General features: G+C 71.6%; 59 protein-coding genes and 1 tRNA gene. 37 read left to right on the top strand and 23 right to left on the bottom strand.

Annotated features, from left to right (window positions below; translation table 11 throughout):
• Positions 1-249 (top strand): hypothetical protein (locus OZN99_RS01955; RefSeq protein ID WP_456299866.1); only part of this gene is annotated, 249 nt, incomplete at its 5' end.
• A gap of 11 nt (positions 250-260) precedes the next feature.
• On the opposite strand, the gene OZN99_RS01950 is transcribed toward OZN99_RS01955, so the two are convergent.
• On the bottom strand, positions 261-608 hold the full coding sequence (locus tag OZN99_RS01950) for an antibiotic biosynthesis monooxygenase family protein (protein ID WP_270933481.1): 348 nt from the start codon (positions 606-608) through the stop codon (positions 261-263).
• Between the two features lie 51 nt (positions 609-659).
• Positions 660-1,001 carry an ATP-binding cassette domain-containing protein gene (locus OZN99_RS01945; RefSeq protein WP_456299865.1) on the bottom strand — a complete coding sequence of 114 codons (342 nt, stop codon included), beginning with the start codon at positions 999-1,001 and terminating at the stop codon, positions 660-662.
• A gap of 251 nt (positions 1,002-1,252) precedes the next feature.
• Here OZN99_RS01945 and OZN99_RS01940 point away from each other — a divergent pair.
• The 4 genes from OZN99_RS01940 to OZN99_RS01925 all read left to right on the top strand — a co-directional run bounded on the left by OZN99_RS01940 (position 1,253) and on the right by OZN99_RS01925 (position 4,552).
• Positions 1,253-1,327: transfer RNA gene (locus OZN99_RS01940), tRNA-Thr, on the top strand.
• 92 nt (positions 1,328-1,419) lie between these two features.
• Positions 1,420-3,213: a DUF6538 domain-containing protein gene (locus tag OZN99_RS01935; protein WP_270933479.1), complete on the top strand. Its 1,794-nt coding sequence runs from the start codon at positions 1,420-1,422 to the stop codon at positions 3,211-3,213.
• Between the two features lie 465 nt (positions 3,214-3,678).
• The gene (locus OZN99_RS01930) at positions 3,679-3,990 is read left to right on the top strand and encodes a hypothetical protein (protein ID WP_270933478.1); all 312 of its coding nucleotides are present in this window, start codon (positions 3,679-3,681) and stop codon (positions 3,988-3,990) included.
• Between the two features lie 16 nt (positions 3,991-4,006).
• The gene (locus tag OZN99_RS01925; protein WP_270933477.1) at positions 4,007-4,552 is read left to right on the top strand and encodes a hypothetical protein; all 546 of its coding nucleotides are present in this window, start codon (positions 4,007-4,009) and stop codon (positions 4,550-4,552) included.
• 100 nt (positions 4,553-4,652) lie between these two features.
• Here the strand turns inward: OZN99_RS01925 and OZN99_RS01920 are convergent, their stop codons facing one another.
• Entirely contained in the window at positions 4,653-4,844 is a 192-nt protein-coding gene (locus tag OZN99_RS01920; protein WP_270933476.1) for a hypothetical protein, read from the bottom strand.
• Between the two features lie 4 nt (positions 4,845-4,848).
• Here OZN99_RS01920 and OZN99_RS01915 point away from each other — a divergent pair, with 4 nt between their 5' ends.
• The 11 genes from OZN99_RS01915 to OZN99_RS01865 all read left to right on the top strand — a co-directional run bounded on the left by OZN99_RS01915 (position 4,849) and on the right by OZN99_RS01865 (position 14,867).
• On the top strand, positions 4,849-4,971 hold the full coding sequence (locus OZN99_RS01915) for a hypothetical protein (protein ID WP_270933475.1): 123 nt from the start codon (positions 4,849-4,851) through the stop codon (positions 4,969-4,971).
• 16 nt (positions 4,972-4,987) lie between these two features.
• The gene (locus OZN99_RS01910; protein WP_270933474.1) at positions 4,988-5,797 is read left to right on the top strand and encodes a hypothetical protein; all 810 of its coding nucleotides are present in this window, start codon (positions 4,988-4,990) and stop codon (positions 5,795-5,797) included.
• Positions 5,797-6,867, top strand: coding sequence for an ADP-ribosylglycohydrolase family protein (locus OZN99_RS01905; RefSeq protein ID WP_270933473.1), 1,071 nt, complete (start codon positions 5,797-5,799; stop codon positions 6,865-6,867). Before OZN99_RS01910 ends, OZN99_RS01905 begins: the two co-directional genes overlap by 1 nt.
• A 10-nt stretch (positions 6,868-6,877) precedes the next feature.
• Positions 6,878-7,870 (top strand): hypothetical protein, encoded by a 993-nt coding sequence (locus OZN99_RS01900; RefSeq protein ID WP_270933472.1) that lies wholly within the window; start codon positions 6,878-6,880, stop codon positions 7,868-7,870.
• A gap of 273 nt (positions 7,871-8,143) precedes the next feature.
• Complete coding sequence (locus tag OZN99_RS01895) at positions 8,144-8,596, top strand: TRAP transporter small permease (RefSeq protein WP_270933471.1); 453 nt, start codon at positions 8,144-8,146, stop codon at positions 8,594-8,596.
• Positions 8,596-9,873, top strand: a complete 1,278-nt coding sequence (locus OZN99_RS01890; RefSeq protein ID WP_270933470.1) for a TRAP transporter large permease — start codon at positions 8,596-8,598, stop codon at positions 9,871-9,873. Before OZN99_RS01895 ends, OZN99_RS01890 begins: the two co-directional genes overlap by 1 nt.
• 70 nt (positions 9,874-9,943) lie before the next feature.
• Positions 9,944-10,942: a TRAP transporter substrate-binding protein gene (locus tag OZN99_RS01885; protein WP_270933469.1), complete on the top strand. Its 999-nt coding sequence runs from the start codon at positions 9,944-9,946 to the stop codon at positions 10,940-10,942.
• On the top strand, positions 10,939-11,895 hold the full coding sequence (locus OZN99_RS01880) for a DUF6282 family protein (protein ID WP_270933468.1): 957 nt from the start codon (positions 10,939-10,941) through the stop codon (positions 11,893-11,895). The genes OZN99_RS01885 and OZN99_RS01880 overlap by 4 nt, the downstream gene beginning before the upstream one ends.
• Positions 11,888-12,703 carry a phytanoyl-CoA dioxygenase family protein gene (locus tag OZN99_RS01875; RefSeq protein ID WP_270933467.1) on the top strand — a complete coding sequence of 272 codons (816 nt, stop codon included), beginning with the start codon at positions 11,888-11,890 and terminating at the stop codon, positions 12,701-12,703. The genes OZN99_RS01880 and OZN99_RS01875 overlap by 8 nt, the downstream gene beginning before the upstream one ends.
• Positions 12,700-13,980, top strand: coding sequence for an NAD(P)/FAD-dependent oxidoreductase (locus OZN99_RS01870; RefSeq protein WP_270933466.1), 1,281 nt, complete (start codon positions 12,700-12,702; stop codon positions 13,978-13,980). The genes OZN99_RS01875 and OZN99_RS01870 overlap by 4 nt, the downstream gene beginning before the upstream one ends.
• Positions 13,965-14,867 (top strand): TauD/TfdA dioxygenase family protein, encoded by a 903-nt coding sequence (locus tag OZN99_RS01865; protein ID WP_270933465.1) that lies wholly within the window; start codon positions 13,965-13,967, stop codon positions 14,865-14,867. Before OZN99_RS01870 ends, OZN99_RS01865 begins: the two co-directional genes overlap by 16 nt.
• A 346-nt stretch (positions 14,868-15,213) precedes the next feature.
• Here the strand turns inward: OZN99_RS01865 and OZN99_RS01860 are convergent, their stop codons facing one another.
• The gene (locus OZN99_RS01860; RefSeq protein ID WP_270933464.1) at positions 15,214-15,933 is read right to left on the bottom strand and encodes a hypothetical protein; all 720 of its coding nucleotides are present in this window, start codon (positions 15,931-15,933) and stop codon (positions 15,214-15,216) included.
• 747 nt (positions 15,934-16,680) lie between these two features.
• Between OZN99_RS01860 and OZN99_RS01855 the strand changes: the two genes are divergently transcribed.
• Positions 16,681-16,908 (top strand): hypothetical protein, encoded by a 228-nt coding sequence (locus tag OZN99_RS01855; RefSeq protein WP_270933463.1) that lies wholly within the window; start codon positions 16,681-16,683, stop codon positions 16,906-16,908.
• Between the two features lie 34 nt (positions 16,909-16,942).
• Here OZN99_RS01855 and OZN99_RS01850 read toward each other — a convergent pair whose 3' ends face one another.
• The 6 genes from OZN99_RS01850 to OZN99_RS01825 are packed head-to-tail and all read right to left on the bottom strand — an operon-like array spanning position 16,943 to position 22,372.
• The gene (locus OZN99_RS01850) at positions 16,943-17,794 is read right to left on the bottom strand and encodes a pyrroline-5-carboxylate reductase family protein (RefSeq protein ID WP_270933462.1); all 852 of its coding nucleotides are present in this window, start codon (positions 17,792-17,794) and stop codon (positions 16,943-16,945) included.
• A gap of 21 nt (positions 17,795-17,815) precedes the next feature.
• Positions 17,816-18,526 carry an ABC transporter ATP-binding protein gene (locus tag OZN99_RS01845; RefSeq protein ID WP_270933461.1) on the bottom strand — a complete coding sequence of 237 codons (711 nt, stop codon included), beginning with the start codon at positions 18,524-18,526 and terminating at the stop codon, positions 17,816-17,818.
• 2 nt (positions 18,527-18,528) lie between these two features.
• Positions 18,529-19,293 (bottom strand): ABC transporter ATP-binding protein, encoded by a 765-nt coding sequence (locus OZN99_RS01840; protein ID WP_270933460.1) that lies wholly within the window; start codon positions 19,291-19,293, stop codon positions 18,529-18,531.
• Between the two features lie 23 nt (positions 19,294-19,316).
• Positions 19,317-20,528: an ABC transporter substrate-binding protein gene (locus OZN99_RS01835; protein WP_270933459.1), complete on the bottom strand. Its 1,212-nt coding sequence runs from the start codon at positions 20,526-20,528 to the stop codon at positions 19,317-19,319.
• Positions 20,529-20,541: 13 nt separating this feature from the next.
• Positions 20,542-21,468: a branched-chain amino acid ABC transporter permease gene (locus OZN99_RS01830; protein WP_270933458.1), complete on the bottom strand. Its 927-nt coding sequence runs from the start codon at positions 21,466-21,468 to the stop codon at positions 20,542-20,544.
• A gap of 28 nt (positions 21,469-21,496) precedes the next feature.
• Positions 21,497-22,372 carry a branched-chain amino acid ABC transporter permease gene (locus tag OZN99_RS01825; RefSeq protein WP_270933457.1) on the bottom strand — a complete coding sequence of 292 codons (876 nt, stop codon included), beginning with the start codon at positions 22,370-22,372 and terminating at the stop codon, positions 21,497-21,499.
• Positions 22,373-22,612: 240 nt separating this feature from the next.
• On the opposite strand from OZN99_RS01825, the gene OZN99_RS01820 reads away from it, so the two are divergent.
• On the top strand, positions 22,613-23,956 hold the full coding sequence (locus OZN99_RS01820; RefSeq protein ID WP_270933456.1) for an aromatic ring-hydroxylating dioxygenase subunit alpha: 1,344 nt from the start codon (positions 22,613-22,615) through the stop codon (positions 23,954-23,956).
• A gap of 413 nt (positions 23,957-24,369) precedes the next feature.
• Here OZN99_RS01820 and OZN99_RS01815 read toward each other — a convergent pair whose 3' ends face one another.
• On the bottom strand, positions 24,370-24,798 hold the full coding sequence (locus OZN99_RS01815) for a hypothetical protein (protein WP_270933455.1): 429 nt from the start codon (positions 24,796-24,798) through the stop codon (positions 24,370-24,372).
• A 558-nt stretch (positions 24,799-25,356) separates the two neighbouring features.
• Here OZN99_RS01815 and OZN99_RS01810 point away from each other — a divergent pair.
• Positions 25,357-25,872, top strand: coding sequence for a lipocalin-like domain-containing protein (locus OZN99_RS01810; RefSeq protein ID WP_270933454.1), 516 nt, complete (start codon positions 25,357-25,359; stop codon positions 25,870-25,872).
• A 162-nt stretch (positions 25,873-26,034) separates the two neighbouring features.
• Here OZN99_RS01810 and ligD read toward each other — a convergent pair whose 3' ends face one another.
• Positions 26,035-28,551, bottom strand: a complete 2,517-nt coding sequence (ligD, locus tag OZN99_RS01805) for a DNA ligase D (protein WP_270933453.1) — start codon at positions 28,549-28,551, stop codon at positions 26,035-26,037.
• A 47-nt stretch (positions 28,552-28,598) separates the two neighbouring features.
• Entirely contained in the window at positions 28,599-29,027 is a 429-nt protein-coding gene (locus tag OZN99_RS01800; RefSeq protein WP_270933452.1) for a hypothetical protein, read from the bottom strand.
• Positions 29,028-29,330: 303 nt separating this feature from the next.
• Here OZN99_RS01800 and ku point away from each other — a divergent pair, with 303 nt between their 5' ends.
• The 4 genes from ku to OZN99_RS01780 are packed head-to-tail and all read left to right on the top strand — an operon-like array spanning position 29,331 to position 31,523.
• Positions 29,331-30,266: a non-homologous end joining protein Ku gene (ku, locus tag OZN99_RS01795; protein ID WP_270933451.1), complete on the top strand. Its 936-nt coding sequence runs from the start codon at positions 29,331-29,333 to the stop codon at positions 30,264-30,266.
• Positions 30,241-30,915: an SOS response-associated peptidase family protein gene (locus OZN99_RS01790; protein WP_270933450.1), complete on the top strand. Its 675-nt coding sequence runs from the start codon at positions 30,241-30,243 to the stop codon at positions 30,913-30,915. The genes ku and OZN99_RS01790 overlap by 26 nt, the downstream gene beginning before the upstream one ends.
• Before the next feature lie 22 nt (positions 30,916-30,937).
• The gene (locus OZN99_RS01785) at positions 30,938-31,267 is read left to right on the top strand and encodes a hypothetical protein (RefSeq protein WP_270933449.1); all 330 of its coding nucleotides are present in this window, start codon (positions 30,938-30,940) and stop codon (positions 31,265-31,267) included.
• A 4-nt stretch (positions 31,268-31,271) separates the two neighbouring features.
• A complete protein-coding gene (locus OZN99_RS01780; protein WP_270933448.1) occupies positions 31,272-31,523 on the top strand; it encodes a hypothetical protein in 252 nt (83 codons plus the stop codon).
• A gap of 608 nt (positions 31,524-32,131) precedes the next feature.
• Here the strand turns inward: OZN99_RS01780 and OZN99_RS01775 are convergent.
• From OZN99_RS01775 to OZN99_RS01745, 7 genes are all read right to left on the bottom strand, one after another.
• Positions 32,132-33,292 carry an MBL fold metallo-hydrolase gene (locus OZN99_RS01775; RefSeq protein ID WP_270933447.1) on the bottom strand — a complete coding sequence of 387 codons (1,161 nt, stop codon included), beginning with the start codon at positions 33,290-33,292 and terminating at the stop codon, positions 32,132-32,134.
• Entirely contained in the window at positions 33,289-35,142 is a 1,854-nt protein-coding gene (locus OZN99_RS01770; protein WP_270933446.1) for a GNAT family N-acetyltransferase, read from the bottom strand. The genes OZN99_RS01775 and OZN99_RS01770 overlap by 4 nt, the downstream gene beginning before the upstream one ends.
• Before the next feature lie 103 nt (positions 35,143-35,245).
• Positions 35,246-35,992 carry a Crp/Fnr family transcriptional regulator gene (locus tag OZN99_RS01765; protein ID WP_270933445.1) on the bottom strand — a complete coding sequence of 249 codons (747 nt, stop codon included), beginning with the start codon at positions 35,990-35,992 and terminating at the stop codon, positions 35,246-35,248.
• Between the two features lie 252 nt (positions 35,993-36,244).
• Entirely contained in the window at positions 36,245-36,619 is a 375-nt protein-coding gene (locus tag OZN99_RS01760) for a phage tail fiber protein (protein ID WP_270933444.1), read from the bottom strand.
• A 76-nt stretch (positions 36,620-36,695) separates the two neighbouring features.
• Complete coding sequence (locus OZN99_RS01755) at positions 36,696-36,965, bottom strand: hypothetical protein (RefSeq protein ID WP_270933443.1); 270 nt, start codon at positions 36,963-36,965, stop codon at positions 36,696-36,698.
• A 19-nt stretch (positions 36,966-36,984) separates the two neighbouring features.
• Positions 36,985-39,339, bottom strand: coding sequence for a glycosyl hydrolase family 28-related protein (locus tag OZN99_RS01750; RefSeq protein WP_270933442.1), 2,355 nt, complete (start codon positions 39,337-39,339; stop codon positions 36,985-36,987).
• A gap of 51 nt (positions 39,340-39,390) precedes the next feature.
• On the bottom strand, positions 39,391-40,041 hold the full coding sequence (locus OZN99_RS01745) for a hypothetical protein (protein ID WP_270933441.1): 651 nt from the start codon (positions 40,039-40,041) through the stop codon (positions 39,391-39,393).
• Between the two features lie 348 nt (positions 40,042-40,389).
• Here OZN99_RS01745 and OZN99_RS01740 point away from each other — a divergent pair, with 348 nt between their 5' ends.
• The 12 genes from OZN99_RS01740 to OZN99_RS01685 all read left to right on the top strand — a co-directional run bounded on the left by OZN99_RS01740 (position 40,390) and on the right by OZN99_RS01685 (position 50,799).
• Positions 40,390-41,484, top strand: coding sequence for a polyamine ABC transporter substrate-binding protein (locus tag OZN99_RS01740; protein WP_270933440.1), 1,095 nt, complete (start codon positions 40,390-40,392; stop codon positions 41,482-41,484).
• Positions 41,481-42,650: an ABC transporter ATP-binding protein gene (locus OZN99_RS01735; protein ID WP_270933439.1), complete on the top strand. Its 1,170-nt coding sequence runs from the start codon at positions 41,481-41,483 to the stop codon at positions 42,648-42,650. The genes OZN99_RS01740 and OZN99_RS01735 overlap by 4 nt, the downstream gene beginning before the upstream one ends.
• Complete coding sequence (locus OZN99_RS01730) at positions 42,647-43,531, top strand: ABC transporter permease subunit (protein ID WP_270933438.1); 885 nt, start codon at positions 42,647-42,649, stop codon at positions 43,529-43,531. Before OZN99_RS01735 ends, OZN99_RS01730 begins: the two co-directional genes overlap by 4 nt.
• On the top strand, positions 43,528-44,325 hold the full coding sequence (locus OZN99_RS01725; RefSeq protein ID WP_270933437.1) for an ABC transporter permease subunit: 798 nt from the start codon (positions 43,528-43,530) through the stop codon (positions 44,323-44,325). The genes OZN99_RS01730 and OZN99_RS01725 overlap by 4 nt, the downstream gene beginning before the upstream one ends.
• A 46-nt stretch (positions 44,326-44,371) precedes the next feature.
• On the top strand, positions 44,372-44,749 hold the full coding sequence (locus tag OZN99_RS01720) for a hypothetical protein (protein WP_270933436.1): 378 nt from the start codon (positions 44,372-44,374) through the stop codon (positions 44,747-44,749).
• Entirely contained in the window at positions 44,749-45,111 is a 363-nt protein-coding gene (locus tag OZN99_RS01715) for a hypothetical protein (protein WP_270933435.1), read from the top strand. Before OZN99_RS01720 ends, OZN99_RS01715 begins: the two co-directional genes overlap by 1 nt.
• Positions 45,112-45,210: 99 nt before the next feature.
• Entirely contained in the window at positions 45,211-46,410 is a 1,200-nt protein-coding gene (locus tag OZN99_RS01710; RefSeq protein WP_270933434.1) for a pyridoxal phosphate-dependent aminotransferase, read from the top strand.
• On the top strand, positions 46,410-46,841 hold the full coding sequence (locus OZN99_RS01705) for a GNAT family N-acetyltransferase (protein WP_270933433.1): 432 nt from the start codon (positions 46,410-46,412) through the stop codon (positions 46,839-46,841). Before OZN99_RS01710 ends, OZN99_RS01705 begins: the two co-directional genes overlap by 1 nt.
• Positions 46,842-46,899: 58 nt before the next feature.
• Positions 46,900-48,102: a pyridoxal phosphate-dependent aminotransferase gene (locus OZN99_RS01700; protein ID WP_270933432.1), complete on the top strand. Its 1,203-nt coding sequence runs from the start codon at positions 46,900-46,902 to the stop codon at positions 48,100-48,102.
• A complete protein-coding gene (locus tag OZN99_RS01695; protein WP_270933431.1) occupies positions 48,099-49,100 on the top strand; it encodes a GNAT family N-acetyltransferase in 1,002 nt (333 codons plus the stop codon). Before OZN99_RS01700 ends, OZN99_RS01695 begins: the two co-directional genes overlap by 4 nt.
• Positions 49,097-49,618 carry a DinB family protein gene (locus tag OZN99_RS01690; RefSeq protein ID WP_270933430.1) on the top strand — a complete coding sequence of 174 codons (522 nt, stop codon included), beginning with the start codon at positions 49,097-49,099 and terminating at the stop codon, positions 49,616-49,618. The genes OZN99_RS01695 and OZN99_RS01690 overlap by 4 nt, the downstream gene beginning before the upstream one ends.
• Before the next feature lie 65 nt (positions 49,619-49,683).
• Positions 49,684-50,799, top strand: a complete 1,116-nt coding sequence (locus OZN99_RS01685) for a PP2C family protein-serine/threonine phosphatase (protein ID WP_270933429.1) — start codon at positions 49,684-49,686, stop codon at positions 50,797-50,799.
• A gap of 1 nt (position 50,800) precedes the next feature.
• Here the strand turns inward: OZN99_RS01685 and OZN99_RS01680 are convergent, their stop codons facing one another.
• The gene (locus tag OZN99_RS01680; protein WP_270933428.1) at positions 50,801-51,691 is read right to left on the bottom strand and encodes an alpha/beta fold hydrolase; all 891 of its coding nucleotides are present in this window, start codon (positions 51,689-51,691) and stop codon (positions 50,801-50,803) included.
• A 105-nt stretch (positions 51,692-51,796) separates the two neighbouring features.
• Here OZN99_RS01680 and OZN99_RS01675 point away from each other — a divergent pair, with 105 nt between their 5' ends.
• Both OZN99_RS01675 and OZN99_RS01670 read left to right on the top strand, forming a co-directional pair.
• Complete coding sequence (locus tag OZN99_RS01675; protein WP_270933427.1) at positions 51,797-52,714, top strand: NAD(P)-dependent oxidoreductase; 918 nt, start codon at positions 51,797-51,799, stop codon at positions 52,712-52,714.
• A gap of 4 nt (positions 52,715-52,718) precedes the next feature.
• Positions 52,719-53,507, top strand: a complete 789-nt coding sequence (locus OZN99_RS01670; RefSeq protein ID WP_270933426.1) for an N-acyl homoserine lactonase family protein — start codon at positions 52,719-52,721, stop codon at positions 53,505-53,507.
• Positions 53,508-53,566: 59 nt separating this feature from the next.
• On the opposite strand, the gene OZN99_RS01665 is transcribed toward OZN99_RS01670, so the two are convergent.
• Together OZN99_RS01665 and OZN99_RS01660 are read right to left on the bottom strand one after the other, a co-directional pair.
• Positions 53,567-53,896, bottom strand: a complete 330-nt coding sequence (locus OZN99_RS01665) for a hypothetical protein (RefSeq protein WP_270933425.1) — start codon at positions 53,894-53,896, stop codon at positions 53,567-53,569.
• Positions 53,897-53,939: 43 nt separating this feature from the next.
• The coding region (locus OZN99_RS01660; RefSeq protein WP_270933424.1) for a LysE family translocator at positions 53,940-54,341 on the bottom strand (402 nt) is incomplete at its 5' end.

Here is a 54,341-nt window from a genome sequence, read left to right as displayed (position 1 = left end):
GCCTGCGCGGCGGGCTGGACCGGCATCGCCATGGCGGAGGTGGCGCGGCTGGCGCCGCCTGGCGCGGCGGGCGCCGCGACGGGCGGCGTCATGGCTGTGACCTATGTCGGCATCGTGGTGGGCCCGCTGGTCTTCCTCGGCGCGGCGACGCTGCTCGGCTCCTACAGCGCCGCCTTCGCCGCCGTCGCGGCGCTGCCGCTGGCCGGCGCGGCCGTGGCCTTGCAGGCGCACCGGCGCACTGCTGCGTAGGCCGGCGTCTGTCAGAACGCCTTCAGCACCTGCGCCGCGTGTTCTACGGCCGGAGGCGCGGCGAAGCAGTCGCCGACCAGCCGGCGCCATTCCTGGAAATCGGCGGAGCCGCGGAAATCCACGGTGTGGTTCTCCACCGTCGCCCAGGTCACGATCAGCCGATAGCGCTGCGGGAACTCCACCGAGCGCTGCAACTCCATGCCATGGCAGCCCTTCGCGCGGCGGAACAGCGGGGCGGCCTGCGCGACGCCCTCCTCGAACCTGGCCTCCGTGCCGGGCTTCACCTCGATCTGCGCGATCTCCAGGAACATCGTCGTCTCCTCGCTTGCCGCCGCATGCCGCTCGGCCGCGCGGCGCATGCTCCCGTTGCCGGACGTCGCAGGCAAGAGGGGCGGCCCGCCGCGGCCCCTTCAGGCCACGAGGATCGCGGAGAGGAAGCGACGCGAGCGCCGCTCCGCCCACTCCTCCAGGAAGTCGCGCGCGGGGCGGTCCTCGATGATGCGGCCCTCGGCCAGGACGATGATGCGATCGGCGGCGCTGCGCAGGAACCCGATCTCGTGCCTGACCACCACTATCGTCATGCCCTCCGTCAACAGGTCACGCATGACCTGCGGCATCTCGGCGACCATCTCGATGTCGAGCGCCGATGTCGGCTCGTCGAACAGCATCAGGCGAGGGCGCATCACCACGGTGCGGGCGATTGCGACACGCTGCTGCTGGCCGCCCGACACGTGGCGCGGAAAGGCGTCCATCTTGTGGGACAGGCCGACACGGTCCAGGGCGGCTAAGGTCCGTTCCGGACTGGATGCTAGGGGGGGCGGGTCCGGAGCGTGCCAGGGTGCTGGTCGGCCGGGCCCGATCAGCGGGGAGGCAGGCACGCTGCCCGAGCCGGGCCTTCCTGCGGCAGGGGCTGCCTGGCCCGCCTCCGGCGCCTGCTCTCCGCACCGGGGCTTGCGGCGCCCCCCCCGAACCGCTAGGAAGCCGGCCGCCTTCGCCTCGGTCCGCTGCTGTAGCTCAGTGGTAGAGCACTCCCTTGGTAAGGGAGAGGTCGAGAGTTCAATCCTCTCCAGCAGCACCAGCCCAAGTGGCTGAAACCGCGAAGAAATCAGGATTTCCAAGGCCTTCAGGGTGCCTCAGTGCTACAAAGGGGTGCTACGAATGGCCCTGGCCATGACCCGAACCACCCGACACGCGAGAACCGGTGTTTACTGGGTGAGGAAGGGCGTGCCCGCGCCGTTGCGCTCTGTCGTCGGCAAGCGCGAACTGACCGAGAGCCTGCGAACCAAGGACCGAGTGGAGGCGAAGCGCCGGGCGGCGGACGTCATCGCGAAATTCGAGGCTGTGATTGCCGCGGCCAGGTCTGCCGACCAGGGCCAGGCGAATCCGGCGACAACGAGGCATGTCGCGGTTGCTCCCGCGGAGCAGGCCGGTATGCCGGCCGGGACAATGCCCCAAGAGCCCGCGAAAGGTGGTGCCGTCGCCGGGCCTGTCCTGACGGGCTTGGCGCTATTGGATGCCTGGAGTCTCGAGCAGCAGCCGTCGAGCGCCACGTTGAAGAAGTATGGGGCGGCATTTCGGCAACTCGCGGCGATCGTCGGCTTCGATGACATCAGTCGGCTCATGCCCGACGACGTCGTGAAATTCAAGGAGGCCTGCCTGAAGCAGGGCCGCGACCCCGGCACCGTTCAGGACGACATCCTCGCCTGCGGTGCCGTGTGCAGCTGGGCGGTCAAGAACCGAAGGCTCGCGAGCAGCCCCTTCCAGGGGCTGGCGCCCAAGCCGAAGCGGCGCGGCCCGGCACCGCGGGCACCGTATAGCGACGAGCATGCGCGGCGCATCCTTGAAGCGAGCCGGCAGGAGCGCGGCTGGCTGCGGTGGCTGCCGTGGATCCTGGCCTTCACTGGCTGCCGCCTCAGCGAAGCAGCCGAGCTTCGCCTGTGCGATGTCAGAGAGGAAATCTGCCGGAAGCCAGGCAAGACAGCACAGGCAATCTGGGTGTTCGACTTCGTGCCGCTCGAGGTCCGGGCAGGAAAGAACAGCGTGTTCCAGCGCATGGTGCCAGTTCACCCGGCGCTCCAGGTTGAGGGCTTCCTGGACTTTGTCCGGACCCGTGCCGACGCTTGTCATGCCGATCGCACTGCGCCGCTCTTCGGTGATCTCCGCGTAGCGGCGGACGGGACCCGCACCACGACAGCCCAGAACCAGCACGGACGTTGGCTCAAGGCGATCGTGGGCATCACCGACCCGGCGGTGGCGCCGGCTCACTCCTGGCGACACCGCATCCAGGATGAACTGCGGAAGATCAGGGCACACCCGGAGATCATCGACGCCATCACCGGCCGCCATAATCCTCGCAATGCCGGCGACGGCTATGGCAGGGGCTTTCGAGGGATGCCTGACGAGGTGCTGGATGACCTCCAGCGCATTCCGTCCCCCCTGAGCTCGCCACGCGCCTCGCCTTCGCCAGAGATTGCACTCTCACCGGTCGAGGTCCTGCCGCAGCCCCGCTGGGTGGATGACGTGCAGGCGGCGATGCAGGCATGGTTCGAGCGCAAAGTCAGCGCCGCATACCGCCTCTTTGCTGACCACTCTTTCGCATCCGCGGTCGCTCCAGAGGACGCCAGCGACGCCGAGCTGGCCGAACACCACGCGCACATGACGGCCGAGGATGCGAGCCGCCGTATCGAGGCTGTGGAGATCGGGTATGCGGAGACGGGTGTCGCGGCGGGGCGCGCCGCCGCCGAAGAGATCGTCGGCCTGATGGTCAGGAAGAAGGTTCCCCGCGGATCGCTGGCGTTCGACATTGTCGCTGCCTGGGCGCTCCTGGCATCCAAGGCCATCGAGCAGGCTCGCATTCATTGGGCGGAAGGCGACCTAGTCTACCGACCGGACCCGCCCCCTGTTGATGGCCTGACGAAGCGCTTGCCGCCAGGTGGAGACCTGTATCGCAGCCTTTCGCGATGAAACGGCACGATTGCTCGCCGTTTACCCAGTGAATGCGCGCGATCGACAATCGCACTTCTCGCACCCTGTCGCAGGACCCCGGCTGGCGCTCCAAGGGTCACCCGCCGAAGCGCCAGGTGGCGCCTGCAGCCGGGTGCGACGGCGCGAACGGCGATAGGACTTTGTCCTATGGTGCTGTGCCGGATCGCAGCCGTTCCCGGCGGTGAGCGGGTGGCGGCGGCTTGCCGTCGCTGAGAGGCGGGGGCGCCCGTCGATCGCGGTGAACGGGCTACCGCGCCGTCCAGAGGCGCTTCGCGCGCTGCGCCGGATGTGATCGAAGTGCTGGGGTGCATGGGTTCTGCGCAGGTGGCGGTCCGCTGCACATCTCCGACGGACCGGGTCGCGAAGCTCGGGCGCGGGTGCAGCGCGCGCTCTATACTTCTCGTGTGGCCCGATGCTCGGGGAATCGAACAGCGAGAGAGACACATGACCAACGCGATCACCCGCCTTCCCGGTGTTCCAGTGCGCGGCGCGTTCCTGCGTGAAGTGAACCGGCTGACCACCCTGTCCGGGCGCCGCGTCGAGGATGTCGCCGCGACCGTCGGACTGCCGCTCGCGGCCCTGACGGGTGCGCATGGCGGGCTGATCACCGTGCCTGGCAGCAAGCTGCGCGCGATCGCCGAGGCGATCGGCGCGGATCACCTCGCGCTGACTCGCGTCTGGCTCGGGGGACACTCCGCCTGGCTGCTGCCGCTGTTCGACGAAGTGCTCGGCGAGCAGCGGCAGGCCAGCACCTGAGCGGAGCGCCGTCATCATGACCACCGACTTGCACGACGTGCGCCGCGGTGCATTCCTCGTGGCTCTCGATCAGCTCGCCCCAGCCTCTCCCGAGACCGATGCCGCCATCGCGGCAGTCCTGGGTTCCAGGGTCGCTGCCGAGATGCGCCGGGGCGACGTCCTGTTGCCCCTCGACAGCGTGCCTGCGCTGGCCTTCGCGCTCGGTCTCGACCCGGCTCTGCTGGTGCGCCTCTGGCTCGACGATTACGGCATTGTCGGTGGCGACGATGATCCCGGCCGCAGTCACGCCGAGCAGCACACAGCACCAGTGGGCCCTTGGGTTCCCGCGGTGCCGGTGACGCCCTGGGGCACCGAGCTTCACGGGCTCGACCCCAACCGTTCGAACGTCCTGAGCCACCGCTTCCGCGAAGGCACGCTGCTGGCGATCGCCAGGGTCGCGAAGGAGCGAGGCTTGACGCAGAAGCAACTCATCGCGCGGGCGCTGCTCGAGGCAGGAGTGCCGGTGATGGAGGCCGACCTCGAGGACCGCACGCCGGTGCGGCGGCGGCGGGATGAGGTATGACGCCTCCGGGCGCTTGTGATCTTCGCCAATGCTGTAGACCAAGCGGTCACTTCAATGGCGACTTGGGGTGCGCTCCACGTGCGTTCCCGTGTGGCCGCACCTACGGCTCGGCGATGACCGTAGACGGAGATGTCACGATTGCCCGTGCCTTGATGAGATCAAGGATGGCCAGCACGCGCCGCTCAAGATCACCGCCAGCGCGGTAGTCGGCAGGCACAACACAATGGACCCGCCCGGTCGTGAGCAGGGTGCGCGCCGGCTCGGTCTTGTCGGCGCGATCGGGGTCGAGCACCGCAATGTTCCTGTTCCTGCGGCGGCTTGGCCTCGACCGGGAGGACGGGATGGTGGACGTGGCGAACCGGGAGGAGGTGGAGGGCGTGCTGGCGGAGGTGGCAGCGCAGTTCAGCCGCGCGGGCTGAGCAGTCGTTTTGTTGCATGCTCTCGACGGCCACCGCGACATTCCGCATGCTCAACGGCATGGCAACGATGCAGAAGGCCGCGACCGCCGGGAGCGCGCGGCATGTGCTCGACTGGATCGGCATGGGCGAGCCGGGCTTCGCCACTTCGCTCAACAGCCTGCTGGAGCCGACCGGCGTGGTCGTGGCGCCTGCCGCCCCGCGCCGGCCTCTTGGCCGCGTTGACCCCAGGGAGGCAATGCTCGGCGTGCCGGTCGCGCCGCCGTTGCTGGACGGCGCGGTGGGAAAGCAACTGCGTGGCTGGTGGCTTGCCGTGGACAAGCCGACGACGAAGGAGCCCACCTGGGATCTGGCCGTCGTGGCCACCTTCCCCGATGGCCGGCAGGGCCTGGTGCTGGTCGAGGCGAAGGCGCACCTGAAGGAGATCGTCGGGGCCGCAGCGGGCAAGCCGCTGACGCCCAGCTCCAACCTGAAGAACCATGAGCGCATCGGCGCGGCGATCGGCGAGGCGGCGGAGGCGCTGGGCGGCGAGGCGGCCGGCGTGCGCATCTCACGCGACCGGCACTACCAGTTCTCGAACAGGATCGCCTGGGCCTGGAGGCTGGCCGCGAGCGGCGTGCCGGTCGTGCTGGTCTATCTCGGCTTCACCGGCGACGCGGCGGTCGCGGGCGCGGCGGCGATGCTGCGCGACGGCGACCACTGGCGCGCGGTGCTGCACGCCGAGACGGCCGGGGTGTTCCCGTCTGCGATGTGGGAGCGCGAGATCGACGTGGATGACACGCCGATGTGGGTGCTGGCGCGGAGCCTGCCCGCGCAGGTCGCGGCGTGATGGCCCTGTCGCGCCGCATCGGCTGCCTGCTGGGCGGCGCCGTGGGCGACGCGCTCGGGGCACCGGTCGAGTTCATGTCGCTTGCTTCCATCCGGGCCAGCTTCGGGCCCGAAGGCATCCGCGACTACGCGCCGGCCTATGGTCGCGTGGGGGCGATCACCGACGACACGCAGATGACACTGTTCACCGCCGAGGGGCTGCTGCGCGCCTGGGTGCGGCAGCGCGAGAAGGGCATCTGCCACGTGCCGTCCGTGGTGCATCACGCCTATCTCCGCTGGCTGCTGACCCAGGGCGAGCGGCTGGGCTCCGGGAGAGTTGCTGTCGCGACGAATGGCTGGCTCTGGAGCCTCGAGGCGCTGCACCATCCGCGCGCCCCGGGCAGGACCTGCCTCGCCGCATTGAAGGCGGCGAAGGGGTTCGGCCAGCCAGCAGCGGCGAGGAACGCCAGCAAGGGCTGCGGTGGGGTGATGCGCGCGGCACCGGTCGGGCTGCTGCCGGTCGGCGACCTGGATGCCGTGTTCGAACTCGGCGTGGACGTGGCCGCCCTGACGCATGGCCATCCGAGCGGATCGCTGCCGGCCGGCGTGCTGGCCGCGACGGTCGCAGGGCTCATCGAGGGGCAGGCGCTTCCGGCCGCGCTGGACGACGCGACCGCGCTGCTCCGCCGCCGTGCCGGGGCGGAGGAGACGCTGCGGGCGCTCGACACGGCGAGGGGTCTCGCGGGCGACGGCAGCCGGACGCCGACGGCGGAGGAGATCGAGCGGGCTCTCGGCGGCGGCTGGGTCGGGGAGGAGGCGCTGGCGATCGCCGTCTGCTGCGCGCTGGCCGCCGGCAGCGACCTGGCGGCTGGGCTCCGGCTGGCGGTGAACCACTCGGGCGACAGCGACAGCACGGGCGCCATAGCCGGCAACCTGCTCGGCGCGGTCCTCGGCGACGCGGCGATCCCGGCGGCCTGGCTCGCCGCACTCGAACTCCGGGACGAGATCGCGCAGGTCGGCGCCGACCTCGACGCGGCGGCAACGGGCCTGTTCGATCCCGGCGAGGCCTGGGCGCGCTATCCCGGGCACTGACCGATCCGCGATGCCGACGCATGCCGAGTTCAGCGCCGAGCTCACCAGGGCGCTGCCGCACGCCAAGGGCGTGAAGCTGCCGGCCGAGCGGACGCTGCGCGTCGACGGCGAGCGACACCGGCCGACGCTCACCCTCTCCGCCGCGGGTGTCGCGGCGAACATGCAGACGAACGCCGCGGCCTTCGAGGGCTGGGCGCTGGCGCTGATGGCGTGGCTGGGCGCGGGCGGCGTGCGGATCGCCTGGGAGCCGCCGCAGCGAGACGCAGGACCGGTCGCGCTGCGGCACTATCGGCGCTTCCTCTATCGTCTGGTCCGCTTCGCGGCGCTGATGGGCGAGGCGCAGGTCGACCTGGTGACGATGCCATCCGACGCCATCGCACCCTTCGGCGCTCCCGACGCCGTGCCGGTCCTCAACCGGTCCTCGGGCGGTGGCGAGGGTGCCTCGGCGGAGGGCTCCGAGGCGTGGCTGGAGAAGCGCCTCGCGCAGCCCGGCACGCCGGAGCGGCGCTGGCTGGAGGAGCGGACCGGCGTGACGGCCCTGGACCGCCAGGTCGCCGTCGGCGTCTTCGATCGGGTCGTGACGAAGGGCACGGAGATCTTCACGGCCAGCAAGAGCGCGATCGACCTGCTGGGCCGTGATGCCGCAGGCGATGTCTGGCTGCTTGAGCTGAAGGCGCCTGGCAATGCGACGGTGGGCGCGCTTTCCGAGCTGCTCTTCTATGCGGCGATCCTCGAGGATCTGCGGCGCGGGCGGATCGGGCTGAAGCCGGCGGCGCAGGGCCTTTCGCGGGACGCCGTCACGCTCGCTCAGATCTGCGGCAGCCGCCGCATCCGGGCACGGCTCGCCAGCGCCGACATCCACCCGCTGCTGCGAGAGCACGTGTTCCCGCTGCTGAATGAGGCAGTGGCGCGGGCGGAATTGCAGGTCGAGTTCGGCTGGCTGGACCTGGGCGGGCTGCCAGCGGGGACGATCGAGCCGAACATGAGGCCGGACGCGGTGTAGCCGGGCGCCAAGTGCGTCGCGGCCGCGGACCGCCGGTATTCTGCCGCCAGCACGCCCATCGATCATCGTGACGATGTTGGCGCGGGATTTGCTTGACCGTCTCATGTCGATTTGTTGCAGTCATCGGGCTGGGTTCGCTGGTGGCCCGGGAAAGGGGCGTCGCGCGTGCACGACCTTCCGCGGGAGCGGTCATCGCCGACGATGGCATTGCCTGGCCTCCAGGCGGCAAAGCTCGTCCTGTGCGCCTTGCGTCGGGTCGTTGACGGTTGCCTGATGCTGCTCCTCGCGGTGATGGTCGTGTCGGTGCTCGTGCAGGTGGCGGGGCGCTACGTCTTCAACTTCTCCATTGCCGGCGCGACCGAGCTCGCCACCTTCGCGCAGATCTGGATGGTGCTGCTCGGCGCCGGGTATGCGATGCGGTCGCGGCTGCACGTGTCGATCGACGTCCTGGTGGCGATGCTGCCGCCGGCGGTCGCGCGGGCACTGCTGGTGCCGGTCGCTGCGCTCTGCCTCTGGTTCCTCTGGGTGGTGTTCGAGGGCGGGCTGCAGCTCATCGAGGTCGGCGCCATCCAGACGAGCGCGGCCCTGCAGATCTCGATGCAGATCCCCTACATCGCTCTGCCGGTCAGCGCCGCTTATTTCGGGCTGGAGGCGGTGCTCGCCTTTGGGGCGGCCGTGCTCGGACGGGCGCCGGTGACGGGCGGCGGCGGGGTGAGGCTGGATTGATGCTGCTCACCTTCGGCTCCTTTCTCGCCCTACTCGTCGCCGGTGCGCCGATGGTCTTCGTGCTCGGCGTGGCCGGCGCGCTGACGCTCGCAGTCACCGGCCAGACGCCGCTCGTGGTGGTGGCGCAGCGCCTCTACAACGGGCTCGACAGCTTCCCGCTGCTGGCGATCCCCTTTTTCGTGTTGGCCGGGCTGATCATGGAGCAGGGCGGCATCGCGCGCGCCATGGTGGGCCTGGCCACGGCGCTGGTCGGCTGGATCCGCGGCAGCCTCTTCATGGTCTCGACGGTGACCGCCACCGGGCTGTCGGCCATCTCCGGCTCGGGCAGTGCGGATACGGCGGCGGTCTCCTCCATCCTGCTGCCGGAGATGCGGCGGCGCGGCTACGACATCGACTATGCCGCCGCCACCGTCGCCGCGGCGGGCGCGCTGGGGCCGATCATCCCGCCCTCCATCATCATGGTGGTGCTGGCCATGATCTCCGACCTGTCGGTCGGCGCGATGTTCCTGGGCGGCGTCGTGCCGGGCCTGATCGGCGCGGCAGGCATGATGGTGGGCCACTGGCTCTACGCGCGGCGCGAGCCCATGCGCTACGCGGATGCCGAGCCGTTCAGCCTGCGGCGCCTGGGCCAGGCCTTCGTCGCCGCGCTGCCGGCGCTGGCCATGCCGGTGATCGTCGTGGTGGGCATCATCGGCGGCGTGGTCACACCGACCGAGGCGGCTGCGCTGGCGGTGGTGGCGGGGCTGTTCATCGGCCTCTTCGTCTATCGCGAGATGAAGCTCGCCGACCTGCCGGGGATGATGCTGCGCACCGCCGGCATCTCCTCCGCGGTCATGATCATTATCGGCACCGCCTCGATCTTCTCCTGGCTGGTGGCGGTGCAGGACGTGCCGCGGCTGATCAGCGCCTGGTTCGAGGCGAACGTCGGATCGGCCTGGGCCTTCCTGCTGACGGCGAACCTGCTGCTACTGGTCGTCGGGATGTTCATGGAAAGCATCTCCGCGCTGCTGATCCTGATGCCCGTGCTGATGCCGGTGGCCATCGCGATGGGCGTGGATCCGCTGCACTTCGGCGTGGTGGTCGCGATCAACCTCTCCATCGGCCTGGTCACGCCGCCCTACGGGATCTGCCTGTTCGTGGCGTCCACCGTCGCCGGGCGGTCGGTGATGCAGATCTCGCGCGTCGTCTGGATCCCGCTGATCCCGCTGATCCTCATGCTGCTGCTCAGCACCTACGTCCCCGACGTGGTGCTGTGGCTGCCGCGGACATTGCTGTAGCCGCTCGTCCCGATCCGGGACCCGGGCGCGTCGCGTTCCGTCGAGACTGGTCCACCAGGAGGGGGAAGACATGATGCACCGACCGATCCGCCGCAGGGGCCTTGGCCCACTCGCGCTCGGGGCGCTGGCCGCGCCGGCGCTGCCGCGACTGCCGCTGGCCCAGGCACCCGTGATCCTGCGCGCCGCCCATACCAATGCGGTGGGCGAGGTGCAGGACGAGGGCCTGAAGGTCATGGACCGGCGCCTGCGGGAGATCACCGGCGGCCGCGCCGGGCTGCAGATCTTCCCCAACGGCCAGCTCGGCAACGAGCTGCCGATGATCGAGGGCGTCGCGCTCGGCACCATCGACGTCGCGGTGCCGTCGCACGCCGCCTTCACGAACTTCGTGCGCGAGTTCCAGCTGTTCGACATGCCCTACCTGATCCGCGACTACGCGCATCTGGACAAGGTCGCGCGGTCGCCCGTGATGGGCGAGCTGGCGGAGGCCGCGCGCGGCCGGAACTTCCGGCTGCTGGCGCTGTATTCCTCCGGCATCCGCCACGTCATGGCGCGCGGGCCGGTGGGCAGCATGGACGACCTGCGCGGCCGCAAGATCCGCGTGCAGCAGAACCCCGTGCATGTCGCGGCCTTCCAGGCCTTCGGCGCCAATGCCACGCCGCTGGCCTATGGCGAGCTCTACGGCGCGCTGCAGGTCGGCGTTGTGGACGGGGCGGAGGCCGCCTACACCAACTATGTCGGGCAGAAGTTCTACGAGGTGGCGAAGCACTGGGCGCGCGTGGCGTGGCTGAGCCTGACCGCGCCGGTGATCCTCTCCGAACGCCGCTTCCAGGCCCTGCCCGCCGATATCCGCCAGGCCGTGCAGCAGGCGGCCGAGGACTCCGCGACCTTCGAGCGCAACCTGGTGGTCGAAGGCGAGGAGGCGCTGCACCGGACCGTGATGGCGCAGGGCGTCACCGTCACCGATCCCGACAAGGCGCCCTTCCGCCGCGCCGCGGAACCGCTCTATGCCCGCTTCCTCACCTCCGAGGCCGACCGGCGCCGCCTGAGGACGGTGCAGGAGATGACGTGAGCGACCCCGCGCAACGCCCGGCGCCGGCCACCACCGACGTCCGGCGCCTGCCCTTCGCGGAACTCCTGGATGGCGCGGTGGACAGCCATGTCCATTGCGGCCCGCACATCAACCCGCGCACCGTCACCGTCTTCGACGCGGTGCGCGACGCCGCCGCGGCCGGGCTGGTCGGCCTCGGCGTCATGGACGTTTTCGCCAACACCTCCGGCCTCGCGGCGCTGGCGATGCGGGAACTCGGCCATCTCGGGGTCGAGGTGTTCGGGGGCATCATCCTGGAGCCCTACGTAGGCGGCGTGGACCCGCGAACGGTGCGCATGGCGCTCGGCATGGGCTACGGGCCGGGAAGCGGGGCGCGCTTCGTCTCCCTGCCCTGCCACGCCACGCGCTTCGTGGCCGAGGCAGAGCGCCGCCCGGCGGACTTCGTCGCACGCTGCTTCGCCTGGGACCGCGGCACGCCGATCCCCGAGCCGCTGCCGGAGATCCTGGACCTGATCGCCGCGGCGGATGCCGTGTTCAACACCGGCCATGTCACCGGCGACGAGGCGCTGCGCCTGGTGACGGAGGCGCGGCGGCGCGGCGTGCGGCACATCCTCTGCCCCGCCGCCTACTTCACGCCCGAGGACTGCGGCGCCATCGCCGAGCAGGGCGCCTTCGTGGAGTTCGCCTTCTTCGTCCTCAGCCACGCCACCGCCATCGGCCAGACGATGAGCGACGAGCAGAAGCACCGCTTCGCGCCGGTCACGCTGGAGCATGTCGCCGCCTGCATCCGTGCGGCGGGGCCGGGCCGCACCGTGCTGTCCTCCGACTCCGGCTCCTATGTGCTGCCGCCGCCGGTGGAGGCCTTCCGGGAGATGCTGGTGATGATCCACTCCTGCGGATTCACCGAGGCCGAGCTGCGGACGATGTCCGCCCGCAACCCGGCGCAGCTGTTCCTGCGCGGCCGCCATGGCTGAGATCGCGCCCGCGGCCATCGCCGCCTTCCAGGCCGACGGCGCCGTGCTGCTGCCCGGCCTCTTCGCCGGGGAGGTGGAGAGGCTGCGCGCGGCGCTGGACCGGCTACGCGCGGATCCCGGTCCGCTGGCGGAGGTCTATGGCGGGGATGGCGGCTTCTACGGCGACCGCTTCGTCTGGACCCGCGATGCGGCCATCGAGGACTGCGTGCGGCACGGGCCGGGCGGGCCGGCGATCGCCGCACTGCTCGGCGCACGGGAAGTGCGGCTCTACTGCGACCACGTGCTGGTGAAGGAGCCCGGCACCGGCCAGCCGACGCCCTGGCACCACGACCTGCAGGCCTGGCCCATCGAGGGTGCGCAGATCGCCTCGCTCTGGGTCGCGCTGGATCCGGTGACGCGGGAGAACGGGGCGGTGGAGTTCGTCGCCGGGTCGCATCTCTGGGGCCGGCGCTTCCGCTCCGACAGCTTCGGCCGCAGCGGCGCCACCTTCGCGCCGGCCGAGGACGACGGGCTGGAGCCTTGCCCGGACATGGACAGGGAACGCGACCGGCATCGCTTCCTGTGCTGGGAGATGGCGCCCGGCGACGCGCTGGCCTTCCATGCGCTGACGGTGCATGGCGCGCCCGGCAACCGCTCCGCCGCGCGGCGCCGGGCGATCTCCTTCCGCTATGCGGGGGACGACGTGCGCTGGGTGCAGCGGCCGGGACGGACGGCGAAGCTGATCCGCGACCCCGGCCTCAGGCCCGGCGACGGCCTCGACCGCTCCGACTTGTTCCCGCGCGTCTTCCCACTGGAGCCCGCGACGTGAGCGCGCCGACCGCCCTGGTGGTCGGCGCCGGGGTGGTCGGCGTCTGCGCGGCGCTGCAGCTGCAGCGCGCGGGCGTGGCGGTGACGCTGCTGGACCGCGGCCCGCCGGGCGAGGCGTGCAGCTTCGGCAATTCCGGCTCCTTCGGCGTCGGGCTGGTGGCGCCGCAGGCGATGCCGGGCATCGCGGCGAAGCTCCCGCGGCTCTGGCTGCATCCGGACGAGCCGCTGGCGATCCGCCTGGCGCGGATCCCGCGCCTGGTCGGCTGGGGGCGCCGCTTCCTGGCGACCTCCGCGCCCGCGGAGGTGGCGCGCATCACCGCGGCCCGCCACGCGCTGCTCTCCCGCGCGCTGGATGCCTGGGACGACCTGGCGGCGGAGGCTGGCGCAGCCGGGCTGATCAAGGCCGCGGGCATGCTGTTCGTCTTCGCCCGGCCGGACGGGCCGCGCCGGCTGGACGCCATGCTGGCGCTGCTGCGCGGCGCGGGTGTCGAGGTGCACGCCATCCCGGCGGAGGACGCGCGGCGGATGAACCCCGCCCTGTCGGATGCGGTGCAGGCGGCGCTGTTCTTCCCGAACAACCGTCACACCGTCTCGCCGCTCGCGCTGACGCAGCGGCTGGTCGCGCGCTTCCGGGCGCTCGGCGGCACGCTGCGGCAGGCGGAGGTGGCGGCGACCAGCCCCGGCCCCGCCGTGACGCTGGCGGGCGGCGAGCGGCTTGCCGCCGACCACGTTGTGCTGGCGCTGGGCGCCTGGACGCCGTCGCTTGTGGCGCCGCTCGGCCTCGGCCTGCCCATCGCCGCGGAGCGCGGCTACCACGTGATGACCGCGTTGCCGGAGGGCTTCGCAGTGCCGACCACGCTGTCCGACCGCAACGTCGTGCTGACGCCGATGCAGGACGGGCTCCGCATCACCGGCGTGTCGGAATTCGCCGCGCCGGAGGATCCGCCGCGCTGGTCGCTGGCCGATCGCCTGCCGCGACTGGCCGCGCCCTATCTGCGGGGTCCCGTGGCGCAGGTTGCGCGGCACTGGGTGGGGCCGCGGCCCTCCACGCCGGACTCCCTGCCGGTGATCGGTGCGGTGCCCGGCCATCCCGGCCTGATCCTGGCCGCCGGGCACGGGCAGGCCGGGCTGGCCATGGCCGCCGTCACCGGCCGGCTGGTGGCCGACATCGCGCTCGGCCGCCGGCCGGGCATTGATCTGGCGCCCTACGCCCCCGGCCGCTTCGCCGGGCCGGGCGCGCTTTCCCCGAAGGAGGAGAGGACATGGGCTCGGGCCTGACCTTCTGGCGCGCCGCCGCCGCGCGGCGCGGCCTTGTCGTGCGGGATCTCGGTCCCGCCATCGGAGTCGAGATCGAGGGCGTGGACCTGACCGCGCCGGAGGATGAGGAGATCACCGGCATCCTGCGCGGCGCCTGCGTGGAGCGCACGCTGCTGCTGCTGCGCGGGCAGGAAAGGCTGACGCCGGCCGGCTACGTCGCCTTCGCCCGGCGCTTCGGCGACGAACTGGACCTGCACAGCCGGCGCGACCTGTGCCACCCCGACCATCACGAGATCTTCGTGGTCGGCAACGTGGTGGAGAACGGCCGCGCCGCCGGCGCCGCGAAGGTCGGGCTGAACTGGCACACCGACCACTACCACCTGGAACACCCCGCGCTTTTCACCTTCCTGCACGCCATCGAGGTGCCGCCTGTCGCCGGCGAGACGCGCTACGCCAACGGCATCGCCGCCTGGGAGGCGCTGGACGAGCCGACCCGCGCCCGCATCTCCGGGCTGAAGGTGCGGCACAGCCGCGGGCGGCTCTACCGCGAGCTCTTCCCCGATGCGACGGAGACGCAGGTCGCGGCGGAGGCCGCGCGATTCCCGGACGTGGTGCATCCGCTGGTGCGCACGCATCCGGAATCCGGCCGTCGCGGGCTCTATCTTGGCGGCGAGTGGGGCTCGCTCATTGAGGGGATCCCCAAGGAAGAGGCGAAGGCACTGTTCGCGCGCCTGCTGGCACATATGACGGAGCCGCGCTTCGTCTACGAGCACCACTGGCGCCCAGGCGACGTGCTGATGAGCGACAACCGCTGCAGCCTGCACCGCGCGACCGAATGGGATGAGGGCCGGCACCGTCGCCGGCTGCACCGGCTGATCCTGCTCGATCGGGTGAGGCCCGTCGGGTAGCGCCCGCGCCGGTCGCTTTCTCCCGGGGAGGCTCAGGTCGCCGTTGGCCCCTGGCCCCGTCGAGCATTGCCTCACGGGACGCGCACGTAAGGCGCGCTGCAGTAGCCTTGCGAGGGCTGTGGCGTCTCCCGGCAACGCGTGTCCCTGGATCCTGGGTTGGCTCGGGGAGCATCGGCGTGGTTCGCCGTGCGTCCAGCGCGCGGCCGAGATGCTCCGCGAAGGCCGCGGCAGCGACGGGCAGCGCCCGAGCCAGAATACCCGATCCATCGCAGTTGCGACGCCGGTGCTCAGCGAGCCGCAATGCAGCCGGCCCCTCCCTGCCGGCTGCGATGCCCGCGGCCGGCGCCTAGCTGATGGTGCTGGACGAGGGATTCAGGAACGCTCGGAGCTGCTCCGGCGTGCGGATCTCATGCCAGCCAGCCAGTGCTCTCGCGGCGGGGCCAATGTTCTCCGAGGAACTGACGCGCCGGGTATGCACCGCGGCATGAGGCTTCGGCTCGATGCCGAGATACGCGGCCATGGGACGGTCCAGATAGATCTCCCGGGGGTGGATCGTCTTGCTCAGATAGCGCGCGAGTCCCGCGTTCTGTTCATGGTTTTGGCTGCCCCGCGATCCAAATGCATTGCCAGTGATCTTCAGCGCGACAGGTCTCCCAGATTCGCGCGGCGAGAAACCGAAAACGTCGTAGAGGTGCTGCTCGAGGGCCGGGACAAGCTTGTGCCAGCGGTCGCGCGGGACTTGGATCACGTAGTGGGTGTGGGGTCCCCGGCCCTGCACGTTCTCCCGCACGTAAGCGTATACAAACGCGATCCCCTGCCTCTCCAGGAACGCCCGGGCCAAGCGAATGAGCTGCTCGTCGAGTTTCTGCCAGCCCTTCTCGCGGAAGGCGGCGTGGTCCTTCCAGTAGACGGTGAGGTGGGCCGTCAACCGTGTGCCGCGCCTTGCCGCAAATGACATGGCATTAGCCAGGGCGAAGAGGTCCGCAAGGGAAGCGAAGCGCGAAGAGCACTTGCGGCGGGGACGAGGTTGTCGATCACGAACGACAAGCCCCTTCATCGCCTTCACCTGCCGGTTGCGGGAGCGGGCTTGTAACGTCTGCTGCAAGAATAGGTGGGCACCCATTTAGCTGCGCCAATAATGACTGCCCTTATTTGTTCTCCCCGGTCGCCGGCGAGAAAGCGTAGTAGTTACAACAGCTCGATCGCTGGATAACCCGCAGTTCATCTGCGACCGCAGCGCGAGAGTGATTTGGTCGTTGGGGGCTTCAGGCACGCGTCTGGTCCTTCCGAAACTTGTCGCCTAAGCGGAGGAGCCCAGGTTGGACTTCTCCTACCCTGCACTATAGGGAGGGCGCGCAGTTTCATCACATCGTGCCTGAAGCCGGGTCGGCTCGCGCCGCGCGGCAGGGGTCAGGAGCTGATCGCTGCAAGGTGGCGGCCCAAAGTGGGAGGATAGGTGGCTGGCGACAGCGACTTGGCGGTCGCGCCTACGGCAGGCTGGAGAGCCGATTGCTGGTCATTCCTGGAACCGTTCGGGACCGCGCCGCGGCACCTGCCGTCTGTGCAGCGGATCCTGTGGCATCCGGGTGCGCGCCATGCTGGGATCCGCATGCGCCCGCGCAGCCATCGTGCAGATGGCCAATCTCGCCGGATACTTGGTCGGTCCTCTGCCCATCGCGCCGAGGCGCCTAGGCTGTTGCGCAACGCGCAGGCCGTGTTGCGTTCGCGGCCGCAACGGGAAGATACTATATAAAAAACAGATACTTACGGCGCAGCGGGGCGCGCAACATCACGCAACAACTAGGTTGAAGAGGTGGGCTGGGCCACCCCATCCGCGATCCGTCAGGCGGCGCTCAGGGCTTGGCGTCGTCGGAGCGTGGATGCGGCGGCGATCTCGGGCGGGGAGGACAAGGTCACCGCCGGGTTGACCACGGGCGAACGGCTGCGGCCGGCAGACCTCGGCGAGCTGATCGCCTTCCTCGTCACCGGCAAGGTGCGCCACCTCACCGGCGCCACCATCGACGTCAACGGCCCGTCCTAAGTTAGGTAATGCCGGCGCCGGAGGGCCTCCGCCCTCAGCGCAGGAAGCCCATGTGATCGTCGGGCACCGTCTCGCCACGCAGCTCGTAGCTGCGACCCGTCATGGCCCGGGCGCCCGCGCGGATGCCGGCGAAGACGCCACGCACTTCCATGGTGTGCAGCGCGCTCCAGGTGAGGCCCTGCCGGGTGGCGACCATCTCGATCACCTGCTCGGGCTGGAAGCCCCCTTCGCTGAGCAGCTTCGCCGTGGCGCGCAGCCCGTCTGCGACCATGCGGCGGATGAAGGCCTCGTCGCAGCCCTGCTCCACGCCGGTCTCGATCAGGGTCTTGAGCACCATGCAGGTGTAGGGGGTCAGGCCGAGCGCAACGCCGGTGATCGGTTCCATCAGCGCGTCCGGCACCCATTCGATGCGCTCGCAGGTGCCTTCCACCAGCGCCTCGACGGTGGCGCGCTGGTCGGCTGTCACACCCTCGCTGGCGGAGAACAGGGTGACGCCGGCCGAGACCCAGGCGGTGGGCGGGGGCGTGACGCGGATCACCGTCGTTCCGGCCGGCAGCCGCGCCTGCAGCCATTCCACTGTGAGCCCGGCCGCGATGGACAGAAGGACGTGGCTCGGCCGGAAGGCGGGGGCGAGTTCCTGCAGCAGGCCGGGCATCTCCTGCGGCCGCACGCCGACCACCACCAGCTCCGCAGAGGTGGCCGCGGCGAGGTTGTCGTCGCCGACCGGCAGGCCGTAGCGCTGCGCCAGCTCCGCCCGGCGGTCGGCGCGGCGGTGCGTCGGCAGCAGCTTCTCCCGCGGCCAGCCGGCGGCGATCGCCTTGTCGATCATCGCCTCCATCATCGTGCCGACGCCGATGAAGGCTGTGGCAGGGCGCGTCGCGCTCATGACGTTGTCCTCCGGTTTTCGCTACAGCACGCGCGTGAACCAGGCGGGATCGCGCAGCGTGTCGGGGGCGACCTCAGCCACCACGGCGCCGGCCCGCAAGGCCGATACGCTGTCCACATGGTCCAGGGTGAGGCTGACATTCTGCTCCACCAGCAGCACGGCGAGGCCCTGCTCGTCTGCCAGCCGGCGCAGCAGTGCCATCAGCTCGAGCGAGGGGCCGCGCGCGAGGCCGCAGGTCGGCTCGTCCAGCAGCAGCACCCGCGGCCGCACCATCATCGCCATCGCCACCGCCAGCATCTGCTGCTGGCCGCCGCTGAGCATGGTGGCGCGGCGACGCGCCATGCCCTCCAGCATCGGGAAGAGCCGCCACGCGATCCCGAAATCCGGCGTATCGCCGGCGACCGCGCCCATCAGCTCCAGGTTCTCCCGCACGGTCAGGTGCGGGAAGACGCCGCGGCCGCCGCTGCCGGCCTGAGGCACCAGCGCGACGCCGCGGGCCAGGCGCGCCCGCGTGGTCAGAGGCACCAGTTCCTCCTCACCGAGGCGGATGGAGCCGCCATCGATGGCGATCAGCCCGAGGATCGCCTTCAGCGCCGTGGACTTGCCGCTGCCGTTGCGGCCGATCAGCAGCCGCACCTCTCCCGTCGCGACGGACAGGCCGAGGCCGCGCAGCACGGGCAGGCTGCCGTAGCGCGCCCGCAGGTTGGAGACGGCGAGGAGGGGGGCGGCCACCGTCACAGCCCCATGAAGGCACGCCAGACGCGCGGATCCTCGAGCACTTCCGCGGGCGGCCCGGCGACCACGACGCGGCCGGCATCTAGGAAGACGGCCTCGTCGCACAGCTCGCGCACCAGCTCCAGGTTGTGCTCGATCAGCAGGATGGTGCCGACCTGCCCGGCGAGGCGGCGGAGCAGGGCCGCCAGGTCGCGCACCGCATCGGGGTCGAGGCCCGCCGCGGGCTCGTCCAGCAGCAGGAGCTCCTGGCCGGTCGCCAGCGCGCGGGCGATGCCGACGCGCTTCTGCTGCCCGTAGGACAGCTCGGTCGGCAGACGGTCCGCGAGATGGGCGAGGCCGACGGCGGCCAGCAATTCCTCCGCGCGGGCCTGCACCCGCCGCTGATCGGCTGCGGCAATACCCCAGCGGAGGATCGCCGTGCCGAGGCGCTCGCCCCGGTTGCCCTGGCAGGCCACCATCACGTTCTCCAGCGCCGTGAGCGTCGGGAACAGGCGGATCTCCTGGAAGGTGCGGCTGATGCCGCGGGCGGCGCGCGCCGCGGCGGAGAGCCCGAGCAGCGGCTGGCCGTGCATCTCGATGCGGCCTGCATCCGGCGCGACGACGCCGGCGACCAGGTTGAACAGGGTCGTCTTGCCCGCGCCGTTCGGGCCGATCAGGCCGGTGGTGGCGCGGGCCCGTATGTCGAGCGAGACGTCGTGGACGACGACCGCGGCGCCGAAGGCCTTGCGCACGCCGTGCAGGCGCAGCGCAGGGACCTCTGGCATCGGCGCCGGCCGCGCCGCTGCCGTCACGTGCGGCGGGCGCCGAAGTCGAAGATGCCGCGCTGCTGGATCTCGGCGGCCGAGAGATGCACGGCCGCCTCGCCCCGGCGGTAGGTGCGAATGTCCAGCTCGCGCAGCGCCGTGCCGTCCTCGCGGTAGGAGAAGGGGCCGAGCACGCCGGTGAAGGTGCCGAGCCCGAGCAGGCCGGCGCGGATGTTCTCCGCCGTCCAGTCCTGGCCCTGCTGGCGCATGCGCGCCATCGCCTCGAACAGTGACATGCCCAGGTCATAGTGGGTGCGCACGAAGATCGCCGGGTCGCGGTTGTAGGCCTGGCGGAACGCCGCGACGAAGGCGGCTTCCTGCGGACCGCCTTCCGGATTGGAGGAGGATGTCCAGAAGCTGTTCTCGGCGGCACTGCCGGCCACGGAGAAGAGGTCGCGCGATTCGAAGCCCTGGTGGCTGAGGATCGGCGCGGTGAAACGCGCTTCCCGCAGCTGCTTGACCGCCGCGCCTATCGAGGCCCCGGAGAGCGCCATGTAGATCGCGTCCGGGCGGCTGGCCGCCAGCTTGGCCGACACGGCGGCGAGATCCGCGCGCGTCGGGTCCACGCCCTCGTCCTCCACGATCGTGCCGCCGGCAGCCGGCCAGAGGCGGCGCACCGCATCGCGCATGCCCGTGCCGAAATCGTCGTTGCCGTAGAAGATGCTGACGCGCCGTGCGTTGAAGGCCTGCTTCGCGAAAGCCAGCGCGACCTCGGCCTCCAGCGCGGCATTGGCGACGCTTGTCATGAAGTAGCGGCTGATGCCGACCAGCCGAGGGCTGGTGGCGCCGGCGCTGATCTGCAGCACCCGGGCGCGGTCCGTGATCGGCACGACGGCCAGGACCGGGCTGGAATAGACATTCGCCAGCACGTTCACGCGATCCACCTGGATCAGCTTCTGCGCGGCCGTGACCGCGCGAGCCGGCTGGGCGGCGCTGTCCTCGAAGATGATCTCGATGCGGGTGCCGCCGAGGCCGCCGCGGGCATTCCACTGGGCCGCCGCGAACTCCAGCCCGGCCCGGAAATCCGCGCCCTGCGCTGCGGTCGGCCCGGAGAGGTTCAGCACGGCGCCCATGCGCCACAGCTCGGGGTAGCGGGCCTGGGTGCGGCCAGCGGACGGCGCGAGCCCGGCGGCGACGGCGGGAAGCCCGAGCGCGAGGCGGCCGAGGCCGCGGCGGCGCAACGTGAGCTGTGTCATGCGTGTTCCCTCCTCAATTGGCTGGTGTCGTGGTCGAGGCCGTAGTGGTGGTTCCCGTCTCCGTGCGGGTGCGCAGCCGGCGCCGGCCCGCGATGCCCTCCGGGCGCAGCATGACGATCAGGATCAGCAGCGCGGCGTAGACGATCTCGTTGAGAGGCCCGCGCAGCGTTGCGGGGATGCCAGCGAAGCGCAGCGCTTCCGGCACGCACCAGATCACCAGGGCGCCGATCGCCGGGCCCCACAGCGTGCCGGCGCCGCCCAGCACTGTGGCGACGATGATCACGAAGGAGGTGCGGGCGATGAAGCTCTCCGGGTCGATGAAGGCGACGTAGGAGGCGTAGGTGACGCCGGCCGCACCGGCCATCGCCGCGCTGACCGTCAGGATCTCGAGCTTGCGGCGCCGCACGCTCTTGCCGGCCGCTTCCAGCGCGGTCGGGTCATCCTTCAGGGCCCGCAGCACGCGGCCATAGGGAGAGGCGGCGATGCGCCAGGCGACGAGCCCGATCACCGCCAGCACGGCGAGGATGACGAGAAGCTGCAGCCAGGGGGTATCGAAGTCGAAGCCGAACAGCGAGGGCGGCGGGATGCCGGGAATGCCCATCGGCCCGCGCGTGACCTCGGTCAGATTCAGCATCAGCTCGTGGCAGATCACCGCGAAGGCGAGCGAGCCGACGATGAGGTAGTCGCCCTCCAGCCGGCTGGCGGGCAGCGCGATGGCGGCCGCGACCAGGCCCGCCGCCGCGGCGCCAGCGAGCAGCGCCAGCGGGAAGGGCAGGCCGAGGTTCAGCATGGACAGCGCCCCGGCATAGGCGCCGATGCCGAAGAACGCGCCATGCGCCACGGAGAAGAGCCCGGCGTAGCCGAAGGCGAGATCGTAGCTGACCGCCAGCATGGCGTAGATGCCGGCCATGGCGAGCACGGCGAGGATGTAGGCTTCCATCCGCCTCAGCGCCCCGGCCGCATCGTGGTCATGCCCGCCTCAGCCCGATGCCGAGCAGGCCGTTCGGCCGCAGCAGCAGAAAGGCCGTCATCGCCGCCAGCGCCAGCGTCGTCTGGAAGGAGGCGTTGGTGACGTAGACCGCGACGGCGCCGACCAGCCCGAGCACCAGCCCGCCCAGCGCCCCGCCGAGATAGGACCCGATGCCGCCGGCGAAGACGGCGACCGTGGCGATCAGCAGCTGCGTCTCGCCAAGGTCGGGCGAGACGCCCTGGTCGAACAGCGCGATCGCGCCCACTGGCACGGTGAGCGCGGAGCCGAGCGCATAGGCGTGCAGGTAGCGCCGGTCGAGGTCGATGCCGGCGATGCGTGCCATCTCCGGGTTGGAGACGACGGCGCGCAGCTCCTTGCCGAGCCGCGTGCCGACCAGGACCCAGGCGATCGTGAGCGTTGCCGCGATACCCGCCGCCACCTTCCACAGCACGAGTTCCGAGACGTTCAACGGCCCGAGCGCGACGCGGCCCATGGCGCCGGAGGACAGCGAGAGCGGGACGCCGCCGAAGATGAGGAGCAGGATGTTCTGCAGGATGACCAGCAGCGCGAAGGAGGCGAGGAACCAGAGCAGCGGCGGTGCGCCGCGCCGTCGCAGCGGTCGGTAGAGCAGGATCTCGCAGGCCATGCCGGCGATCGCCGCCACGCCCGCAGCGCCCAGCATTGCGAGCGGCAGCGGCGCGCCGAGTTCCTGCACGCCGAGCAGGATCGTGTAGCCGCCGAGCGTGAGGATGGCGCCGTGCGCGAAGTGGAACACGCGCGTGGTGTTGAAGATCAGGCCGAAGGAGAGGCCGACGACGGCGTAGATCGCGCCCGATCCTACGCCCTGGAGCAGGAGCTGGAGCGCGAGGTCCAAGGCGATGCCAGCCTAGCGCGTGGCGCCGCGTCGGCGACGCGGCCGCGCAATGGACACGGGCGTCCGCATGTCGCGGATCATCGTTTCTCCCCCTCCTCAGCGGCGATGCCGCCCCGCGCACACGCATTCGCGTGGCGAACGAGGTCAGGCTATCGCCACCGGTTCGGGCCTGCAAAGCATTCTTTGGTGGCGCGTGGCCGGGCGCGGCTATCCTCCATCGCAGCGAGGAGGGACGCCAGCATGCGCACTGCACCCGCACCGTATTCCGGCTACCACAGGCCGCTCGACGCGCCCGAGGATGCGGAGATCACGCGCACGGGTCGGGGAACGCCGCTCGGCGAGCTGTTCCGCCGCCACTGGCAACCGGTCGCGCTGGCCTCGCGTATCGGCGTGCATCCGCTTGCTCTGCGCGTGCTGGGCGAGGATCTCGTGCTCTTCCGCTCGCCGTCCGGCACGTTGGGCCTGCTGCACCGCCACTGCGCGCATCGCGGCGCATCTCTCGAATACGGGCGGGTGGAGGAGCGCGGGCTGCGCTGCTGCTATCACGGGTGGCTGTTCGCGCATGACGGCCGCCTGCTCGAGGCGCCGGGCGAGCGTGAGGGCACGCCGCTGCTGCGCACGGCGTGCCAGGGCGCCTATCCGGTGCAGGAGGTCCACGGCCTCGTCTTCGCCTATCTCGGCCCGCCGGAGCACCGCCCGCCTTTCCCGCGTTTCGACACGATCGGCCTGCCGGATGTCGAACTGGTTCCCTACTCCCTGCACTACCCCTGCAACTGGCTGCAGGTGCACGAGAACCAGATGGACCCGATGCATGCGGTGTTCCTCCACACGCGCATGGGCGAGACGCATTTCACGCCCGCCTGGGGCGAGATGCCGGTGCTGATCTACGGCACGCATCGCGATCGCACCTACTATGTCGCCGTGCGGCGCGTCGGCGATCACGTCTGGGTCCGCATCAACGAGGTGATCGTGCCCAACGTGGGACAGGTGGCCGCGCTGTGGGAGAGCGGCGAGGTGCCGCGGATCTTCCAGCGGGTGGGCATCACGCGATGGACGGTGCCGGCGGATGACGAATCCTGCTGGATCCTGGGGTGGCGGCATTTCGGACCGGAGGTGGAGCCGCCTGGTCTCGGCCAAGGGAACCGCAGCCTGGTCGGGCACGACAGCCTCGACATCTATGGCCAGTCCGGTCATCGCCCCTATGCCGAGATGCAGGCCAACCCCGGCGATTGGGAGGCGCAGGTCAGCCAGCGGCCGATCGCCATCCATGCGCTGGAGCATCGCGGAGCAACCGATGTGGGGGTGGTGACGCTGCGCCGGCAGCTGCGTGCCGCTTTGGCGGGCCAGGTGGACCCGCGGCAGCCGCATGGGCTGGGTTCCGGCGAGGATCCTCTGCCCACCATGACCTGCAACGTGGTCTTCGCCCGCGCATGGACCTCACCGCCCGGCAGCGCCGCCGAGCGGGAGCAGCTCAAGCAGCTTGGGACGCTGGTCCGGGACGCCGTGATCGCAGCCGACGATCTGGCACCCGATGAGCGCCAGGCGGCCATCGGCGCCGCGATCAGCCGCATCGCGGTCTGCTAAAGGAAGAGGAGGCCGCCTCTGAACGGCGCCGGGACGTCCCAGCAGGGGTCGAACCACGCTGTAGCCGCACGATCGAGCATGCTGCCGCCTGTCTGCGACCATCCCCAACGACGGATGACGCGTTCGATCCGGCAGAAATCATTTGCGCAGCTCCGGAAGCGGTAGTGCCGTCGCCCCATAATCGTCCCAGGCTGTGACTTCCCTCGCCCGCGGCGTCGCCGATTTACCGCCGTCGATCCGCGGTCCGTCCTGAAGTTCCGGCCTGCCCGCGTGCTCTTGGCCATGCTGGTGATGAAGTGCTCCAGCTTGTCGGCGCTCATCAGTTCGACCATCGCCCGGCAGAGCTGCTTCGCCTCCGGCCAAGTGGCGCGCGACATGACCGGCACGACGACGTGCAGGCTCTTGCCGCCCGATCAGGGGCCGCAGCGCAGCCGCGCCCAAGCATAGCGTGGCGGCGGCGAGCCGGGCGTCGTCGCGCGCCACCGCCACGTCTCCAGAAGCACAGTCCCAGCCTGCTCGACGGTGGCCAGAGTGAAGGCGGCCTCGGGCTCTGCTTGCCCTGCGGGCGGCGCGAGTGCGGCACCATAGGACACGCCCTGCCGCATGGCCTGCATCACCACCTCCGGCGCCGGCGCCTGGCCGGCACGGGGCTGCGCGGCCACGACGTGTCGGTCTGGTCCGTCGCCGGTGAGCGCCAATCCGATCGATGCCTCGTCTGGGCCCAGGCCTTCAGACTGCACCACGGAACAGTCCTGCAGCGCGGGCCGCTGCCCCGCGCGGTCCTGGGCGGCGGCGTAGGTGGCGAGAAGGATCAGCGGCATGGCGAGCAGGCAGGCGCGCATCGTGCATGGCCTTGTTGGAAGCTGGTCTGCCCAGGTTAGGTCGGGCAACCCGGGTAGGCCTCGCAAAGCCGCGTGTAGGGTGCCTGGGCACTACGGCGCGGCATGATCGCTGACCGCGGTCGATGGCTCTCGCGCCGGCCAGGTCTTGCGTCGTGCTGCACGGCACCGAGCACGCGGCGCACAGTGAGCGACCCGTGCAGAGCTAGGGCCGGGGAGGGCGGGAAGCGGACCTGCAGGCGCGACCCAGCGGCGTGCAATCTTCGGCTCCCCGCCGATCAGGACGAAGGCAACGGCGCCGATCCGGCGCGGACTCCGGACTGTCATGGCGCGTCGACCCTTTGCCGGTCAGGTATCGCGCTGATCACCCGCGCCGCATGGCACGACTTCGGAAGATCTTCGGGCAGATTTCCGGACCGCAACGGCCAGGCTCGGTAGTATGGGCGCGCCGGGAGCCACCCGGCGGAAAGAGGTGCCGGGTCCTGGCGGCCGTGTCGGCAGACGCCAAGGCTCGACATTCTCGGAAGGTGCCCAGAGTTCATGTGCCGGAAGGGAGCCAACATGATCCGACGTTCAAGCCTCGCGGCGTTCCTCGCAGTGACCCTGCTCGCGCCGCCGAGCGCCTGGGCCCAGGCGACCTCGGTCAGGGACATGCTCGTTGGCGCATGGTCCTTTGTGTCGGTGGTGAGCCAGTCCGACGACGGCAGGCGCGGCGAACCCTTCGGCGCGAGCCCGAAGGGCATCATCATCTTCACGCCTGATGGCCATTTCTCGCTGTTCCAGTCGACAGCTGAACTCCCCCGACTGGCGGCCAACGACCGCGCCCGGGCGACGCCGGAGGAGGCGATGACGGTGGTGCGGGACTCGATCGCCTACTACGGCAGCTACACCGTCAACGAGGCCGCGCGGGAGTTCTCGCTGACACTCGTGGGCAGCACCTACACGAACCTCATGGGCAGCGCGCCGCAGCGGCGCATCATCACGACGCTTACTCCGACCGATCTGGCGTTCAGCAACCCGAGGACGCCGAGCGGCGTGACCCTGAACACCGTTTGGCGGCGGGCCTCGCCTCAGTAAGGCCGCGGGGGTCCCCCGGGGGGAGGCGCCGACGACAACCCGCCGATGCGCGACCTTCGGCGGCGACCTCTGACCTCGAATCACCGCTCCGGGTCGGACTACGCTGTAGCCGCTCGACCAGGCGAGTTACCGCCCTTGTCAGGCAATCCGCGGCGGTGCCCGTCAGCGTAGCGCCGGAACCGGCCGTGCCGCAGCGTTGTAGCCATCCCAGACCGTGGCTTTCCGCACTCCCGCCGGAGCCGAGCCGATGGTGAAGGCGCCCGGATCGAGCTTCGGCCCGACCTCGCGCCAGGACACCGGCATCGAGACCGTCGCGCCGGGACGGGCACGCGGCGACCAGGCGGCGACGGCTGTGCTTCCGCGGTCGTTCCTGAGATAGTCGAGGAAGATCCGGCCTGCCCGCGCGCGCTTCGCCAAGCTGGTCGTGAAGCGCTCCGGGCTGTCGGCTGCCATGAGCTCGACCATCGCCCGGCAGAACGCCTTCGCCTCCGCCCAGGACGCGCGCGGCGTCAGCGGCACCACCACATGCAGGCCCTTGCCGCCCGTCGTCTTGCAGAAGGCGCCGAGGCCGAGCTTCTCCAGCCGCTGCCGCATCTCCAGCGCGGCGTCCACGACCTGCGCGAAGGGTAGGCCCTCATCCGGGTCGAAGTCGAAGACCAGCCGGTCGGGGCGGTCCTCGTCGCCGACCCGCGAGCCCCAGGGATGGATTTCCAGCACGCCGGCCTGCGCGAGCGCCTGCAAGGCTTCCGGCCGCTCGATCGCGAGCAGCGGCTTCGTCTCTCCGGCCACTTCGACCAGGCGGATCAGATGCGACGTGCCGGCCATGGCGTGCCGCTGGAAGAAGCGCTGGCCGTGGATGCCATCGGGCGCGCGCACCAGGGAGAGCGGCCGGCCCCCCGCATAGGCTAGCAGCGGCTCCGCCACGGCGGCGTAGTAGGCGGCGAGGTCGCGCTTGGTGATCCCCTCCTCCGGCCAGAGGAGCTTGTCGGGGTTGGTGAGCGTGATGCCGCCGGCCGCCGCCTTCGATGCCGGGCGCTTCGCGGGCGTGGTGGGCGGCGGTGGCTCGTCCGGTCGCGGCACGCCGACCTCGCCGGCCGGCTTGTCCTCGCGCAGGCCCTTGAAGCTCGCCTGGCGGATCAAGCCGTCGGGGGTCCAGCCGGTGTAGTCGATCTCCGCCACGAGGCGCGGCTCCACCCAGGTCGTGGCCCGGCGCTCCTTCGCCGGCACGCCCGCCGCCGCCGGCGCGTCGCGGCGCAGCGGCTTCAGCAGACGCAGCAGCTTCTCGGTCTCCCGCGCGCCGATGCCGCTGCCGACGCGGCCGAGATGGACCAGCCTGCCGCCCCGCCAGGCGCCAAGCAGCAGCGTCAGGCGGCCCTTCGCGCCCTCGCCATGGCCGATCACCACGAACTCGTCGTTGCCGCGGCACTTCGCCTTCACCCAGTCTCCGCCGCGGTCGCCCGGGCGATACGGCGCGTCGGCGCGCTTGGAGACGACGCCTTCCAGCCCGATGCGGCAGGCACTGCGCAGCACCGCCTCGCCGGCCGCCGCGAAGGGCTCGACGTAGCGCAGCGCGGGCGGCGCCTTCGCCAGCATGCGCTGCAGCCGGGCCTTGCGCTGCGTCAGCGGCAGGTCGCGCAGGTCCTCGCCGCCGGCCGCGAGCAGGTCGAAGGCGAAGTAGACGAGGTCGGCGGTCGCCTTCTGCTCCATCGCCGAGCCGAGCATGCCGAAATCGGGGTTGCCCGCCTCGTCGAGCGCGCAGAGCTCGCCATCCAGGACACAGTCGCCGAGCCGCGCCAGCGCGGCCGCGGCCTCGGGGAAGCGCGCGGTCCAGTCGTTGCGGTTCCTTGTCCACAGCGTCGTCCTGCGGTCCTTGATCACGGCGATGATGCGGTAGCCGTCCAGCTTCACTTCGTGCAGCCAGCCCTCGCCCTCCGGCGCGCGGTCCACCAGCCTGCAGAGCTGCGGCGACACGAAGCCCAGCGGCGCGGCGGCACCGGCTTTCGGTGTCGCGGCGCGTCCTGCGGTCTTCGTCGGTGCACCAGCCTTCGGTGCAACCCCAGGCTTACCCGCCGCGATCGCCTCCATTGTGCGCCCGCTGATGACGGAGGTCGTCGCCTCCTCGACGAGCACGCCACCCGCGCCGGGCCGGGCCTCGTCATCGCGGCGCTTGATCAGCAGCCATTGCGGCGCTCGTTCCTTCGGCCGCGGCTTCATGCGCACGAGGTCCCAGCCGCCGCGCAGCCGCGTGCCGTGCAGCACGAATTTCAGGTTGCCCTTCGCAAGCGCTTCGGCAGCGTCGGGGATCTGCGGCGCCGGCCCCCAGCTGCCCTCATCCCAGACCATCACCGTCCCTGCGCCGTAGCCCTCCTCGATGGCGCCCTCGAAGCGGGCGTAGTCCATCGGGTGGTCCTCCGTCTGGACCGCCAGGCGCTTGTCCGCCGGGTCGAGGGAGGGGCCGCGCGTCACCGCCCAGGATTTCAGGACGCCGCCGAGCTCAAGCCGGAGGTCGAAGTGCACCCTTGTCGCATCGTGCTTCTGGACGACGAAGCGCAGCCCCGCCGCGCGCGCCGGCGCCGGGGCGCCGCGCGGCTCCGGCGTGCGGGAGAAGTCGCGCTTGCCGCGATAGGCAGCAAGCGGGTCGGGCGTCGTCGCCCGCGAAGCGGAGGAGCGTGGGGCCATGACCGCCTGAACGCCTCCCTTGCGGTTGCGTTCTGAGGGGCGGCGCCTCAGCCCACCGCCGAGGCGGCCCTGGTCTGCCGCCCGCGCGGCGTGGCCAGCTGCACGAGACGGGCGATGCGGCCGTCCACGCCACGCTCCACCGCGAACCGGCGCTGCCCCAGCGCGCGCCCAGCCGCGCCGATGGCGTAGAGCCCGACGATCTCCTCGGCGCCATCCGGTTGGTCCGCAAGGTGGGGCAGTTGCAGCACGGCATGGGCTGCCGCGTGGTCGCGCATCAGGACGCCGAGCACGGCCCCCGCCGCCTCGTGCTCCGCCGTGCCCTCCAGCGCCGGCAGTCCGACCATCGTCACGTGTCCCGCCTCGTCGGCAAGGTAGGCGCGCGCTGGCAGCGCGCTGCGGCCACGTGCCGTGCGGAGCAGCCGCGCGTGCACGTGGTCGAGAAGTGCCGTGAACGTGAGGTTCGCGAGTCGGATCATCCGCGGCTTCCGGGAAGCACGATGGCAACGCCGATCTGCACAGGCGGTCGCAGCGGCTGGGTGGCCGTTGCCCGCCCGAATCCGCACAGTATCCACATATCCACAGCCTCGGCTGCGAAATGAGAGGCGGTTCGCCAGCGCCTGTCGAACTTGGGAATGAGTCCAGCCGACTAGGCCGGAAAGCGCATGAAAAACACGAGCTTCCAGTCAGCTGCCTGCGACGGAACAGAGACAGAAACCGCCCGATCCGGGCCCCCGTTCACCACCCGACGATCGACACCAACCGCAGGCGAGACCACGCGCATGGCAGCACGACCGACATGGGAGGGGCACCTTCGACTGTCGCTCGTCACCTGCCCTGTCCGGCTCTTCAAGGCGGTGGGCGAGGGCGATCAGGTCCACTTCAATCTCCTGCACCGCGAGACCCTCAACCGCGTCCGGCAGGCCTGGAAGGACCCGGATGACGGCCTCGTCGAACGCAAGGACCTGGTGCGCGGCTACCAGGTCGAGCGGGACAGGTATGTCGTCGTCGAGGACGAGGAGCTGAAGAAGCTCAAGCTGGAGAGCACGAAGGTCATCGACATCGAGCGCTTCGTGGACGGCCGCGAGATCGACCGCCTCTATTGGGACGAGCCCTACTACCTCGTGCCCGACGGCAAGCCCGCGCAGGACGCCTATGCGGTGATCCGCGAGGCGATGCGCGGTGAGCACCAGGTCGCCCTCGGCCGCCTGGTGATGTCCAGCCGGGAGCGGATCGTCGCCGTCGAGGCACGCGGCAAGGGCATGCTGCTCTCCACCCTGCACAGCCACGACGAAGTGCGCAGCGAGGACGACGCCTTCGAGACGATCGCCGAGGTGAAGATCGACAAGCGCATGGTCGAGATCGCCCAGCAGATCATCGCCCAGGCCAAGGGGCCCTTCGACCCGGCCGAGTTCCACGACCGCTACAAGGAGGCCGTGCGCGAGCTGGTCGAGAGCAAGGCCGAGGGCGAGCGCGTCGTCCACCGGCCGACGCAGGAGCCGGCCGAGAGCAACGTCATCGACCTCATGGAGGCGCTGCGCCGATCGCTGAAGGCGCCGCAGGGCCCGGTGGCGAGCGACAAGAAGGAAGAGCGCCGGGCCGCGCCAGCGCGGGGCGCGGCGAAGAAGGGGAGCACCGCCAAGGGGGGCGGCAGTGGGGAGCGCCGCGCGCCGCCCCGCAAGGGAGGCTCCCATGCCCCGCGGCGTGCTGCAGGGTGAGCCGGAGGTGCTCGGCGTGCCGCCTTACGACCGGCGGCCCGGGGATCCCTGCCTCGTCCTGATGCGCGCGCCCGACACGGGCGATGTGGTGCCCGCGGCGATGCGCTGGGGCATCCCCACGCCATCGGACCCGCGCCGCCCGGTGCTGCAGGTGCCGGTCGAGCGGATGCGCGGGCGGCGCATGGCGCGGCGCGGGCGCTGCCTGGTCGCGATGGACGGCTACACGCAGCGCGGGGTGAAGCGCACGCCGATCGCGGTGCGGGTCGCGGACGGGGTGAGCGTCGCTATCGCGGCGGTGTGGGAGGACGGCCCCGGCGGGCCGCGCTTCGCGATCGTCACCACGGAGGCCAACGAGCTTCTCGCACCGGCGCACGCCCGGATGCCGGTGCTGTTGCCCGCGTCGATGTGGCCGAGCTGGATTGCCGAGGGTGCGCTGACCGCGGCGGACCTTGCCCTCGTCGAGCGCCCCGCGCCGCCGGCGTGGCTGCGCGCCCAGGCGGTCCGGGGCACGCAATCCCGGCCATCGCCGCTGCCAGTGGCGCGGCAGCTCGCCGACTGGGCTCCCGGCAGCCGCTTCTGGGCGCCGCGCGAGCAGCGGACGGACCTTGCGACGTCAAAGCTGGGGGCACATCCCCATGCCCTGGGGTGAAGGGCCGGGACCCTTGCCGCCGATGCGACCCGCCACCGGCACGGAGCTGGTGCGGATGGCGGCAGCGGCGGCGGTGCATCAGGTGGTCGGCGCCGACGAGCTCGAGCGGGACGAGGCAAGGCAGGACGCCTGGCACACCTTCGCGGACCTCATGCGCGACGTGGCGGACTGTGCCGCCGGGATGGACGAGCCCGACCGCGCGGCGCTCGCGGCCCAGGTGGACGCGGCGCTCGCCGACCTGCGGCGCGTGCGGGCGAAGGTGCTGGCCGGGACAGGCGGCGCGATCCTGTTCGTCGCGGTGGTGCCGGCCGGGGCGCGTCGCGACCTGCGCCTGATGTTCGCGGCGGGGTAGGGCCGTGGCCGGCTATCGATCCGACCGGCGCCTGCCGCGCCCGCTGGTGCGGCGGGTGGACGGCCGCGACATCCGCATCCACCGCGGCGACGGCTTCCGCTGGCTCGACCTCGCCGAGGGCTACCGGGTCCGCCTTGAGCGCGCTGGCGGGAACTGGGTGGCACGGCGCGAGGGCGCAGACGACCGCATCGCCCGAGCGCGCACCCTGGGTGCGATCGTGGGCGCGGTGGTCCGGCATTACCGGGCGCTGTCGTGAGTCGGTGCTGGGCAGCTGGGCGCGTGCTCTGACGCGCTTTGACGGAGCTTCCGCAAGGGTGGGGAGCGGTCCTGCCATCGGCCGTCGATCAACCTTCCGCACGTTTGGGCTTCGGCACGCGCCGACGGCAGCGCGGATGGGTCAGCGCTCCATCGGTCAGACCGCACCCGCGGGCAACAGGGCGCGCTCGTCGTGACCATGGCGGATGCCACCACGTAGCGGCCGCACCCTGCCAGCGCCCACTCCGCAACGCGCTCGACGAGGCGCCCGCCGCTATCGCGGACTGGCTCGGGCGCGGACAACCTTTGATCTTGCTGGGCAGGGCCCGCCGGATCGCGGCAGCGGTCACCAATTGGTCGACGCGGCCGGCATTGGCGACCGAGTTGCGCGGCCTTTGCTCACGCCAGCGCGGCTACGTGGCGCCAGAAGGGGTATGTCGGAACCTCACACTCGGTATGGCCGCGCTCTAGGAGCGACTACACCGATGTGCTACAAAGTCTTCGTTCGGCACCCTCGATTCATGCTTGGTTTTCCTGGCAATTCGTGGCTTCTGGAGAGAGTTCAATCCTCTCCAGCAGCACCAGCGGCGGCCCGGCGTGTTGCGGCTGTCACCTGGCCAACGCCCGCACCGAGCGCAGGATCGCTTCCAACCCCTGTGTCATGCTGCCCATCGCGCCAAAGATGTCGCGCGTCTCGGCCAGCAACCCCCGCGCTCGGCCAACCGCGACGCCGAGTTCCGCCTCCGCCTGGCCCGACACGGCGCCATGCCCAGGCAGCAGCAGCCGCGGGCGCAGCGCGGCCAGGCGCTCGAGCGACAGCGCGTAGTCGCTGATGTTGCCGGACGCGAAGATGCCGCCCAGCGCGCCTCCGCCCATCACCGTGTCGCCGGAGATCAGCGTCCCGCTGTCCGGATCGTGCAGCGAGATGCTGCCGGAGGTGTGGCCCGGGGTGTGCAGGACGGTGAAGCGCCAGGGCGGCGCCGCGATGACGGATCCCTCCTCCAGCGTCAGGTCCACGCGGGCGGGGGGCGCGTTCTCGCCGAACAGGTCGCGCACCGTGGCGAAGTCGTCGCCATGGACGATCTTCGTCGCCGCCAGCCGATGCGCGGCAACCAGCGGCCCAGCCGGCAGGCAGCCGACCCCCGCGGCGTGGTCGGCATGCTCGTGCGTCAGCACCACCAGGTCGAGCGTGTCGGCAGGATGGCCGGCCTCGGTCAGCGCCGCGGCCAGGGCCGGCGCTGTCGAGGCGAAGCCGGCATCGACCAGCACGCGGCGGCGGTCGCCGACGATCAGGTACGCGTTGGCGGCGCGTGACAGGGACCGCAATTGCAGCAGCCCCGGCCGCAGCTCCACGGCCTGGAAGCCGCCCGGCGCGCGACGGAACGTGGCATCGCGGGGGGGCGGCGCCGGCGTGCCGCGCTGGTAGCGCACCAGCGACGCGATGACCGAGAGCGCGAAGGCAGGCTGCTGGCTGACCAGGTAGACGAAGCGTGCCTCGTCCACCGGCAGCAGCCGTGCGCCACTCGGGCCGGCGCGCACGCTGCGCATCCGCGGGCCGCCATCCACCAGAGCGATCTCGCCGAACACGCCGCCGGGGCCCAGACGGCTTTCCGTCGCGCCATCCGTGCCGAGCACCTCCACCTCGCCGGAGATCACGACGAACATCTCGCGCCCCGGCTCGCCGGCATGCACCACCTCCTCGGCTGGGCCGTAGAGGCGCGCGGCGGCGGAGATGCCGGGCGGCACGCCGGCGGTGTCGCCGGCGCTCATGCCGGGGCCTCGAACATGATCGTCATGCGCACCTCGTCCTCCTCCCGCTCGATCGTCACCCGTCCGGCCGAGGTGGCCGCGAGGCGCTTCATGCGCGCGTTGCGCGGCAGGATCGCCGCGACGAAGCCGCGCACGCCGCGCGCCTGGGCATAGTCCTGAAGGCGGGACTGCAGCGCAGCGCCGAGCCCGCGCCCCTGCCACGCCGGTGCGACCATATAGGCCACCTCCGCCAGGTTGCTGCGCGGATCGAGGAAATAGCAGGCGCTGGCCACAGCTTCCTCCGCCTCGCGCGGGCCGGTGACGGCCAGGAAGGCGACGGCGGTGTCATGGTCCACGTTGCAGAGCCGCTCGGCCTCCTGCTGCGACAGGCTGCGGAGCCGTGCGAAGAAGCGCGTGTAGCGGTCCTCCTCGCTCAGCCGATGGAACAGCGCCTGCACCGCGGGCGCGTCGCCGGCGCGGGTCGGGCGGATCAACACCTCGGCCCCGTCCTTGAGCGCAACGCGCCGCTCCTCCTCCACCGGATAGGGGCGTTGCGAGGCGAGGCGCTGCCCGGCGGGCAGCAGGCCGCGCGCCTTGGCCGCATCGAGCAGAGCGGGGCGATGCGCGGGGTCGGCGATCTCGATCAGGGCCAGGGCGCGCTCGCGCAGGGATTTCCCGAACAGATGCGCGATGCCGTGCTCCGTGGCGACGAAGTGCACATCCGCGCGCGGCACGCCCACGGCGGCCCCGGGCGGCAGCAGGTCGCGGATGTTGGACTGGCCGTCCGGCGCGGTGGCGGGCAGGCAGATGATCGGCTTGCCGCCGGCGGAGCGCGCGGCGGCGCGCAGGAAGGCAGGCTGGGTGGAGATGCCGCCGTAGAGCGTGCCCTCGGCATGGTCCACCGTCGCCTGGCCGGTCAGGTCTACCGCGAAGGCCTGCGTCAGCGAGACCAGCTTCGGCTCGGAGGCCAGCAGCGCCTGGTCGCAGGCGCGCTCGATGGGCAGGAAGGCGAAGAGCGGGTTGTCGTCCAGCGCGGCATAGAGCCGCGCGCTACCGAATGCCCGGCTTGCGACGACGCGGCCGGGATAGCTGCGCTTGCGCGCGCCGGTCAGCGCCCCGGCCTCGACGAGGTCCAGCACCCCGTCCATCACCACGTCGCCGTGGAAGCCCAGGTCGCGACGGTCCGCCAGATGGCGCAGCGCCTCGTTCGGCAGGCGGCCCATGCCGACATGCAGCGTCGATCCGTCCTCGATGACGGAGGCGGCGTGCCGCGCCACGCGGCGCGCGACCTCGGCGTCCAGTGGCGGGTGGAGGTATTCGGCGACCCCGCCCGTCACCGGCACCAGCGCGGCGAAGCGTCCCGCCGGCACGAAGCTCTCGCCATGGGTGCGGGGCATGCCGGGCAGCATCTCCGCGATCGCCCGGCAGCCCGTGGCGAGCACGGCCGGCCCCAGCTCGACCGAGACGCCGAGGCTGACGAAGCCGCGCGGATCGGGTGGCGAGACCTGCAGCAGCGCGAGGTCGATGCGCAGCCGCCCGCTCGCCAGCAGGGCCGGCACCTCGTCCAGCGCGATCGGGACATAGTCGGCCAGCCCGCTGGCCACCGCCGCCCGCATGTCGCTGCCGACGAAGAAGATGCGGTGGCGGAAGCGGGAACGCAGCGCGGGCGACCCGCCGGGCGGCATGCCGGCGACGAAGCTGACAAGTTCCACGTCGGCGGGCGGGGAGGCCATGGCTTCCAGCGCGGCGATCAGGGCCTGCGGCGTCGCGCAGGCGGAGCCCAGGAAGATGCGGCTGCCGGGCGTGATGCTGCGCACCGCCGCCTCCGGCGTCAGGATATCCGGTGCCGCACCTGTGGCGCGGATGTCCATGGTCCGCCCGCCTCTTGGCCATCTGGCGGCGCTCCGGGGGAAGCCGGCGGCCGCCGCGCGATCTTCGCAAGTGGAAGGCCGCGGCGCCAGGGGCGGTGCCGGGTCAGTCCTCCATGCTGCCGTCGGTCAGTTCCAGCAGCGCCTCGCGCTTCAGCAGCTCGACGCGGCCGTGGCTGGGCTCCCGCACCCAGCCGCGGCGCCGGAAGGCGGTGAGGGTGCGGCTCACCGTCTCCAGGGTCAGGCCCAGGAAATCGGCGATATCGCCCCGCGTCATCGGCATATCGAGCACCGCCCCGACCTGGTGGCGCCGCCGGCCGGCCTCGGTCAGGGACAGCAGGAAGGCAGCGACGCGCGCCTCGGCGGTGCGGCGGCCGACGGTGACCAGCTGCTCCTGCGTGGCCGCAAGTTCCTGGACGCAGAGATCGAGAAGCCGTCGCTCCAGGGCGGGATAGCGCCGCAGCAAGCCATCCAGCCGCCGGCGTTCGATCCGGCAGACCTGCGCGGGCGTCAGCAGCTGCGCGGCGAAGGGATAATGGTCCGCGCCGGTATAGCCCAGCACGTCGCCGGCGAACCGGAAGCCCAGCACCTGCTCGCGCCCGTCCGGCAGCAGCCGCGTGAGCTTCGCGGTGCCCTGGACCAGGGTGTAGATGTGCGCGGCCTTGTCACCTTCGCCGAACAGCATGTCCCGCGGCGACAGGCTGAGCTGTTCCGTCTCGGCCAGCACGTCGTCCAGGCTTGCCGCGTCGAGCGGACGGCACAGGCCGGCAACCCTGGACCCACAGGTGGCGCATACCTCGCCCTCGCCCAGCGCCTCGCGCGCCATGCGACGGGCAGCATCAAGCGGGTTCACCCCCGTCTCACTCCCCAACCCCGACACCGCGAAGATATCCGACCCCGTCACTCGGCTTCAAGAGGCTTTGACAGTCGCGGTGTCAGGCTGGCTGGGCAACGTTCGGCCGTGTCACGACGGCCGTACACCTGAAGGCTCGACCGGCGTAGCCCTGACTGCGTTCAGGGCTACGCCGGTCTCGCTTCTCTGGCCCGGCGATTAACGCCCTTCGCCGTGCCCACCTTCGGTGTGCACACTCAGGGCTATCGCGGGCTACTCGGGCGTGACGGTCAGGGCGTCGACGGCAACCGTGACGGTCCCTGGCCCGGCCACCGTGACGGACGCCGAGAGCGGCGCCCAGGTCAGCGGATTGCCGCCCGTCGCGGCGTCGAAGAGGCCGAGATGGGTCAGCGTCCCGGCCGCGCTGGTGAAGGTGAAGCTCAGCGCCGCAGCGTTGCGCTGCGCGCCGGTGCCCGTGAAGGTCACGCGCTGGCGGGCATAGCCGGTGCCGGCCGGCTCGCCGGTGATGCCGGCGGCGTCCGAGCCGCCGGTGCCCAGCGCGGCCCAAGCCGCAGTCGGCAGGCTCGGCAGGCGTCCGCACAGCGCCCGGGCCAGCAGGTTCTTCGCGTGGTCGGTCAGGTCGGTCATCCGGTCGGGATCCTTTCGGGTCGGTGTCGGAGCCAGCCGCGCAGGCGGCCTGGCGGTGGCGGCGGCAGGGCGGGTGTCAGAAGCTGCCGATCAGCGTCGCGGAGAGCTCCGCCGGGGTCTCGGCAAGCCCGGCCGGCAGTGGCAGCGCCTCGCGCGCCACCAGCGCGGCATAGGCCACGCCATCCACCTCGCGCGGGGCCTCGCCGGCGGGCGGGATGAAGCCGCCGACGCGCGGGTCGATGGCTGCGCCGGGCGCGTCCTCCGGCCCGTTCCAGCCGAGCGTGCGCAGCGCCGCGGCCACCGCCTCGGGCGGGCCGTGCCAGCGGCAGAGGGTCCAGTCGGTCATCTCAGGCTCCTGTGGAAGGTCAGGGCGCGGCGGCGCCGGACAGCAGCAGCACACGCGTGGTGCCGCCGTCCGGGCTGAAGGCGAGCAGCGTGGCAAGGCCGCCGGCGCGGATCCTGGTCAGCCCGTCCGGGTTGGTCGGCGTCGCGGCCGTGAAGCCGGCCAGGGTGAGGGCGAGATCGGCGCCGGTCCGGTTCACGACGAGGCAGGAGAAGCCGTCGCCTGTCGCCGCCCAGTCGATGGACAGCGTCGTGCCGGCATTGGCACTGACCAGGCGGCCGTTATGCGCGGCGAGCGTCAGCGCGGTGGTCGATGCGGTGGCGACCACCGGCAGGCGGCGGGCGGTGAACTGCGCGTCCACATAGCCCTTCGTCGCGGCCTGCAGCGCGGCGGTCGGGTCGGCGGGAAGCACCAGCGGGCCCTGCAGCGTCACCGTGCCGGTGGAGGCGATGCGCAGCCGCTCCGCCAGGCCGCCCGTGCCGCGGGTCTCCACCACGAAGGCGCCGGTTTCGGATCCGGCGGCGACGGTCTCGCTGATGCCGCCGGCGCGGGCGAAGGCGGTCTCGGTGCCGGCGGCGTTGTGACCGCTGAACACCACCTGGCCGAGCGTGTGGCCATTTGCGGGGGTGGCCGAGACGCGGCGCAGCGTGACGGTCATGGGCGCCGTCATCGACGCATTGGCGCCGAGCAGCAGGCCGCCATTCGGGTTGGTGCCCGGCGTGCCGCCGATCTGCAGCGGCGCCAGCGACCCGGTGCCGATCGAGACGGCATAGGCCGTCGCCGCGTCCTGGTTCTCGAAGTCGAGCTCGGCGCCCTGCGTCTCGGACCGGCGGGAGAGCACCGTGATGGTCCCGTCCGCCGAGCCGCGCGCGGCCTGGGTGCGGTTGCCGACCAGCACGATGCGGGAGGTGTCGGCCGGCGTCTGGCCGGTGAAGGTCGCGCTGCGCGTGTCCGAGGCGACGACGGAGAGGCTGTCGCCGGTACTGGCCAGGAAGACCGAGGCCGCGGGCAGATCGCAGGCGACCAGCGTCAGGCCGCCATCCAGCACCTCCGCCGTGCGCCCGGAGCCGCCGCCGCCCACCATCACGCCGACGAACTGGTTGTCGCCGTTGTTGGAGGCGCTGCTCTGCACGCGGATGGCGGTGGCCATGCTGCTGATGAAGCCGCCCACCCACTTGGTGCGGAAGGCGCTGCCGCGGATCCAGGTGCCGAGCGTGAAGGGGTCGCGCAGGGTCAGCAGGTCGTCGACGCTGCAGTTGTGCAACTGGATCGACTGCGCGCCGTCGCCCAGGTCGAAGCCGATGTCGAAGCCGTAGCAGAAGCAGTTGACGAACTCCGCCACGTCGCTGCTCTCGACGCGGAAGGCGGTGCCCTGGCGACGGTTGTTCCAGACCGAGAGCACCCCACCGCCTGTCCAGCCGCCGGAGAAGCCGACGCCCTGCAGGTCCACCCGCGTCGCATCGACCACGGTGGCGAGCGCGCGGATGTTGCCGGGCGGGATGCCGCCCAGGCCGGTGACGTTCACCAGATCCCCGGTGACCAGGCCATGCGCGGTGGCGGTGGTGATCCGCACCAGACCCGCGCCGTTGTTCGCGGCACCGGTGACGGTGAACTGCACCAGCGAGACGGTGCCCAGGTTGCCGGTCAGGAAGGGCCAGAAATGCACATCGTGGATGCGCGTGACGTCGTAGGTGCGCGACAGCCAGATGCCGTTGCGGCAGTCCCCGCGCATGCGCCGGATATTCAGGCGCTGGCTGTTGTCGGATCGCAGCGCCAGGTCGAAGCCCAGCACCAGCACGTCTTCCACCAGCACGTCGTGATGCGTGCCCGACGCGTCGCCGATGGTGATGGCGGTGCCGGCCATCGCGGCGCGCAGGTTGATGCCGGCGCGCATCGTCGCCGGCGGCGCGCCCATGCCGTCGCGGATCACCGCGACGCGGCGCAGCGTGGCGGCGCGCATCACCCGGACGGTGCGTGCCGCATCCAGCAGTATGGTGCCGGGGATGGTGCGGTAATCGCCGGCCGGGCGCTGGCCGCCGGGGAAGATCGGCCCCTCGAGGCAGACATTCTCCTTCACCACCAGCTCGGCCGCCGCGACGCGGTAGCGCCGCGGGCCGAGCCGGACGATGCCGCCGCCGGCCGCCGCCGCCGCGTCGATCGCTGCCTGGATAGCGGCCGTGTCGTCAGCGGTGCCGTTGCCGACTGCGCCGTAGTCGCGGACATGGAACATCCGCTCGACGAAGATGCCGGCGGTGATCTGAGCGAAGCTGGCGCGGCGCGTCTGCGCCGCCACGCCGATGCCCTGCACCACGGGCGCGAGATCGGCGGCCGCCAGTTCGGTGGCGACCGGAAGGTCGGAGATGCGTGTGTCGGCCATCGGGCCCTCTCGTTCGTTGCGCGGATCGGGGAGCGGGGAGGGGAGGGGCCGTCAGATCAGCAGCCGGTCGCCCGCCTGCGTGACCAGCACGTCGCCCGCCTGGGTCAGCAGCACGTACGGCGCGCTGACCGCGAACGGCGCGGAGAGATCCGCGACCTGCGGGAAGCCGACCGCCTCCACGCGCAGCCGGTAGCCCGTGCCGGCCGCCGGCGCCGGCAAGGTGGCGCTGGCGGAGCCGCCGCTGACCGCTGCCGTCTGCGGCCCGCGAACCGTCGTGCCGCCGGCGTCGCTGATCGAGAAGGCGACCTGCGCCACCGGGCCCGCGACCGCTGCCTCGGCCTGCACGGTGCCGCCGGCGATCGGGTTGCCGGCGAGCGGCGCAAGCAGGACGCTCATTGCCACCGCGCTGGCCACCTGCCGGACCGAGAAGCGCTGCGCGGAGGTGCGGTTGACGCGGAAGGGCACGGCGAAGGTATCCACCACCAGGCCCGGCGCCATGTCCGTGCCCAGTCGCACGGTGGTCAGCGTGAGCGCATCGGCGGCCTGCAGGAACATCACGTCGCCGCTGACCAGGCGCGCGGCGGCGCCGGCGAAGTAGCCGGGCGCGAGCGCGGCCGCCCGCGTATCGGTGGTGCGATAGAGCCAGATGGTGAACCCGCCATTGGCGACGAGCGGGACGAGCGAGGCGTTGTCGAAAGGCATGCGGGTCTCCGGTCGGGCGCGCGCGGCCGCGGCGCGCGCGGCTGCGCGTGCCGGGACCTCGGGAGTACGGACGAGGGACGGGATGGCACCCGCGCGCGGCTCGGGCGGCACGGGGGCGCGCGTGGCCTGCGTGCCGGCGGTGCCGGGCGCAGGGCCTGCGCGAGATGGGGGTGTTGCCGGGCGAGGCTGGACGCACCTCGCCCCGTGGCAGCGCCGGTCTAGCCCGGGCGGCGCAACGAAGTCAAGAAAAATATCCTAGAACAGCGGTATCCTGTCCTGCCTCGCGGCGCAGACGGCCATGCGTGGTAGGGTCTGCCCACCCGAATCGGCCCCATCCGGGAGATGCCCATGCGACGCCTGTTCCTGCTCGGCGCCTGCCTGGCCGCGACGCTGCTCGCCGCACCCCTGGCGGCACAGGAACGCGTGCTGAACGTGTTCAACTGGAACGACTACATCGACCCCTACATGGTCCAGCGCTTCACGCGGGAAACCGGGATCCGCGTGCGCTACGACGTGTTCGACAGCCTGGAGACGCTGGAGGGCCGGCTGTCCGCCGGGCGCACGGGCTACGACATCGTGGTGCCGACCAGCGAGCCCACCTTCTCGCGCCTGGCGCGCGCCGGGGCCTTCCGGCCGCTGGACCGCGCGCTGCTGCCGAACCTGCGCAACCTGGACCCGGCGCTGCAGGCGCAGGTCGCCGCCTCCGATCCCGAGAACCGTTTCGGCGCGCTGTATCTCTGGGGCACCATCGGGCTCGGCCTGAATGCCGAGCGCATCCGCGCGCTGGCGCCCGATGCGCCGATGGACAGCCTGGCGCTGCTGATGGACCCGCAGCACGCCCGCCGCATCGCCCGCTGCGGCATCACCATGATGGACAGCGCGATCGACGTGATCCCGACGGTGCTGCACTACCTCGGCAAGGATCCGAACAGCACCGATGCGGGCGACCTGCGCGAGGTGGAGCGAGCGCTGCTGGCGATCCGGCCCTTCATCCGCAACTTCTCGACCGGCGGCGCCATCGAGGCGCTGGCCGGCGGCCAGTCGTGCCTCGCCTTCGGCTATTCCGGCGACATGATCCAGGCCGGGCTGCGCGCGCGCGAGGCGAACCGCGGCGTGGCCGTGCAATACGTGGCGCCGCGGGAGGGCGCGCAGCTCTGGTTCGACCTGCTCGCCATCCCCGCCGACGCGCCGAACCCCGAAGCCGCGCACGCCTTCATCAACTTCCTGCTGCAGCCGGACGTGATGGCCGCCATCACCAACCACGTCCGCTACCCGAACGGCGTGCCGGCCAGCCGCGCGCTGGTCGCGCCGGAGGTGGCCGACGACCCGGCGGTCTTCCCGCCGGAGGCGCTGCGCGCGCGCTTCTTCACCATCGGCCCGGTGCCGCAGGCCGCGGAGCGCGCCCGGTCGCGGGTCTGGGCGCGGTTCAAGGCGGGTCGGTGAGCGCAGCGCCCGGCACCGCCATCCCGGCGCGGTCGCGCCGCTTCGACGAGCCCTGGCGCGATCCGGCGGCCGAGCCCTTCCTGCGCATCGAGGGCGTGACGAAGCGCTTCGGCGGCTTCGCCGCTCTGGATGGCATCGATCTGTCGATCTACCGCGGCGAGTTCTTCGCGCTGCTCGGCGGGTCGGGCTCCGGCAAGTCCACGCTGCTGCGCATCCTGGCGGGGCTGGAGCGACCGGACGCCGGTCGCGTCGTGCTGGACGGGCAGGACATGGCCGGCGTGCCGGCCCATGCGCGGCCGGTGAACATGATGTTCCAGTCCTACGCGCTGTTCCCGCACATGACCGTCGCGCAGAACATCGCCTTCGGCCTTCGCATGGACGGCGTGCCGCGCGCCGCGGCGCGGGAGCGCGTGGCCGAGATGCTGGCGCTGGTGCGCATGGAGGGCTTCGAGGCGCGCAGGCCGGCTGCGCTGTCCGGCGGGCAGCGCGCGCGCATCGCGCTGGCGCGGGCCCTGGCGAAGCGGCCGAAGCTGCTGCTGCTGGACGAGCCGCTCTCCGCGCTCGACAAGAACCTGCGGGAATCCATGCAGTTCGAGCTGCAATCCATCCAGGAGCGCACCGGCACCACCTTCGTCATCGTCACCCACGACCAGGAGGAGGCGATGACGATGGCCACGCGGCTCGGCGTGATGGACCGCGGCACGCTGGCGCAGGTCGGCACGCCCGGCGAGGTGTACGAGCTCCCGAACAGCCGCTTCACCGCCGAATTCCTGGGCACTGCCAACATCCTGGACGGCGTGGTGGAAACGACGGGGCCGGCCGGCACGCGCATCGGCTCGGCCGAGTTCGACATGGCCATTCTCTCCGACGCGCCGGCGCCGAAGCCGCCCGGCAGCCGTGTCTACGTGGCGCTGAGGCCCGAGCGGCTGAGGATCGACCGGGTCGACGCCGCGGAGGCGCGGCACGGCGAGAACCGCCTCGCCGGCCGCGTGCGCGACATTGCCTATTTCGGCGACTTCTTCATGTACCATGTGGAGCTGGATGGCGGCCGCGTGCTGCGCGTCAGCCAGCCCAACCTGCGCCGCATCACGGAGCGCCCGGTGGACTGGGACGACCAGGTCGTCGTCACCTGGGACGGCCAGGCCAGCCTGGTGCTGCCGGAGTGACGCCGCGCCTCCGCCGCGCCCTGGTGCTGGCCTTGCCGGCGGCCTGGATGCTGCTGTTCTTCGCGGCCCCCTTCGCCATCGTGCTCTCCATCGGCTTCGCCGAACCTGCGGAGGGGATCCCACCCTACGCGCCGCTGCTGCGGCGGGGCGAGGACGGCGCGCTGCAGCTGCAGCTGAACATGGCGAACCTGCAGCTGCTGCTGGAGGACCCGTTCTATGCCGAGGCCGCGTTGCGCAGCCTGCGCGTGGCCGCGGTCTCCGCCACGCTCTGCCTGCTGGTCGGCTACCCGATGGCGCTGGCCATCGCGCGCGCGCCGGAGGGCTGGCGCAACACGCTGCTGATGCTGGTCGTGCTGCCCTTCTGGACCTCCTTCCTGCTGCGCGTCACCGCCTGGATCGGACTGCTGCAGGACCAGGGCTGGATCAACGGCGCGCTGCTCGCCCTGGGCCTGATCGAGGATCCGCTGCGGCTGCTCTACACCGACCTCGCGATGTATCTGGGCATCACCTATTGCTACCTGCCCTTCATGGTGCTGCCGCTCTACGCCTCCCTGTCCAGGCTGGATCCGGCGCTGCTCGAGGCGGCGGCGGACCTCGGCGCCCGGCCCTGGCGCGGCTTCCTGGCGGTGACGCTGCCGCTCTCCCTGCCCGGCGTGGTCGCCGGCTACCTGCTGGTGTTCATTCCTGCCGTCGGCGAGTTCGTCATCCCGGAATTGCTGGGCGGCCCGGGCGCGCAGCTGATCGGCCGCGTGCTCTGGACCGAGTTCTTCCAGAACCGCGACTGGCCCCTGGCCTCGGCGCTGGCGGTCGTGCTGCTGCTGCTGCTCGTGCTGCCGATCGCGCTGTTCCAGTCGCGCGCGACGAGGGATGCGGAGCGATGAGTGGTCTCGGCCGGTTGCTGGTGCCGCTCGGCTTCGGCTTCGCCTTCCTCTACCTGCCGATCCTGCTGATGGCCGTGTTCTCCTTCAACGAGAGCCGGCTGGTCACCAGCCTGACCGGCGTCTCCACCCGCTGGTACGTGGCGCTGTGGCGCAACGAGGCGCTGATGGAGGCGCTGTTCCTCTCGCTGCGCATCGCCGCCGTCTCGGCCACCATGGCGACCATCCTCGGCACCCTGGCCGGCTTCGCGCTGGCGCGCTTCGGGCGGTTCCGCGGGCGCGGCGCCTTCGCCGGCATGATGGCGGCACCGCTGGTGATGCCGGAGGTCATCACGGGCCTGTCGCTGCTGCTGCTGTTTGTCGCGCTGGAGCAGGCCTTCGGCTTCCCGGCCGGACGCGGCGCCACCACGGTGGCGATCGCGCATGCCACCTTCGGTGCCGCCTACGTGGCGGTGGTCGTGCAGGCCCGGCTGCGCGACCTTGACCTGAGCCTCGAGGAGGCGGCGATGGACCTCGGCGCGCGGCCCTGGCGGGTGTTCCTGCTGATCACGCTGCCCCTGGCAGCGCCGGGGATCGCAGCCGGCTGGCTGCTGGCCTTCACCCTTTCGCTCGACGACCTGGTGATCGCCAGCTTCGTCTCCGGGCCGGGCGCCTCGACGCTGCCGATGGTGGTGTTCTCCGCCGTGCGGCTCGGCCTGACGCCTGAACTCTACGCGCTGGCCACGCTGACCGTGCTGGCGGTGGCGGCCACCCTGCTGCTGGCGCTGCGGCTCGGCTTCCGCCCACCGCGCGCCTGATCCTTGCCACAATCCCGGCGCTCTCCCGCGCCAGCCTGACGACGCGATGCGCCGATTGCTTCCCGCCCTGCTGCTGAGCCTGCCGCTGGCCGGCTGCGCCGAGAACTGGCAGCGCCCCGGCACGACCGTGGAGCAGGCCGACCGCGACTTCGCCCGCTGCCAGCAGGCCGCCGCCGCTTCCATTCCCGCGCGGATGGAGCGCCGCGAGAGCTCCCCAGAGCGCACGGTCTACCGCCGCGTCTGCCGCAACCAGGGCGGCCGGGAGGTCTGCCGCGACGAATACTCCCACCGCGTCGCGGCGACCTACGAGAACGTGGACGTGAACCGCGACGCGCGGATGGAGCTTGCGCGGGCCTGCATGCGGCAGCAGGGCTACACCCTGGACGGCCTGCGGGCCGGCCCGCCCACCACGGTGCGACCGTGATGCCACGCGCCCTGCTTCTCCTGCTCGTCCTGCTCGTCGGCGGCTGCGCCGAGCGCTGGGTGCGGCCGGGCACGACCGAGGCCGAGGCGGATGCCACCAATGCCGTCTGTCAGGACCGCTCGGAACTGGCGGTGCCGCCCCAGATGGTCTGGCAGATGGTGGAACCCGCCGGCTACGACCGGGACCGTCGGTGCTGGCGCCAACGGGACGGGCGCGAGGTGTGCGAGACCTTCTCCCGCTGGCGGCCGGCGCGCTATGCCTGGGTGGACGTGGCCAGCGGACCGCGCGACGCCTGGCGGCGGGAATGCATGCGGGCCAAGGGCTTCACCTTCCAGGGCTACCGCCCGCTCCGCCTGGAATAACGCCCAGGCCGGTGGACGCACCGCGCCCGTGGGATTAGGAAACGGACCGGCCGCGACCGGGGCATGCCTGTCCGGGGCGGCAGGGAACGCCAAACCGCCATGCACCTCATCGCCGACCGCCTGGACCGCATCTCGCCCTCGCTGACCATCGCCATGACGGCGAAGGCCCGCGCCCTGAAGGCGGCGGGGCGCGACATCATCTCGCTCGCGGCCGGCGAGCCCGATTTCGACACGCCGCGGAACGTCAAGGACGCCGCCATCGCCGCCATCGAGCGCGGCGAGACGAAGTACACGGATGTCGCCGGCACCATGGCGCTGCGCAAGGCCTGCGCCGAGAAGTTCAAGCGCGACAACGGCATCGACTACAAGCCGGAGGAGATCCTGGTCGCCACCGGCGGCAAGCAGGTGATCTTCGACGCGCTGGTCGCCACCATCAACCCGGGCGACGAGGCGATCATCCCCGCCCCGTGCTGGGTGTCCTACCCCGACATCGTCGCGCTGGCCGAGGGCAAGCCGGTGATCGTGCCCTGCGGCCCCAACCAGGGCTTCAAGATCACGCCGGAGCAGCTGGAAGCCGCGATCACGCCGAAGACCAAGTGGTTCATCCTGAACAACCCCTGCAACCCGTCCGGTGCCGGCTACACGGCGGCCGAACTCAAGGGCCTGGCGGAGGTGCTGATGCGCCACCCCGACGTCTGGATCTTCAGCGACGACATCTACGAGAAGCTGACCTACGGCATCGAGTTCGCGACGCTGGTGCAGGTGGAGCCGCGGCTGAAGGACCGCACGGTCACCATGAACGGCTGCTCCAAGGCCTATGCGATGACCGGCTGGCGCATCGGCTTCGCCGGCGCGCCGGTGCAGCTGATCAAGGCGATGGACAAGCTGCAGAGCCAGTCCACCTCCAACACCAGCAGCATCTCCCAGGCCGCGGCCATCGAAGCGCTGACCGGCCAGCAGGACAGCGTCGAGGAGATGCGCAAGGTCTATGAGCGCCGGCGCGACCTGGTGGTGGGCATGCTGAACAAGGCTGCCGGCGTGCGCTGCCCGACGCCGGAAGGCGCCTTCTACGTCTTCCCTGACATCCGCGGGTGCCTCGGCAAGACCAGCGCCAGCGGCAAGCGGATCGAGACCGACGAGGATTTCTGCCTGGCGCTGCTGGAGGAGCAGGGCGTCGCCGCCGTGCACGGCGCGGCCTTCATGTTCCCCGGCCACTTCCGCATCAGCTACGCCACCGACGACGCCTCGCTGAAGGATGCCTGCACGCGGATCCAGGCCTTCTGCGCCGGGCTGAAGTAGTGCCGATCGGCTTCCGTCCCGCGACGGAGGCCGATTTCGACCATGTGCTGGACCTCTCGATCCGCACGATGCGCGCGCATCTGGAGCGGATCGGGCGGTTCGACCCGGCACGCCGGCGCGCGCGCATGCGCCAGCACTTCGAGGCCCGCAGCCTCCGACTCATCGAACGCGACGGCACCGTCATCGGCTGCCTCGGCCTCTACGACCGCGGCGACCGCATGGAGCTGCACAGCTTCTTCCTGGAGCCGGCGCTGCAGGGCAGGGGGGTGGGCGCGGAGGTCTTCGCCGCGCTGCGCGCCAGCCATCCCGGCCGCGGCTGGTGGATCGAGGTGCTGAAGGAGAGCCCCGCGCGACGCTTCTGGGAACGCCAGGGCTTCGTGCTGGTCGGCGAACAGCCGCATGACTGGATCATGGAACGCGGCGCGGATTGAGCGGGGCGCGGCAGCGGACTAGGTTGCGCCTTCCCCCTGCCCGGAGATCCCGCCCGCCATGCCCGCGCTCGCCAGCCGCCTGAAGGACATCGAGATCTCCGCCTCCGCGGTGATGACGACCAAGGCGCGCGAGCTTGCCGCGCAGGGCATCAAGGTGATCTCGCTGGCCATCGGCGAGCCCGACTTCGACACGCCCCGCCACGCGATCGAGGCCGCCTACCAGGCGGCGCTGGCCGGCGACACCAAGTATCCGCCGCAGGACGGCACGAAGGCGCTGAAGCAGGCCGTGCAGCGCAAGTTCAAGCGCGACAACGGCCTGGACTACGCGCTGGACGAGATCATGGTCTCGAACGGCGGCAAGCAGGTCATCATGAACGCGCTGCTGGCCACCTGCGACCAGGGCGACGAGGTGCTGATCCCCGCGCCCTACTGGATCAGCTACGCCGACATGGCGAAGCTGGCGGGCGGCAAGCCGGTGCTGGTCAACTGCCCGCAGAACAACGGCTTCAAGCTGCGGCCGGAGGACCTGGACGCCGCGATCACGCCGAAGACCAAGTGGCTGTTCCTGAACTTCCCGAACAACCCGACCGGCGCGGCCTGCTCGCGCGCCGAGATGAAGGCGCTGGCCGAGGTGCTGCTGAAGCACCCGCATGTCTGGGTGCTGACCGACGACATGTACGAGCACCTCGTGTACGACGGCTTCGAGTTCTGCACGATCGCGGAGGTCGAGCCGCGCCTCAAGGATCGCGTGCTGACCGTCAACGGCGCATCCAAGACCTATGCGATGACGGGCTGGCGCGTCGGCTTCTGCGGCGGGCCGAAGGCGCTGATCGCGGCGATGGTCAACATGCAGAGCCAGCTGACCAGCGGCATCAGCACGGTCGGCCAGGCGGCCGCCGCCGCCGCGCTGGACGGCCCGCAGGACCTCGTGAAGGAGCGGGCCGCGATCTACAAGGCGCGGCGCGACATGGTGGTGGAGATGCTGAACCAGGCGCCCGGCATCGCCTGCCACAAGCCGGAAGGCGCCTTCTACGTCTTCCCCAACGTCGCGGGCTGTCTCGGCAGGACCAGCGCGGGCGGTCGGCGCATCGCGACCGACACCGACTTCGCCCTGGCGCTGCTGGAGGAGAAGCATGTCGCCGTGGTGCAGGGCGCCGCCTATGGCATGAGCCCCTACATCCGCATCTCCTACGCGACGGACACCGACAGCCTGCGCGAGGCCTGCACGCGCATCCAGGAGTTCTGCCGCGGGCTGGCATGACGGGCGCGCGGATCCGGGGAGGACGGGACAGCGACGCAGAGGGTTTCATCCGCCTGATCGGCGAGTGCTGGGCCGACTATCCCGGCTGCATCCTCGACGTGGACGGCGAGCTGCCGGAGCTGCGCGCGCTGGCGACCTATTTCGGCCGGGACGGCGGCGCGCTCTGGGCCGCCGAGCAGGACGGGCAGGTGGTGGGCATGGCCGCCACCCGCCCGATGCAGCAGGACGCGGCCTGGGAGATCTGCAAGGTCTATGTGGCGAAGGCGTGCCGCGGCACCGGCCTGGCCCACGACCTGCTGGGCACGGCAGAGGCGCACGCCCGCACCGGCGGTGCGCAGCGCCTGGTGCTGTGGACCGACACGCGCTTCGAGGCGGCGCACCGCTTCTACGAGAAGCGCGGCTATGTCCGCCAGGGCTCGATCCGCATCCTGGACGACATCTCCAACAGCTTGGAGTTCCGCTACGCCAAGCCGGTGGCCGGACTGGTGGTGGAGGCGCTGGACGCCGCGGCGGCCGCCAGCGCGGAGCGGCGCCTCTCGGACCTGCTGATCGCCTGCGTCGCCAGCGGCGCCAGCCTCACCTGGCTGCCGCCCCTCGTGCCCGCCGTCGCGCAGGCCTACTGGAAGCAGGTCTCGTCCCAGGTGGCATTGGGCAAGGCGGTGCTGCTGGTGGCCTGGCTGGACGGGGAGCTGGTCGGCACCGTGCAGCTCGGCCTGGACATGCCGGAGAATGCCCCGCACCGCGCCGAGCTCTCCAAGCTGATGGTCGATCCGCACTGCTGGCGCCGGGGCGTCGGTCGTGCGCTGATGCGCCGCGCGGAGCAGGCCGCGCGCGGCATCGGCCGCAGCCTGCTGGTGCTGGACACCCGGCTCGGCACCGCGGCGGAGGCGCTGTATCGCGAGCTGGGCTGGGTGGAGGTCGGCACCATCCCCGGCTTCGAACTCGGCCCGGACCGCGCCCCGGCCGATGCGGTGTTCTTCTGGAAGGCGATCCGATGATCACGCCCGACTGGGTGCGGCTGATGGCCGCGTACAACGCGGAGATGAACCGCCGCCTCTACGCCGCCGCGGACGGGCTGGCGCCCGCGCAGCGACAGGCGGATCGCGGCGCCTTCTTCGGCTCCATCCAGGGCACGCTGAGCCACCTGCTCTGGGGCGACCGCACCTGGATGCACCGCTTCGCCGCCTGGGAGAAGCCTGAGGGCGGCATCAAGTCCAGCCCTGGCCTCTACGCCGATTGGTCAGCGCTGAAGGCCGCGCGCGCGGAGGCCGATGCCGGCATCGAGGCCTGGGCCGCGCGACTCGACGCCGCCTGGCTCGACGGCACCCTGAGCTGGTCCAGCGCCGCGCTGGGGCGCGACGTCACGCGGCCGCGCTGGGTGCTGGTCACCCACTTCTTCAACCACCAGACCCATCACCGCGGACAGGCCCATGCCCTGCTCACGGCCGAAGGCGCGGCGACCGGCGACACCGACCTGCCCTTCATCCTGGACCTCCAGGCGCTCGGCCTGGGCTGAGTCCTTGCCTGAACCGTCCCGGTGACGTCATGTTGCAGTTCCGTCATTCATGAAGGTCGCCGGCTTTGGACGATACCGAGCGCACGACGATCCGCCGCCCCGGCTCTTCGCCACCGCCGGTCGAGGATTCGGTGCTGCACGTGGTGCAGGTGGAAGGCGAGGGCTCGGCGCCCGGCAAGCGCATCGTGCTGGGCGAACTGCCGGTGCGCATCGGGCGCATCGAGGGCAATGACCTCGTCCTCGCCTCGCCTGAGGTTTCCCGTGCCCATTGCAGCCTGGCCCTGAGGGACGGGCGGGCGGTGGTGACCGACCTCGGCTCCACCAACGGCACGATCGTCGATGGGGAGCGGATCGCGCAGCCGACGGAACTCGGCGCCGGCACGCGCTTCCGCGTCGGACCCTTCACGCTGGTCTATCTCCGCGGCCCCCGGCGTGCGCTGGAACGCGCGGCGGAGATCGAGCGTGACCTCGATCGGGCCGCGCACTACGTGCAGGCGCTGCTGCCGCCTGTCCTGCCGACCGGTCCCGTGCGGGTTGACTGGCGCTTCGTGCCGTCGGTCTCGGTCGGCGGCGACGGCTTCGGCTACCGCACGCTGCTGGACGGCCGCTTCGTGGTCTGGCTGATCGACGTGGCCGGGCATGGCGTGGGCTCGGCGCTGCTCGCCGCCTCGGTGATGACCATGCTACGGGAAGGCGGCCCGCCCGGTGCCGATCCCGGCGATTGCGGCGCGGTGCTGTCCGCGCTCGACGCCGTGTTCGAGATGGACCGGCATGGCGGGCTGTTCTTCACGTTGTGGTACGGCGTGTTCGACCCGGCGACGCGGCGCCTGGACCACGTCTCCGGTGGCCACCATGCCGCCTACCTGATCGCCGGCGGCGCGCCGGAGCCGGTCGGCACGCGCAACCTGCCGGTCGGCAGCGGCATCCCCGGCCGTGCCCCGCAGACCGGCTCCGTCACGGTGCCGCCGGGGGCGCGGCTGCACCTGTTCAGCGACGGCGCCTTCGAGACGCAGGGACCGGGCGGAAAGCAGAACGCGCTGCCCGATTTCCTGCCCGCCTTGTCCGAGCCGCCGGTGCCGGGCCTGCCCGAGCCCGAGCGCCTGCTGCGCGCGGCGCAAGCGCTGGCGGGCGGCGAGCCCTTCGAGGACGACGTCTCCATCGTCACGCTGGAATTCGCCTGATCTACCTCGCCCGCGCGTCCAGGAAGCCGTCGAGCGCCGCCAGCACCTCCCCCGGCGCTTCCTCGGCCAGGTAGTGGCCGGACTGCACCGGGCCGCCCGTCACCGTCCCGCTGGCGTAGTCGTGCCAGACCTCCAGCGGGCGGTACCAGACCCCGACCTTCCCCTTCGCGCCCCACAGCGCCAGCAGCGGGCAGGCGACGCGGTCGCCGGCCGCGCGACTGGCGCGGTCGTGGTCGAGGTCGATCGTCGCCGCGGCGCGGTAGTCCTCGCAGATCGCCTCCACCGTGCCGGGCGCGTGCAGCGCAGCCAGGTAGTCGGCGCGCGCATCGGGGTGGAAGAATCCCTTGTCCTTCGGCTCCCGCGAGGTGTGGAGGTCGAACCAGTCCTCGACGTCGCGCTGGATCATGCGCTCGGGCTTCGGGTGCGGCTGGGCCAGGAAGAACCAGTGATAGTAGCCCATGGCGAAGGCCATGTCGGTCGTCTCGAAATGGTGCAGCGTCGGGACGATGTCCATCACGCAGAGTCGCTGCACCGCCCCCGGGGCATCCAGCGCCAGCCGATGCGCGACGCGCGCGCCGCGGTCATGCGCGACGACCTGGAAGCGCTCGAAGCCGAGGCCCCGCATCAGCGCGAGCATGTCGCCCGCCATGGCGCGCTTCGAATACGCGGCATGGTCGGCCGAGACCGGCGGCTTGCCGGAGAAGCCGTAGCCGCGCAGGTCCGGGCAGACGACCGTGAACCGTTGCGCCAGGACCGGCGCGACCTTGTGCCACATCGCGTGCGTCTGCGGGTTGCCGTGCAGCAGCAGCAGCGGCGGTCCCGAGCCGCCCCGGCGCAGCCGCAGATCCACGCCATCGCCCTGGCGTCGTTCTTCCGTGAAGCCCTCGAACATGTCGCCTCCATCTCTGGACCGCCTGAAGTGTAGCCGCGACTCGCCCGGTTGACCCTCGCCCGGCGCACGGCGCAGCCTTGCCCGGCAAGGGCAGGGAGGCAGCGCATGGGCGGCTCGATCGGACGGATCGGGTTCATCGGGATCGGCCGCATGGGCTGGCCGATGGCACGAAGGCTGGTGGAGGCCGGCTTCGCGGTTGCCGTGCACGACGCCGTCCCGGGCCGCGCGGCCGCCTTCGCGGCGGCTTGCGGCGGCCATGCGGCGGCTGGCGCCCCGGAAGCCGCCACGGGCGCGGATGCCGTGGTCACCATCCTGCCCACCAGCCGCGAGGTGGAAGCCGTCGTCGCGGCGATACGCCCCGTTCTGGCGCCCGGCGCCGTCTTGGTCGAGATGTCGTCCGGCGAGCCCTCCGCCACGCGCGCCATGGCGCAGTCGCTGGCCGGGCAGGGCGTCAGCCTGGTGGATGCGCCCGTCTCCGGCGGCGTCGCACGGGCGGAGACCGGTGAACTCGCCATCATGACCGGCGGCGATCCCGCCGTGCTCGATCGCGTCGCGCCAGTGCTGCGCGCCATGGGCACCGCCATCACCCGCTGCGGCGATGTCGGTGCCGGCCAGGCGATGAAGGCGCTGAACAACCTGGTGAGCGCGGCAGGCTTCCTGGTCAGCGTGGAGGCGCTGCTGATCGGCAGCCGCTTCGGGCTGGATCCCGCGACGATGGTGGAGGTGCTGAACGCCTCGACGGGGATGAACAACAGCACGCAGAAGAAGCTGAAGCAGTTCGTGCTGTCGCGCGGCTTCGATTCCGGGTTCGGGCTGGACCTGATGGTGAAGGACCTCTCCATCGCGCTGCAGGTGGGGCGGGAGACGAACACGCCCGCGCCGCTGGCGGCGCAGACGCGGGAGCTCTGGGCCGCCGCCGCCGCGCTGCTCGGGCCGGGCCAGGACCACACCGCCGCCGCCCGCTTCGCGGAGGCGCTGGCGGCGGGGGAGCTGACCTCGCCGCAGGTCGCTAGGAAGGGCTGATCCGATGTGGCAGGTGCTGGCGCTGCGCTACGGCGCGCATGAGCGGATGGCGCAGGCGAATTTCCTGATGCCTGTGGCGGACGCGCATGACGCGATGCCGATCGACTACTTCGTCTGGCTGCTGCGCGGGCCGGGCGGCCGCGAGATCCTGGTGGACACGGGCTTCGACCCGGAGACGGCGGCGCGCCGCAACCGCCCGATCATGCGCACGGTCGCCGACTGCCTGCGCGCCGTCGGCACCACGCCGGAGGCGATCCGCGACGTCATCATCAGCCACCTGCATTACGACCATGCCGGCAATCTCGGCCTGTTCCCGAACGCCACCTTCCACATCCAGGACCGGGAGGTCGCCTTCGCGACCGGCCGGCACATGTGCAGCACCTGCCTGCGCACCACCTTCGAGGTCGAGGACGTGGTGAAGCTGGTCCGCGCCGTCTATGCCGACCGCGTCTGCTTCCACGACGGCGAGGGCGAGGTCGCGCCGGGCGTCACCGTGCATCGCGTCGGCGGGCATACGGACGGGATGCAGATGGTGCGCGTGGCCACCGCGCGCGGGCCGCTCGTGCTGGCCGTGGACGCCGCGCACTTCTACGCCAACGCGGAACGCCAGAACCCCTTCCCGATCCTGTTCGACCTGGGTGCGATGGTGCAGGGCTGGCGGCGCGCGCGGCAGCTGGCCGGCGGCGACGAGAGCCTGGTCATCCCGGGCCACGACCCGCTGGTGCGCAGGCGCTACCCGGCGATGGACGCGGAGGGGGAGGTGGTGCGGCTCGACCTGCCGCCGGTCGCGTAGCCGTCCGATCGCCGAAGGGCGCAGACCGGAGGCGTGAATCGGCCGGCCCGGAACCTTCGCTACTCGTTGGCGAAGGACCAGGCCGCCAGGCCGAGCCCGACGACGGCGAACAGCATGGACAGGCCGGGCCAGGTGGGCCGCGGGCCCCGATAGCCGAAATACCAATTCAGCGCGAAGGAGCCGAGCAGCGCGGCGGTCGCATCGGCCCAGTGCGCCTGGTAGAAGCCGCGCGCAATCAGCGCCCCCCAGCCGATGAGCGAGACAAAGGCCAGGCCCCGCCAGATGAGGTCCGCGACCGGGTTCTCCGGCCGCATGCGCGGATCGGCCGAGCGGGTGTGGATGTAGGCCGCCACCGAGAGCAGCAGCGCGGCGAGGAGGGCGGCGGACATGGTCCGCCCGGATAGGGCGGGATCGCCCCGCCATGCAAGCCGCTCAGGCCGGGCGCCCGCCCAGCAGCAGCCGCAGGCCGAGCGCCACGAACAGAACGCCCGCCACGCCGTCCAGCCAGCGCGCGAAGCCCGAGAGCCGCGCCGCCGCGCGGTCCGCGCCGGCGATCAGCAGGCCATAGACCGGCAGCGCCATCAGCGGCACCAGCGGGCCCAGGATCGCCATCTGCAGCCACGCCGGCGCACGGCCGGGATCCACGAACTGCGGCAGGAAGGCCAGGAAGAACAGGATGACCTTCGGGTTGGTCAGGTTGGTGACCAGGCCGTCGCGGTAGGCCGCGCGGGCCGGCGCCGCCGGCTGCAGCCGCGCCCCGCCCCGCCACGCCGCACGCAGCGCGCCGAAGCCGAGCCAGAGCAGGTAGAGCGCGCCGGCGATCCGCAGCGCCTC

The sequence above is a fragment of the Falsiroseomonas oryzae genome (assembly GCF_027856955.1).
Classification (GTDB): domain Bacteria; phylum Pseudomonadota; class Alphaproteobacteria; order Acetobacterales; family Acetobacteraceae; genus Falsiroseomonas; species Falsiroseomonas oryzae.
This window is presented reverse-complemented; position numbering and strand designations above follow the sequence as displayed.

What these genes read in the sequence shown, in the direction of transcription:
- OZN99_RS01695 (WP_270933431.1), top strand. Translation starts at nt 48,099, where the DNA reads ATGACGGGCGCGCGGATCCGGGGAGGACGGGACAGCGACGCAGAGGGT.
- OZN99_RS01885 (WP_270933469.1), top strand. Translation starts at nt 9,944, where the DNA reads ATGATGCACCGACCGATCCGCCGCAGGGGCCTTGGCCCACTCGCGCTC.
- OZN99_RS01800 (WP_270933452.1), bottom strand. Translation starts at nt 29,027, where the DNA reads ATGATCCGACTCGCGAACCTCACGTTCACGGCACTTCTCGACCACGTG.
- ku (WP_270933451.1), top strand. Translation starts at nt 29,331, where the DNA reads ATGGCAGCACGACCGACATGGGAGGGGCACCTTCGACTGTCGCTCGTC.
- OZN99_RS01700 (WP_270933432.1), top strand. Translation starts at nt 46,900, where the DNA reads ATGCCCGCGCTCGCCAGCCGCCTGAAGGACATCGAGATCTCCGCCTCC.
- OZN99_RS01710 (WP_270933434.1), top strand. Translation starts at nt 45,211, where the DNA reads ATGCACCTCATCGCCGACCGCCTGGACCGCATCTCGCCCTCGCTGACC.
- OZN99_RS01830 (WP_270933458.1), bottom strand. Translation starts at nt 21,468, where the DNA reads ATGGAAGCCTACATCCTCGCCGTGCTCGCCATGGCCGGCATCTACGCC.
- OZN99_RS01665 (WP_270933425.1), bottom strand. Translation starts at nt 53,896, where the DNA reads ATGTCCGCCGCCCTCCTCGCCGCGCTGCTGCTCTCGGTGGCGGCCTAC.
- OZN99_RS01670 (WP_270933426.1), top strand. Translation starts at nt 52,719, where the DNA reads ATGTGGCAGGTGCTGGCGCTGCGCTACGGCGCGCATGAGCGGATGGCG.
- OZN99_RS01930 (WP_270933478.1), top strand. Translation starts at nt 3,679, where the DNA reads ATGACCAACGCGATCACCCGCCTTCCCGGTGTTCCAGTGCGCGGCGCG.
- OZN99_RS01715 (WP_270933435.1), top strand. Translation starts at nt 44,749, where the DNA reads ATGCCACGCGCCCTGCTTCTCCTGCTCGTCCTGCTCGTCGGCGGCTGC.
- OZN99_RS01760 (WP_270933444.1), bottom strand. Translation starts at nt 36,619, where the DNA reads ATGACCGACCTGACCGACCACGCGAAGAACCTGCTGGCCCGGGCGCTG.
- OZN99_RS01915 (WP_270933475.1), top strand. Translation starts at nt 4,849, where the DNA reads ATGTTCCTGTTCCTGCGGCGGCTTGGCCTCGACCGGGAGGACGGGATG.
- OZN99_RS01680 (WP_270933428.1), bottom strand. Translation starts at nt 51,691, where the DNA reads ATGTTCGAGGGCTTCACGGAAGAACGACGCCAGGGCGATGGCGTGGAT.
- OZN99_RS01750 (WP_270933442.1), bottom strand. Translation starts at nt 39,339, where the DNA reads ATGGCCGACACACGCATCTCCGACCTTCCGGTCGCCACCGAACTGGCG.
- OZN99_RS01790 (WP_270933450.1), top strand. Translation starts at nt 30,241, where the DNA reads ATGCCCCGCGGCGTGCTGCAGGGTGAGCCGGAGGTGCTCGGCGTGCCG.
- OZN99_RS01900 (WP_270933472.1), top strand. Translation starts at nt 6,878, where the DNA reads ATGCCGACGCATGCCGAGTTCAGCGCCGAGCTCACCAGGGCGCTGCCG.
- OZN99_RS01675 (WP_270933427.1), top strand. Translation starts at nt 51,797, where the DNA reads ATGGGCGGCTCGATCGGACGGATCGGGTTCATCGGGATCGGCCGCATG.
- OZN99_RS01725 (WP_270933437.1), top strand. Translation starts at nt 43,528, where the DNA reads ATGAGTGGTCTCGGCCGGTTGCTGGTGCCGCTCGGCTTCGGCTTCGCC.
- OZN99_RS01945 (WP_456299865.1), bottom strand. Translation starts at nt 1,001, where the DNA reads ATGGACGCCTTTCCGCGCCACGTGTCGGGCGGCCAGCAGCAGCGTGTC.
- OZN99_RS01935 (WP_270933479.1), top strand. Translation starts at nt 1,420, where the DNA reads ATGACCCGAACCACCCGACACGCGAGAACCGGTGTTTACTGGGTGAGG.
- OZN99_RS01910 (WP_270933474.1), top strand. Translation starts at nt 4,988, where the DNA reads ATGCTCTCGACGGCCACCGCGACATTCCGCATGCTCAACGGCATGGCA.
- OZN99_RS01895 (WP_270933471.1), top strand. Translation starts at nt 8,144, where the DNA reads ATGCTGCTCCTCGCGGTGATGGTCGTGTCGGTGCTCGTGCAGGTGGCG.
- ligD (WP_270933453.1), bottom strand. Translation starts at nt 28,551, where the DNA reads ATGGCCCCACGCTCCTCCGCTTCGCGGGCGACGACGCCCGACCCGCTT.
- OZN99_RS01835 (WP_270933459.1), bottom strand. Translation starts at nt 20,528, where the DNA reads ATGACACAGCTCACGTTGCGCCGCCGCGGCCTCGGCCGCCTCGCGCTC.
- OZN99_RS01785 (WP_270933449.1), top strand. Translation starts at nt 30,938, where the DNA reads ATGCGACCCGCCACCGGCACGGAGCTGGTGCGGATGGCGGCAGCGGCG.
- OZN99_RS01925 (WP_270933477.1), top strand. Translation starts at nt 4,007, where the DNA reads ATGACCACCGACTTGCACGACGTGCGCCGCGGTGCATTCCTCGTGGCT.
- OZN99_RS01840 (WP_270933460.1), bottom strand. Translation starts at nt 19,293, where the DNA reads ATGCCAGAGGTCCCTGCGCTGCGCCTGCACGGCGTGCGCAAGGCCTTC.
- OZN99_RS01775 (WP_270933447.1), bottom strand. Translation starts at nt 33,292, where the DNA reads ATGAGCGCCGGCGACACCGCCGGCGTGCCGCCCGGCATCTCCGCCGCC.
- OZN99_RS01810 (WP_270933454.1), top strand. Translation starts at nt 25,357, where the DNA reads ATGATCCGACGTTCAAGCCTCGCGGCGTTCCTCGCAGTGACCCTGCTC.
- OZN99_RS01850 (WP_270933462.1), bottom strand. Translation starts at nt 17,794, where the DNA reads ATGAGCGCGACGCGCCCTGCCACAGCCTTCATCGGCGTCGGCACGATG.
- OZN99_RS01740 (WP_270933440.1), top strand. Translation starts at nt 40,390, where the DNA reads ATGCGACGCCTGTTCCTGCTCGGCGCCTGCCTGGCCGCGACGCTGCTC.
- OZN99_RS01720 (WP_270933436.1), top strand. Translation starts at nt 44,372, where the DNA reads ATGCGCCGATTGCTTCCCGCCCTGCTGCTGAGCCTGCCGCTGGCCGGC.
- OZN99_RS01690 (WP_270933430.1), top strand. Translation starts at nt 49,097, where the DNA reads ATGATCACGCCCGACTGGGTGCGGCTGATGGCCGCGTACAACGCGGAG.
- OZN99_RS01815 (WP_270933455.1), bottom strand. Translation starts at nt 24,798, where the DNA reads ATGCGCGCCTGCCTGCTCGCCATGCCGCTGATCCTTCTCGCCACCTAC.
- OZN99_RS01820 (WP_270933456.1), top strand. Translation starts at nt 22,613, where the DNA reads ATGCGCACTGCACCCGCACCGTATTCCGGCTACCACAGGCCGCTCGAC.
- OZN99_RS01745 (WP_270933441.1), bottom strand. Translation starts at nt 40,041, where the DNA reads ATGCCTTTCGACAACGCCTCGCTCGTCCCGCTCGTCGCCAATGGCGGG.
- OZN99_RS01770 (WP_270933446.1), bottom strand. Translation starts at nt 35,142, where the DNA reads ATGGACATCCGCGCCACAGGTGCGGCACCGGATATCCTGACGCCGGAG.
- OZN99_RS01755 (WP_270933443.1), bottom strand. Translation starts at nt 36,965, where the DNA reads ATGACCGACTGGACCCTCTGCCGCTGGCACGGCCCGCCCGAGGCGGTG.
- OZN99_RS01905 (WP_270933473.1), top strand. Translation starts at nt 5,797, where the DNA reads ATGGCCCTGTCGCGCCGCATCGGCTGCCTGCTGGGCGGCGCCGTGGGC.
- OZN99_RS01875 (WP_270933467.1), top strand. Translation starts at nt 11,888, where the DNA reads ATGGCTGAGATCGCGCCCGCGGCCATCGCCGCCTTCCAGGCCGACGGC.
- OZN99_RS01890 (WP_270933470.1), top strand. Translation starts at nt 8,596, where the DNA reads ATGCTGCTCACCTTCGGCTCCTTTCTCGCCCTACTCGTCGCCGGTGCG.
- OZN99_RS01950 (WP_270933481.1), bottom strand. Translation starts at nt 608, where the DNA reads ATGCGCCGCGCGGCCGAGCGGCATGCGGCGGCAAGCGAGGAGACGACG.
- OZN99_RS01865 (WP_270933465.1), top strand. Translation starts at nt 13,965, where the DNA reads ATGGGCTCGGGCCTGACCTTCTGGCGCGCCGCCGCCGCGCGGCGCGGC.